General features: G+C 32.2%; 57 protein-coding genes and 1 pseudogene (1 of these 58 running past the window's edge). 37 read left to right on the forward strand and 21 right to left on the reverse strand.

Going from position 1 to position 57,671, the window contains the following annotated elements:
- Positions 1-167: 167 nt before the first annotated feature.
- From B2U95_RS04905 to xrtF, 8 genes are all read right to left on the reverse strand, one after another.
- A complete protein-coding gene (locus B2U95_RS04905; RefSeq protein WP_296313404.1) occupies positions 168-1,004 on the reverse strand; it encodes a DUF2199 domain-containing protein in 837 nt (278 codons plus the stop codon).
- A 198-nt stretch (positions 1,005-1,202) separates the two neighbouring features.
- The gene (locus tag B2U95_RS04910; RefSeq protein ID WP_296313406.1) at positions 1,203-1,820 is read right to left on the reverse strand and encodes a hypothetical protein; all 618 of its coding nucleotides are present in this window, start codon (positions 1,818-1,820) and stop codon (positions 1,203-1,205) included.
- A 33-nt stretch (positions 1,821-1,853) separates the two neighbouring features.
- Positions 1,854-2,225, reverse strand: a complete 372-nt coding sequence (locus B2U95_RS04915; RefSeq protein WP_296313408.1) for a heavy-metal-associated domain-containing protein — start codon at positions 2,223-2,225, stop codon at positions 1,854-1,856.
- Between the two features lie 44 nt (positions 2,226-2,269).
- Positions 2,270-4,504 (reverse strand): TonB-dependent receptor, encoded by a 2,235-nt coding sequence (locus B2U95_RS04920; protein ID WP_296313410.1) that lies wholly within the window; start codon positions 4,502-4,504, stop codon positions 2,270-2,272.
- Positions 4,501-5,226: a heavy metal translocating P-type ATPase gene (locus B2U95_RS04925; RefSeq protein WP_296313411.1), complete on the reverse strand. Its 726-nt coding sequence runs from the start codon at positions 5,224-5,226 to the stop codon at positions 4,501-4,503. The genes B2U95_RS04920 and B2U95_RS04925 overlap by 4 nt, the downstream gene beginning before the upstream one ends.
- A gap of 77 nt (positions 5,227-5,303) precedes the next feature.
- Positions 5,304-5,720 (reverse strand): HYC_CC_PP family protein, encoded by a 417-nt coding sequence (locus tag B2U95_RS04930; protein ID WP_296313412.1) that lies wholly within the window; start codon positions 5,718-5,720, stop codon positions 5,304-5,306.
- A 51-nt stretch (positions 5,721-5,771) separates the two neighbouring features.
- Positions 5,772-6,200 (reverse strand): exosortase F system-associated membrane protein, encoded by a 429-nt coding sequence (locus tag B2U95_RS04935; RefSeq protein ID WP_414727664.1) that lies wholly within the window; start codon positions 6,198-6,200, stop codon positions 5,772-5,774.
- Positions 6,193-6,744 carry an exosortase family protein XrtF gene (gene xrtF, locus B2U95_RS04940; RefSeq protein WP_296313414.1) on the reverse strand — a complete coding sequence of 184 codons (552 nt, stop codon included), beginning with the start codon at positions 6,742-6,744 and terminating at the stop codon, positions 6,193-6,195. The genes B2U95_RS04935 and xrtF overlap by 8 nt, the downstream gene beginning before the upstream one ends.
- Positions 6,745-6,838: 94 nt before the next feature.
- Here xrtF and B2U95_RS04945 point away from each other — a divergent pair, with 94 nt between their 5' ends.
- On the forward strand, positions 6,839-7,297 hold the full coding sequence (locus B2U95_RS04945; RefSeq protein ID WP_296313415.1) for a GAF domain-containing protein: 459 nt from the start codon (positions 6,839-6,841) through the stop codon (positions 7,295-7,297).
- An 8-nt stretch (positions 7,298-7,305) separates the two neighbouring features.
- On the opposite strand, the gene B2U95_RS04950 is transcribed toward B2U95_RS04945, so the two are convergent.
- Both B2U95_RS04950 and B2U95_RS04955 read right to left on the reverse strand, forming a co-directional pair.
- On the reverse strand, positions 7,306-8,559 hold the full coding sequence (locus B2U95_RS04950) for an ABC transporter permease (RefSeq protein ID WP_296313417.1): 1,254 nt from the start codon (positions 8,557-8,559) through the stop codon (positions 7,306-7,308).
- A 73-nt stretch (positions 8,560-8,632) separates the two neighbouring features.
- The gene (locus B2U95_RS04955) at positions 8,633-9,883 is read right to left on the reverse strand and encodes an ABC transporter permease (RefSeq protein ID WP_296313419.1); all 1,251 of its coding nucleotides are present in this window, start codon (positions 9,881-9,883) and stop codon (positions 8,633-8,635) included.
- A 144-nt stretch (positions 9,884-10,027) separates the two neighbouring features.
- On the opposite strand from B2U95_RS04955, the gene purH reads away from it, so the two are divergent.
- The 6 genes from purH to rodA all read left to right on the forward strand — a co-directional run bounded on the left by purH (position 10,028) and on the right by rodA (position 17,410).
- The gene (purH, locus tag B2U95_RS04960) at positions 10,028-11,557 is read left to right on the forward strand and encodes a bifunctional phosphoribosylaminoimidazolecarboxamide formyltransferase/IMP cyclohydrolase (protein WP_296313421.1); all 1,530 of its coding nucleotides are present in this window, start codon (positions 10,028-10,030) and stop codon (positions 11,555-11,557) included.
- Between the two features lie 272 nt (positions 11,558-11,829).
- Complete coding sequence (locus tag B2U95_RS04965; RefSeq protein ID WP_296313423.1) at positions 11,830-12,858, forward strand: rod shape-determining protein; 1,029 nt, start codon at positions 11,830-11,832, stop codon at positions 12,856-12,858.
- A gap of 10 nt (positions 12,859-12,868) precedes the next feature.
- A complete protein-coding gene (gene mreC, locus B2U95_RS04970) occupies positions 12,869-13,690 on the forward strand; it encodes a rod shape-determining protein MreC (protein WP_296313425.1) in 822 nt (273 codons plus the stop codon).
- Positions 13,683-14,189: a rod shape-determining protein MreD gene (locus B2U95_RS04975; RefSeq protein WP_296313427.1), complete on the forward strand. Its 507-nt coding sequence runs from the start codon at positions 13,683-13,685 to the stop codon at positions 14,187-14,189. The genes mreC and B2U95_RS04975 overlap by 8 nt, the downstream gene beginning before the upstream one ends.
- Positions 14,186-16,126 (forward strand): penicillin-binding protein 2, encoded by a 1,941-nt coding sequence (gene mrdA, locus B2U95_RS04980; protein ID WP_296313429.1) that lies wholly within the window; start codon positions 14,186-14,188, stop codon positions 16,124-16,126. Before B2U95_RS04975 ends, mrdA begins: the two co-directional genes overlap by 4 nt.
- A gap of 3 nt (positions 16,127-16,129) precedes the next feature.
- Positions 16,130-17,410 carry a rod shape-determining protein RodA gene (rodA, locus tag B2U95_RS04985; protein ID WP_296313431.1) on the forward strand — a complete coding sequence of 427 codons (1,281 nt, stop codon included), beginning with the start codon at positions 16,130-16,132 and terminating at the stop codon, positions 17,408-17,410.
- 349 nt (positions 17,411-17,759) lie between these two features.
- On the opposite strand, the gene B2U95_RS04990 is transcribed toward rodA, so the two are convergent.
- Both B2U95_RS04990 and B2U95_RS04995 read right to left on the reverse strand, forming a co-directional pair.
- A complete protein-coding gene (locus B2U95_RS04990) occupies positions 17,760-19,196 on the reverse strand; it encodes an NADP-dependent isocitrate dehydrogenase (RefSeq protein ID WP_296313432.1) in 1,437 nt (478 codons plus the stop codon).
- A 177-nt stretch (positions 19,197-19,373) separates the two neighbouring features.
- Positions 19,374-22,004 carry a valine--tRNA ligase gene (locus tag B2U95_RS04995; RefSeq protein ID WP_296313435.1) on the reverse strand — a complete coding sequence of 877 codons (2,631 nt, stop codon included), beginning with the start codon at positions 22,002-22,004 and terminating at the stop codon, positions 19,374-19,376.
- 187 nt (positions 22,005-22,191) lie between these two features.
- Between B2U95_RS04995 and B2U95_RS05000 the strand changes: the two genes are divergently transcribed.
- The 5 genes from B2U95_RS05000 to B2U95_RS05020 all read left to right on the forward strand — a co-directional run bounded on the left by B2U95_RS05000 (position 22,192) and on the right by B2U95_RS05020 (position 26,930).
- Entirely contained in the window at positions 22,192-22,617 is a 426-nt protein-coding gene (locus B2U95_RS05000) for a DUF1573 domain-containing protein (RefSeq protein ID WP_296313720.1), read from the forward strand.
- Between the two features lie 576 nt (positions 22,618-23,193).
- Positions 23,194-24,384: a pyridoxal phosphate-dependent aminotransferase gene (locus tag B2U95_RS05005; protein WP_296313436.1), complete on the forward strand. Its 1,191-nt coding sequence runs from the start codon at positions 23,194-23,196 to the stop codon at positions 24,382-24,384.
- Positions 24,384-25,397, forward strand: a complete 1,014-nt coding sequence (gene murB / locus B2U95_RS05010) for a UDP-N-acetylmuramate dehydrogenase (protein ID WP_296313721.1) — start codon at positions 24,384-24,386, stop codon at positions 25,395-25,397. Before B2U95_RS05005 ends, murB begins: the two co-directional genes overlap by 1 nt.
- 196 nt (positions 25,398-25,593) lie before the next feature.
- A complete protein-coding gene (locus B2U95_RS05015) occupies positions 25,594-26,127 on the forward strand; it encodes an RNA polymerase sigma factor (RefSeq protein ID WP_296313438.1) in 534 nt (177 codons plus the stop codon).
- 11 nt (positions 26,128-26,138) lie between these two features.
- The gene (locus B2U95_RS05020; protein WP_296313439.1) at positions 26,139-26,930 is read left to right on the forward strand and encodes an anti-sigma factor; all 792 of its coding nucleotides are present in this window, start codon (positions 26,139-26,141) and stop codon (positions 26,928-26,930) included.
- Between the two features lie 62 nt (positions 26,931-26,992).
- On the opposite strand, the pseudogene aqpZ reads toward B2U95_RS05020, so the two are convergent.
- Positions 26,993-27,711: pseudogene (aqpZ, locus tag B2U95_RS05025) on the reverse strand (aquaporin Z).
- 126 nt (positions 27,712-27,837) lie between these two features.
- Between aqpZ and B2U95_RS05030 the strand changes: the two are divergent.
- The 7 genes from B2U95_RS05030 to B2U95_RS05060 are packed head-to-tail and all read left to right on the forward strand — an operon-like array spanning position 27,838 to position 35,142.
- Positions 27,838-28,041, forward strand: a complete 204-nt coding sequence (locus B2U95_RS05030) for a membrane or secreted protein (RefSeq protein ID WP_296313441.1) — start codon at positions 27,838-27,840, stop codon at positions 28,039-28,041.
- A 6-nt stretch (positions 28,042-28,047) separates the two neighbouring features.
- Entirely contained in the window at positions 28,048-29,160 is a 1,113-nt protein-coding gene (locus B2U95_RS05035) for a glycosyltransferase (protein ID WP_296313442.1), read from the forward strand.
- On the forward strand, positions 29,151-29,711 hold the full coding sequence (locus tag B2U95_RS05040) for an RNA polymerase sigma factor (RefSeq protein WP_296313443.1): 561 nt from the start codon (positions 29,151-29,153) through the stop codon (positions 29,709-29,711). Before B2U95_RS05035 ends, B2U95_RS05040 begins: the two co-directional genes overlap by 10 nt.
- Positions 29,695-30,939, forward strand: a complete 1,245-nt coding sequence (locus B2U95_RS05045) for an NRAMP family divalent metal transporter (RefSeq protein ID WP_296313445.1) — start codon at positions 29,695-29,697, stop codon at positions 30,937-30,939. The genes B2U95_RS05040 and B2U95_RS05045 overlap by 17 nt, the downstream gene beginning before the upstream one ends.
- Positions 30,940-30,989: 50 nt before the next feature.
- On the forward strand, positions 30,990-31,862 hold the full coding sequence (gene lipA / locus B2U95_RS05050; RefSeq protein ID WP_296313448.1) for a lipoyl synthase: 873 nt from the start codon (positions 30,990-30,992) through the stop codon (positions 31,860-31,862).
- Positions 31,862-32,878, forward strand: a complete 1,017-nt coding sequence (gene gap, locus B2U95_RS05055) for a type I glyceraldehyde-3-phosphate dehydrogenase (protein ID WP_296313450.1) — start codon at positions 31,862-31,864, stop codon at positions 32,876-32,878. The genes lipA and gap overlap by 1 nt, the downstream gene beginning before the upstream one ends.
- 29 nt (positions 32,879-32,907) lie before the next feature.
- Positions 32,908-35,142, forward strand: coding sequence for a tetratricopeptide repeat-containing hybrid sensor histidine kinase/response regulator (locus B2U95_RS05060; protein ID WP_296313457.1), 2,235 nt, complete (start codon positions 32,908-32,910; stop codon positions 35,140-35,142).
- Here the strand turns inward: B2U95_RS05060 and lpxK are convergent.
- Entirely contained in the window at positions 35,139-36,137 is a 999-nt protein-coding gene (gene lpxK, locus B2U95_RS05065; RefSeq protein WP_296313458.1) for a tetraacyldisaccharide 4'-kinase, read from the reverse strand. The two genes, B2U95_RS05060 and lpxK, sit on opposite strands and share 4 nt — an antisense overlap.
- Positions 36,138-36,177: 40 nt before the next feature.
- Between lpxK and B2U95_RS05070 the strand changes: the two genes are divergently transcribed.
- The 3 genes from B2U95_RS05070 to msrA all read left to right on the forward strand — a co-directional run bounded on the left by B2U95_RS05070 (position 36,178) and on the right by msrA (position 38,851).
- On the forward strand, positions 36,178-37,272 hold the full coding sequence (locus tag B2U95_RS05070) for a Nif3-like dinuclear metal center hexameric protein (RefSeq protein ID WP_296313459.1): 1,095 nt from the start codon (positions 36,178-36,180) through the stop codon (positions 37,270-37,272).
- A 2-nt stretch (positions 37,273-37,274) separates the two neighbouring features.
- On the forward strand, positions 37,275-38,060 hold the full coding sequence (locus B2U95_RS05075; RefSeq protein ID WP_296313460.1) for a zinc ribbon domain-containing protein: 786 nt from the start codon (positions 37,275-37,277) through the stop codon (positions 38,058-38,060).
- A gap of 128 nt (positions 38,061-38,188) precedes the next feature.
- Positions 38,189-38,851: a peptide-methionine (S)-S-oxide reductase MsrA gene (gene msrA, locus B2U95_RS05080; protein WP_296313461.1), complete on the forward strand. Its 663-nt coding sequence runs from the start codon at positions 38,189-38,191 to the stop codon at positions 38,849-38,851.
- A 485-nt stretch (positions 38,852-39,336) separates the two neighbouring features.
- Here the strand turns inward: msrA and B2U95_RS05085 are convergent, their stop codons facing one another.
- Complete coding sequence (locus B2U95_RS05085) at positions 39,337-40,140, reverse strand: class I SAM-dependent methyltransferase (RefSeq protein WP_296313462.1); 804 nt, start codon at positions 40,138-40,140, stop codon at positions 39,337-39,339.
- Between the two features lie 41 nt (positions 40,141-40,181).
- Here B2U95_RS05085 and B2U95_RS05090 point away from each other — a divergent pair, with 41 nt between their 5' ends.
- From B2U95_RS05090 to B2U95_RS05160, 15 genes are all read left to right on the forward strand, one after another.
- Positions 40,182-40,856: a hypothetical protein gene (locus tag B2U95_RS05090; RefSeq protein ID WP_296313463.1), complete on the forward strand. Its 675-nt coding sequence runs from the start codon at positions 40,182-40,184 to the stop codon at positions 40,854-40,856.
- 185 nt (positions 40,857-41,041) lie between these two features.
- Positions 41,042-42,310, forward strand: a complete 1,269-nt coding sequence (gene kynU / locus B2U95_RS05095; protein WP_296313464.1) for a kynureninase — start codon at positions 41,042-41,044, stop codon at positions 42,308-42,310.
- Positions 42,311-42,395: 85 nt separating this feature from the next.
- Positions 42,396-43,793 (forward strand): FAD-dependent oxidoreductase, encoded by a 1,398-nt coding sequence (locus B2U95_RS05100; protein WP_296313465.1) that lies wholly within the window; start codon positions 42,396-42,398, stop codon positions 43,791-43,793.
- An 83-nt stretch (positions 43,794-43,876) separates the two neighbouring features.
- Positions 43,877-44,281 carry a RidA family protein gene (locus tag B2U95_RS05105; RefSeq protein ID WP_296313466.1) on the forward strand — a complete coding sequence of 135 codons (405 nt, stop codon included), beginning with the start codon at positions 43,877-43,879 and terminating at the stop codon, positions 44,279-44,281.
- Positions 44,282-44,568: 287 nt separating this feature from the next.
- On the forward strand, positions 44,569-44,742 hold the full coding sequence (locus tag B2U95_RS05110) for a hypothetical protein (protein ID WP_296313467.1): 174 nt from the start codon (positions 44,569-44,571) through the stop codon (positions 44,740-44,742).
- A 10-nt stretch (positions 44,743-44,752) separates the two neighbouring features.
- On the forward strand, positions 44,753-44,932 hold the full coding sequence (locus tag B2U95_RS05115; RefSeq protein WP_296313468.1) for a hypothetical protein: 180 nt from the start codon (positions 44,753-44,755) through the stop codon (positions 44,930-44,932).
- Between the two features lie 285 nt (positions 44,933-45,217).
- Positions 45,218-45,922 carry a DUF6090 family protein gene (locus tag B2U95_RS05120; protein ID WP_296313469.1) on the forward strand — a complete coding sequence of 235 codons (705 nt, stop codon included), beginning with the start codon at positions 45,218-45,220 and terminating at the stop codon, positions 45,920-45,922.
- A 7-nt stretch (positions 45,923-45,929) separates the two neighbouring features.
- Positions 45,930-46,349 carry a hypothetical protein gene (locus tag B2U95_RS05125; RefSeq protein ID WP_296313470.1) on the forward strand — a complete coding sequence of 140 codons (420 nt, stop codon included), beginning with the start codon at positions 45,930-45,932 and terminating at the stop codon, positions 46,347-46,349.
- A 258-nt stretch (positions 46,350-46,607) separates the two neighbouring features.
- Positions 46,608-48,047: an aldehyde dehydrogenase gene (locus B2U95_RS05130; RefSeq protein WP_296313471.1), complete on the forward strand. Its 1,440-nt coding sequence runs from the start codon at positions 46,608-46,610 to the stop codon at positions 48,045-48,047.
- A 59-nt stretch (positions 48,048-48,106) separates the two neighbouring features.
- Positions 48,107-48,634: a PsbP-related protein gene (locus B2U95_RS05135; RefSeq protein WP_296313473.1), complete on the forward strand. Its 528-nt coding sequence runs from the start codon at positions 48,107-48,109 to the stop codon at positions 48,632-48,634.
- Positions 48,635-49,417, forward strand: coding sequence for an SDR family oxidoreductase (locus tag B2U95_RS05140; RefSeq protein WP_296313475.1), 783 nt, complete (start codon positions 48,635-48,637; stop codon positions 49,415-49,417).
- A 122-nt stretch (positions 49,418-49,539) separates the two neighbouring features.
- Positions 49,540-50,073: a 3-hydroxyanthranilate 3,4-dioxygenase gene (locus B2U95_RS05145; protein WP_296313476.1), complete on the forward strand. Its 534-nt coding sequence runs from the start codon at positions 49,540-49,542 to the stop codon at positions 50,071-50,073.
- 151 nt (positions 50,074-50,224) lie between these two features.
- Positions 50,225-51,310 carry an amidohydrolase family protein gene (locus B2U95_RS05150; RefSeq protein WP_296313478.1) on the forward strand — a complete coding sequence of 362 codons (1,086 nt, stop codon included), beginning with the start codon at positions 50,225-50,227 and terminating at the stop codon, positions 51,308-51,310.
- A 39-nt stretch (positions 51,311-51,349) separates the two neighbouring features.
- Positions 51,350-51,577, forward strand: coding sequence for a hypothetical protein (locus B2U95_RS05155; RefSeq protein ID WP_296313480.1), 228 nt, complete (start codon positions 51,350-51,352; stop codon positions 51,575-51,577).
- A gap of 33 nt (positions 51,578-51,610) precedes the next feature.
- The gene (locus B2U95_RS05160) at positions 51,611-52,252 is read left to right on the forward strand and encodes an O-methyltransferase (protein ID WP_296313482.1); all 642 of its coding nucleotides are present in this window, start codon (positions 51,611-51,613) and stop codon (positions 52,250-52,252) included.
- Position 52,253: 1 nt separating this feature from the next.
- Here the strand turns inward: B2U95_RS05160 and B2U95_RS05165 are convergent, their stop codons facing one another.
- The 6 genes from B2U95_RS05165 to B2U95_RS05190 form a co-directional block, all read right to left on the reverse strand.
- A complete protein-coding gene (locus B2U95_RS05165) occupies positions 52,254-52,544 on the reverse strand; it encodes a Sec-independent protein translocase subunit TatA/TatB (RefSeq protein WP_296313486.1) in 291 nt (96 codons plus the stop codon).
- Positions 52,545-52,624: 80 nt separating this feature from the next.
- Entirely contained in the window at positions 52,625-54,928 is a 2,304-nt protein-coding gene (locus tag B2U95_RS05170) for a M1 family metallopeptidase (RefSeq protein ID WP_296313488.1), read from the reverse strand.
- Between the two features lie 65 nt (positions 54,929-54,993).
- Positions 54,994-55,503: a DUF6702 family protein gene (locus B2U95_RS05175; RefSeq protein WP_296313489.1), complete on the reverse strand. Its 510-nt coding sequence runs from the start codon at positions 55,501-55,503 to the stop codon at positions 54,994-54,996.
- A gap of 46 nt (positions 55,504-55,549) precedes the next feature.
- Positions 55,550-56,362, reverse strand: a complete 813-nt coding sequence (locus B2U95_RS05180; RefSeq protein ID WP_296313491.1) for a hypothetical protein — start codon at positions 56,360-56,362, stop codon at positions 55,550-55,552.
- Positions 56,349-57,158, reverse strand: coding sequence for a hypothetical protein (locus B2U95_RS05185; protein WP_296313492.1), 810 nt, complete (start codon positions 57,156-57,158; stop codon positions 56,349-56,351). The genes B2U95_RS05180 and B2U95_RS05185 overlap by 14 nt, the downstream gene beginning before the upstream one ends.
- Before the next feature lie 88 nt (positions 57,159-57,246).
- Positions 57,247-57,671, reverse strand: the 3' portion of a protein-coding gene (locus B2U95_RS05190) for a carboxypeptidase-like regulatory domain-containing protein (protein ID WP_296313494.1). The gene runs 397 nt beyond the window's last position; the window shows 425 of its 822 coding nt (coding positions 398-822); the start codon falls outside the window, past its right edge — the gene reads right to left on this strand; its stop codon occupies positions 57,247-57,249.

The raw sequence follows: 57,671 nt of genomic DNA on the forward strand, positions 1-57,671 counted from the left end.
TAAAATTATGTAGCCTTATTTCAAGACGGGTCAAAATGTTTTACAACGGGTTCGTGTATGGTTAGTTGCGTTGGCTAGCAACTAATTTAGCAAAAGAAAACGAACCAGAGGAAATTCCGAAGGAATTTCCAAGTAGGCGAGGACTGAGCAATTGATTATACACGTTGTTACCCAACGTTTTTCATCATTTCGTTTATCCGATTTTCTGCTTCTTTTTTTGAAATTCCGTTGTAATAATCTCTAACAAATTGATGATCAAAATCTTCATGTGGAAAAATTTCTGGTCTGTCATTTCCGCTTTTTGTCATTACATCGCACGGAATTGAAGACGTATCTCCATATTCAGCGATATTGCTACATAACCAACCAAAAAATCCAGTTTCGTAATTCAGATTATTGAAATTCTCTTTATAATCTAAATAACTTTTTTCGCTTAACGACACCCAAAGCCCATATTCCAGCGTTTCGCAAGCGTCATTTATTTTTTGAGTAAGAGTTACTCTTATAAATTTATCAACTTGGTCTTCGTGTTGAATTTCACAAAAGTCCGTGTCTAATTGTCCAATTTCCGACTTTTCATTATCAGAAAGACAATCGTAATTAGCTGGTGATTTAAAAGCCAAAGCAGGCCATTCCGAATGCACTTTTCCACATTCATTGCAACGAAATTCTTTTTCAGTTTTTATTCTGTTGAACAATTCAGTTTCGTTTCTCTTAAAAGGTGGTTGTGCTATAATTCCCTCCCAATGTTCATCTATTTCGGGGAATTTTTTTAGCAATTCATTCATAAAATCCCGCCAACCAATAAAATCTTCTGTTGTGATTGCTATTTTATTTTCAGCTTCGATATTAAGACAAATTTCATCAACTGTAAATCTATCAAATTTGAAACCAATTAGCTTGTCAATTTCATTCCATTCGAATTGAGTAATTTCTCCATTGTAATTAACGACAAATCCGTTTTCAGTCAATTCAACCTTTTCAATTCGTTTTTTATTTTTCAATTTTTTCCAAAACATTGTAGTCGGTTTTCAAATGTTGGGTAACAATTAAATATAGTTAATAACTAAATCCGCACTTTAGCAGTTGATTAACGAAGTTGGATGAAAAATTTCAAAAAGACAAATAATTTAATAAGATTACAAACCAAGTTCAGAACAAAAACTGGATAAAAAAAGCCTGAATTTAGATTCAGGCTTTTTTTATTTCTTAATTCTTAAGGAATTCCACATGAGCTTAATTAAATCTCGGCCACCATCTTCAACATCAAGATTTACATTAACATTCATTGTCATAATAAGCAAGCCTTCATCCTTTATGCCATGCGCGGCAATTTCATAGATTTCTCTTTCCCCTTTATATTCTAAAACAGCTTTTAAGATTTTAATAATTTCACCAGAAATTAATGTTTTTTCGTAGTCTTCACGCTTCATCGTGTAACCATAACTAACACTCTCTTTTGTCACTTCATTAAGCATCATTTCTTGAAGCATAGAAGGATTAAATGAATCGTACTTCTGAACAATAATACCAGAACCTCCTGCGGTAATTAACATTAATTGCTCTATACCTTCTTCTACAACAACTCTTGAAACTTTGTGCTTCTTCGTATATTTAAGCTGAAAGAAATCTTCATCTAATACAAGTGTGTCTTTTTTCTTAAGCTCAATTTCTACAGATTTCCCCTTAACTTTAATTTTTCGGCTACCATCTAGCTCCATTTCATAAGATTCGCCATCTATAGTGATAATGTAATCCTTTTGAGCACTTAGGTTGAGCACGTAAAAAAGTGAAATAATGAAAAACAAGTTAAGTTTCATAAAACTATTTTAAATGTTGGTTTATAGTAAATTCTAATTTCCTTTTGTTTTACCACCTTCATGATCTTTCTTAACATCTGCATCACGATACTTGCAACATGGGTGTACAGAATTATATTGCTCTTCGGTCGCTTTTATCTCCTTGGTATCATGACCAACAGCAGCTAAGTTTTTAGAAATTATTTTTATGTTCGTTTTACGAGCGTCAAAAATTAGTTTTAACTCATGCGTATCTACATTCCATACCGCAGACTTTACACCCTTAGTTCTTATTGAAGCTTTTTCGATACGCTCTTTACACATCTCACAAACACCATCGACTTCAATTGAAGTTTTTTCGTTTTTGTTTTGTGCAAATGCTAGTGTTGTTACTAATAACGTAAATATTAAAATTACTTTTTTCATGTTGTTTTATTTTTAATTATTAAGATTTCTGCTTTAGCAGGTATTTATTTTATTTTATAACGTAAGCCTGCGTAATACATACTTCCAAAAATTGGGCCATACACAAAGTTACTATCAAAATTTGAACCAAATGGATTATCTGGACTAATAATTGGATTGTCTTGCCTTACATTAGTTACATTTTCACCACCTAAATATACTTCAAATTTCGGAGAAAACACCTTTGTAACTTGGAGATTTAAGGTTCCTACAGTTGGCGAATAGTCATCTAATTGAAATTCTGTAGCACTCAACTCTGTACTCGGAAAACGTTGTGAATCTAGCCAATTATAAGTCGCATCAAATTTCCAATGCGCTCCATTTTCTTTTTCAACTGTTTCATAAGAACCGTTAACAAATACACGATTTTGGGGTATTAATGGTTTTTCTAATTGGCCAGATGTGTAGTCCGTTTTAATATCATAATGCTTGTAGGCTGTTCTTAAATCGAAACCTTCAAATACGTTATAATTAAATTCAAACTGAAAACTATTGGCATAGCTATCACCTTCAAGATTATAAAAGTTCACTTCAAACGGGTTTTCCCAATCGACAACAATTTGATTCTGAAAATCGGTTCTGTAAAAATCTAGAGTAATATCTGCTTTTCTGTCAAATAGATTAAAGCCTTGCAAATAACTTACACCATAGTTCCAAGCAATTTCAGGATCTAAACCATAAATTTTTCCACCTGCATTTGTAATATTTATTTGCCTAGAACTCGAAAACATGTTCTGATTCTCAGCAAAAATATTAGCACTTCGCTTACCTCTACCCACAGAAAATCGCAATGCAGATTTCTCCCAAGGCGTGTAGCGTAAGTGAAAACGTGGAGTTATAAAGAAACCAAGCCTATTGTGTTGGTCTGCTCTTAGACCTACTGTAAAGGTTAATTTATCTAAGTTATCGTAAGCATATTCAAAAAAAGCACCTACTGAATTCTCTGTACGCTCGTAAGTATCTGTATTTACGACTTCATTATAATGATCGTAAGTAAAACTCAGACCTGTCTTTACCTTATGCCTAGAATCGGAAATAATACTATTATAAACCAAGTTTGAATAGAAACTGTTGTGTTTAATATCATAGGTATTCAAACCAAAATAAGACTCTTGCTTATGGTGACTAAAAGCGGTCTGAAACCCTAAGCTTTGGTAAGGTATAGCTGGGTTTACATAGCCTAATTTAGTAGTTACCTCAAAACGCTCTGTATCGATTTCACTTCCCCAAAAGTTAGTTGTACCTCTATCACGCTCTGGATTAAAATCTACTTGACCAGACTGTGTGTTATCATTAAGGTATCTCAAGTTAATAAAGCTCACAACACCTTTTTCTCCATTAGTGTACTGCCAACGATTCATCACATTTATTTGTTTCTTTAAAGGAACATCTAAGAATGAATCATCGTTTCTATCGAACTTCTGATCTCTTAAATTACCATGTAGATACAAACCTGTACTCCACTTATCGGACACCTTTTGATTTATATGCGTATTTAACTCTAAACGACCATTTGCACCAGCATAAGCGTTAACAAATAACCTATCGTCAGTTGTTGGCTTAACCATTTCTGCATTAATTTGACCTGCGATACTTTCAAAACCATTAACCACACTACCAGATCCTTTTGTAATCTGAATACTTTCTACCCAAGTACCCGGAATAAAACTCAATCCATAAGCTTGTGATGCACCTCGAATTGCAGGCACATTTTCAGTTGTAATTAAAATATACGGTGAATCTAATCCCAACATCTTAATTTGTCGTGTACCTGAAACAGCATCTGCAAAATTAACATCTATAGACGGATTGGTTTCAAAACTTTCTGACAGATTACAACAGGCTGCTTTTAACAATTCGTCACTACTTACAAAAAGCGTATTAGCTGCTCTTAAGTAAGATCTCGATGTCGCTTTTTTCCTAGAGGTTACCGTTACGGCATCTAACTCGTCTGACGCTTGTAACACATGCTTAATATATTTATTCTCTGTTACTGTTATGGTATCCGTTTTAAAACCAACATAACTAATAACAAGCTTACTATATGAGAATTTATAAGGTAGTGTAAATGAACCATCTTCATTAGTTATTGTACCTACGGTAGAGTTTGCCCAATACACATTAGCACCTGGCAAAGGACTTTCTTTAGCACTACTCGCTTCTAATACAACGCCTTCTAATTGTTCTTGAGAAACTGCAAACAAAGGCAGCATCAGACATAAAACTATTAACTTTTTCATAAACTCATAGTTTTAAATAGCATTATTATTGCCATTGTTATCATTATTGTATTCTCTATAAATGTGGCTTTTGTCATTGGTAGTTTTAAAGCTGTACCTAGACAAGCACATTGAATTGATTTTTTGTTGAGTAACGTTTTGGTAACTCCAAACGTTGTAATACCCAAAACTATTAGTGTAACTATTAGTGCGATATCCGTTTGAAAACGGAATAAAAACATAAGACCTAAAGCAACTTCAATAAAAGGATAAACCCAACCATAGGCCGGAATCGCTTTTGTAAGAGGATCGTACATTTTAAAGCTATTGGAAAAGCCTTTAAGATCTAATAATTTAAAAAAGCTAAAAACGATATAAAATAGGCCCATAAAATCAAGCATAAAACCACTCGTATCCCAAGGGTTTCTATTTAATAATAAAGCTGCTATTATGAGGTAACTTATAATTAAAAATAATGGAAACAGTTGCTTTAATTCACTTTGACTTTTAGTTTCAGTACTATTAAAACTATTTGCCTCTATTTTTTCTGAAATTTTAAATTTGTCTGAAAGCACATTTTGAAGAGTTTTGAGGTCTAAATGTGTTTTCATGCTTATGATTGCTTCCTTAGCTTCAAGATTTACAGAAATATTTTCAATATTTGGGAGTACTGAAAGTGATTCTTCGACCGAAGATTTGCAACCGTTACAGGTCATACCTGAAACGTTATATGTATGTTTCATTTGTTTATTTAATTTTGAAATTTTAATACTTAAGTAGTATCTAGTTATAGACACTGAATCTTAAAATATTAGGTGAATCAAATTAAATAGGACTCATCTAAGACTTGTATGTCTTTAATGAGTAAAGGTGGTAAGTAATCATCTTTTGGAATAACCGAAGACAGTATGTCTTCAAAACGGTTTAAGTATATATAACTAAATGAAAAGAGTAATTGTTTTTGTATATCTTCTAAGTCTTCAAACGAATTGATTGTTAATTGGCTCAAACCTTCTATAACTTCTATTTCGTCCTTACAACACGATTTTTTTGATATGTCCGTTTTATCAAAAACAGAAACAGTATCGTCTGTACATTTTTCAATCTCAGTAAATACAGCAACATCAATCAACACATCTCCACAAAAATGCTTTTCTATCGTTAAAGAAAACGTAGAAAACAAAACCAAAAGCGATAATGCAATTGAAAAGACTTTATATGCTACTGAAAATTTCACAGTGCAAACCTACAAAATAATTAAATATCTAACTTTGCTATTAGACTATTATTAACGTTTTAAGTTATGATAATAAAATGCTGGAAGTAATATTAATATTAGAATTGGTTGAATTAAAAACCGTCTAAGATTAAAGAATAAATAATAATCTTCTTGCCTCGGATTAATTACAAAATACAGAAATGGAATTATTAAAAATACATAAGCTGCAGCATATATTAAAACTGAAAATTTAATGATACCATTATCTTTAAATACTAGGTATAAAATTCCTAACGAAGCTAATGCATTAAACAAATATCTTAGGGTTGTATAAAACACAAGTTTAGCAACTTCTCGCCTTGGATTATCCATATATAGATAGTCGTTTTCAAAAAAGGTAAGATAGGGATCATAGAATAACACATCTTCAAATACACGTATGCAGACTAGCACAACAAATAAAATAGCAACACATATGTAGCGCATTAATTTAGACATTGCTTTTTATGTTTTTAGAAAACCTATTAACCCAAAACATCCAAAGTAAGAAAACAGTACCATAAATAAATAATGGAAAAATAACAGTATGAAGCACTTCTCGTCTCCATGGGTAATGAAATAAACCTACAGATAAAATAACAATACGGATAAGATTAAACGTATAGATAATAATACTACCTGCCAGACAATACATTATAGTTGTTTTAAATTTACTTGCAAAAGCTGTAATAAATGCTATAAATAATATAATTATACTCGCCGCATTACAACCCTCTATAACTCTAGCTACATATTTTCCATTAATTATAACTTTTATTGAAGGCTCATTAGGGTGTGGTAAAACACTTGCATTATAACCAATACTATTTAGTAGGGAATTAGTTTGGTTTGCTACCAAATTTGTAATATAATCTGGGTAAAATTCAGAACTATTAGATAAATCTAAATATAGATTATACGCATAAATCAACACTATATAAACCCCTGAAAAAGTGATTATAAATCTAATTACTAGTTTATATTGTTTTAATAACTCCCTCAAAAAAATAAGTAATGTTAGTTTGATGTTAAATTTATAAAAACTGCATTTTATAACTGTACATTTTGAATACTTTTACAAAAATTTTTATAAATCGATGACGCTGCAAGAATTAAAGCCTAAAATAAAATCAATTATTAAAGAAGAAAACCTGAGTATTGACGAACGTTTATTGAATATCTGCGAAATCCTAGAAGCACATATCGAATACTATAACTGGGTAGGTTTTTATTTTAAAAATGGTGACAAAGACGAGCTTAAGCTTGGACCTTATGTTGGGGAGCCAACAGATCATACCATAATACCATTTGGAAAAGGAATTTGTGGGCAAGTCGCTGTTACTAATCAGAATTTTGTAGTGCCAGATGTTACTGCTCAAGACAACTATATTGCATGTAGTATTACGGTAAAAGCTGAAATTGTAATTCCTGTTTTTATTAATGGAGAAAACATTGGCCAAATAGACATTGACTCTAATACACCAGATCCTTTTACAGAAGCAGATGAGCGTTTCTTAGAATTTGTTTGCAAGGAAGTTGCAAAACTAATGGCTTAGACAATAGACTATATACCTGTTCTAATGGCTTCAACAGGATCTAAACGCGATGCAGAAAGAGCAGGAATGACTCCAGATATTAATCCTATAAACGATGCTATAAGAAAGCCTATTAGCATATTTTTTAATGATAATATAAATTCAAAATCATCAGAAAAGCTATTACCAGCTAATGTCCCTAGCCAAACTAATAATAAACCAATAAGTCCACCAACTACAGCTAATATTACTGCTTCAAATAAAAATTGAAATAAAATAAATCGGTTTTTAGCACCTAAAGACTTTTGAATTCCAATAAGATTGGTACGTTCTTTTACACTAACAAACATAATATTTGCAATACCAAAACCTCCAACAAGTAATGAAAAGCCACTGATAATCCAACCTATAAGATTCATTGTACCAATAATTCCATCGATGGTATCTTGTAACCCAGCTATAACAGTTACAAAAAATGAATCTATTTCATCTGGTTTTAAACCTCGTTTGTTTCTTAATACTTGTGAGATCTCTGCCTTTAAACCTTCTATATCAGCATCCTCTTTAGGCTTAATAATTACAATATTGCTAAAGTTCTTATTATTATCACCAAATCTATTTCTTACATAATTAGCTGGTAAAAAAATAGAAACGTCATTACTATCTCCAAAAAGCCCTGAGCCCTGTTTTTTAACCACTCCAATTACGGTGAATTTTTGACCATACAGTCTTACCTTTTTTCCAATAGGCTCAAATTCTCCAAACAATGATTTTGCTATTTCAGAACCAATAACAACGACTGGTCTACCTGCATTAGACTCTGACTCTGTATAAAATCTACCTTTGTCAAATTCTAACACTTGAATATCTGTAAACTCATTTGAAACTACTACTGTATTAACACTACTGACGAGCTCAGATTCATACCTTATATTTTCGCGTTTCACAAACAATTGAAAAGCGACATCTTCTGCTCCTGATAGATTAGATTTAAGATACTTATACTCATTAAAGGATATTTGGTCAAACTGTTCTCGTTTCCAACGTGGTACATCAGTTGGTCCAAAAGAAAAACTTGCCAAATACATGGTGTTACTGTCTAAAGAATTTAGTTGAGATTTAATTTGTTTATCTAATGAATCTACAGCTGCTAAAACCGCAATAATAGAGAAGATACCAATAGTAACGCCTAAAAGAGACAAGAACGTCCTGAGTTTATTATTTCGCAAAGCATTAAAAGCAAAAGCAAAACTCTCGTTAAATAAACGTATATATAAAAACATTAGCCATTTCTTATTTGGATTTGAAAGATAATAGCTTTTATATAATTATCGTGTTACAAAAAGTATAAATATATTACATACCAGTTCTTATAGCTTCAACAGGATCTAAACGCGAGGCCGTAATTGCTGGGATTATTCCTGAAACTAGACCAATAATTGTGGAAAGAAAAAAGCCTAAGAACATATTTCCAAAAGATAATATAAACTCAAAATCTTCTACGACTCCATTCATAACGAGAGATATTATGTAGACAAAAAATAAGCCTACTAATCCACCAACAACAGCAAGAATTGTTGCTTCAAATAAAAACTGAAATAGAATAAATCTATTCTTGGCACCTAATGATTTTTGAATTCCTATAAGATTAGTTCGCTCCTTTACACTAACAAACATAATATTAGCAATGCCAAAACCACCTACTAACAATGAGAATCCGCTAATAAGCCAACCTGCTCCATTTAACACAGAAATAATCTCATCTATTAAAGTCATTAAACCAGCTATTTTATTTACAAAAAAATCATCCTCTTCATCTGCTTTTAACCCACGAAACACTCTTACTTTTTGTTTAAGAATTTGCTCAAAACCAGCCAAATCTACTCCTGCTTTTGGCTTAATAGCTACTGCACCTGGCAAACCACCAATACCTCCATTTTTAAAACGTCTTACAAAATTTGCTGGTACAAAGGCTTTATCATCTGGCGAATCTCCAAAGCCTGCTCCTATCTTTTTTAAAGTTCCTATAACTGTCAATTTTCTTCCATAAACACGAATTTGTTTTCCAACTGGGTTTGTGTTAGCAAATAGGTTTTCTGCTAAATTAGAGCCAATAACAATCACAGGCGCACCTGTATCAGATTCTAATTCAGAATAAAAACGACCTTCTTCAAGTTTTAAATCATCAATTTCATATATGCCGTAAGAAACTGGTGTTACATTAACGTTAGCTAAAGTTTCTGCCTGATATCTTATAGTCTCACTACCTCCAAATATAACATAAGCAGATGCTTCTATACCTGGTATATTACGCCTAATAAATTCATAATCGTCGTAGCCAGTTTGAGGGTAATTATCCCGTTTCCAGCGTGGCACATCTGTTGGCCCAAAAGAATATTTAGAAATGTAGATTGTATTTTTGTCTAAACCAGACAAACTATCTTTTATGTTTCTCTCCAAAGAATCTACAGCTGCGAGAACTGATATAATTGAAAAAATACCAACAGTAACTCCTAGTAAGGATAAAAATGTTCGTAATTTATTATTTCTAAGTGCATTTAATGCAAAAGAAAAACTCTCTTTAAAAACTCTTAAATAGACAAGCATAGACTGGTAAGTTTACCGTATTATATTTATAAGACGTTTTCAACAATTCATTGTTACAAAAAACTTAAACAAAGTGCTTTTTACACTAAGAACTTCATTACGAATATCCTTATTTTTGCGGCATATAAATTACAACACAACACTATGAGCAATAAAACCATTTCATCTGCACTAATTTCCGTTTTCAGTAAAGATGGATTAGAACCAATTGTAAAAAAATTAAACAATCTTAATGTTACCATATATTCTACAGGTGGTACAGAAAAATTTATAAAAGATTTAGGAATAGATGTTGTCCCAGTAGAGGATGTTACATCCTATCCTTCTATTCTTGGTGGTCGTGTAAAAACATTGCATCCTAAAGTATTTGGCGGTATTCTTAATCGTCAAAATCATGCAGGTGATGTTGCAGAATTGGCAGAGTTTGAAATTCCGCAAATAGATGTTGTTATTGTTGACTTATACCCTTTTGAAAAAACAGTAGCATCTGGAGCAAGCAACCAAGATATTATTGAGAAGATTGATATTGGCGGCATCTCATTAATTAGAGCTGCAGCCAAAAATTACGAAGACGTTACTTGTGTATCTTCTGTAAATGATTATTCAGATTTTTTAGACTTATTAGAAGCTAAAAATGGAGAGACCTCTAATGAAGATAGAAAACAATTTGCAGCCAAAGCGTTTAATATATCTTCTCATTACGATTCTGCTATTTTCAACTACTTTAATAAAGGCCGTGAGATTGCTTCTTTAAAAATTTCCGAAACTGAAGGTAAAGTTTTACGTTATGGAGAAAACCCACATCAAAAAGGATTTTTCTTTGGTGAATTTGATGCTGTTTTCACAAAACTTCATGGAAAAGAATTAAGCTATAACAATCTTTTAGATGTTGATGCCGCTGTAAATTTAATGTTAGAGTTTAAAAACGACGCACCAACTTTTGCTGTTTTAAAGCATAATAATGCTTGTGGTTTAGCTCAACGCGACACATTACACCAAGCTTATGTAGATGCTTTAGCTGGTGATCCGGTTTCTGCATTTGGTGGTGTTTTAATTAGTAATTCTGAAATTGATGCGGCTACTGCAGAAGAAATTCATAAATTATTCTGTGAAGTTGTAATTGCACCATCTTTTTCTTCGGAGGCTTTAGAAATTCTTAAAGGGAAAAAGAATCGCATACTCTTAATTTTAAAAGACATTGAAATGCCTAAAACCAATGTAAGAAGTTGTTTGAATGGTGTTTTAGTACAAGACAGAAATAACATTACAGACACACTTGAAAGTTTAAAATCTGTAACAAATAATACAGCTACTTCAAACGAATTAGACGATTTAATATTTGCTTCAAAAATTTGTAAACACACAAAATCGAATACCATTGTTTTAGCTAAAAATAAACAGCTTTTCGCAAGTGGAACAGGGCAAACAAGTAGAGTTGACGCTTTAAACCAAGCGATTCATAAAGCAAAATCATTTAACTTTGATTTAGACGGAGCCGTTATGGCGAGCGACGCATTTTTCCCATTCCCTGATTGTGTAGAAATTGCAGATAATGCAGGTATTACTGCTGTTATTCAGCCAGGTGGATCTATTAAAGACGAATTGAGCATTAATTATTGCAATGCTAATAATATTACTATGGTATTTACAGGAACACGTCATTTTAAACATTAAACAAATTCCTTTGAAAAAGGAATCTCATACCAAGGCTTCGGTAATATTTAGATGTTTTTAAACGATAGAAAATAGACTTATTTTGTACTAATTTCGAGGATATAGTTCTAGAAAATGTTTATGTTAAATTTGTACCTTATTCAATTCAAAATAAAAAACAAAAATAATCACGCAATAAACGTCTATTGTCATTGAAATATCGTATAATTTATTACATTTACATATAGTCGTAAAAAGAAGACTAGAATAACCCAAATAATTAAGAATAGCACATGGGATTTTTTGATTTCCTAACGGAAGAAATAGCCATTGATTTAGGAACCGCAAATACTCTAATAATACACAACGACAAAGTTGTTGTTGATAGCCCTTCTATAGTAGCAAGAGACAGAATTAGTGGTAAAATTATTGCCGTTGGTAAAGAAGCCAAAATGATGCAAGGTAAAACGCACGAGAATATTAAAACCATTCGTCCATTAAAAGACGGTGTGATTGCAGATTTTGATGCCTCTGAACAAATGATTAGTTTGTTTATTAAGAACATTCCTGCTTTAAAGAAAAAATTCTTCAACCCAGCTTTAAGAATGGTTGTCTGTATACCGTCTGGTATTACAGAAGTAGAGATGCGAGCAGTAAAAGAATCTTGTGAGCGTGTTAACGGAAAAGAAGTGTATTTAATACACGAGCCTATGGCAGCAGCTATAGGTATTGGTGTAGATATTATGCAACCTAAAGGAAACATGATTGTTGATATAGGTGGTGGTACTACAGAAATTGCTGTAATTGCTCTTGGTGGTATTGTTTGTGATAAATCTGTAAAAGTTGCAGGTGATGTCTTTACAAACGATATTATTTATTACATGAGAACGCAACATAACTTGTATGTTGGAGATAGAACTGCTGAAAAAATAAAAATACAAATTGGTGCTGCTACTGAAGATTTAGAGTTGCCACCAGAAGATATGAGCGTTCAAGGACGTGATTTACTAACAGGGAAACCTAAACAGGTTCAAATTTCATATAGAGAGATAGCTAAAGCTTTAGATAAATCAATTTTAAGAATTGAAGATTCTGTAATGGAAACACTTTCACAGACTCCTCCAGAATTAGCTGCAGATATTTATAACACAGGCATTTATTTAGCAGGTGGTGGATCTATGCTAAGAGGTCTTGATAAACGTCTCTCACAGAAAACAGATTTACCAGTTTATATTGCTGAAGATCCTTTAAGAGCTGTTGTTAGAGGCACTGGTATTGTTCTTAAAAACTTACCTAAATACAAAAGCGTATTGATTAAATAAAGCGTAAATAATGCAACAAATTTTTAATTTTGTTATTAAAAACAAAACATTTCTGTTGTTTTTACTGCTTTTTGGTATTTCGCTTGCCTTAACCATTCAATCCCATTCTTACCACAGAAGTAAATTTATTAATTCTGCCAATGGATTAACTGGTGGTGTTTATGGAACATTCAACTCAATTGACAAGTACTTTGATTTAAACGATCAAAATGAAATTTTAGTTGAAGAAAATAAACGGTTGAGACAAATCATCTATAATTATAAAACAGACACAGATTCTTCTTATATAGATTCTACATTCATAAGCTCTAAATATAGAGTTACAGTTGCCAATGTTTATAAAAATAGTTACTCTTTAAGTAATAATTATCTTACTATAAATAAAGGTGAAAAAGACAGTATAAGGGAAGATTTTGGTGTTATTACATCTAAAGGAATCATCGGTATTATAGATAACACCTCTAAAAGTTATGCTACAGTTCTATCTATTCTAAATAAAAAAAGTAGAATTAACGCAAAGTTAAAAGCGACAAGACATATTGGATCACTTAAATGGAATGGTAACTCTCCGCTATATGTTCAGCTCGTAGATGTTTCAAATTTCGCTCCCGTTAAAGTTGGTGATACCATAGAAACAGGTGGAGAATCAACTATTTTCCCAAAAGGTATTGGGATTGGAATTGTTGAGAGTTACGATACAGATATTATTGGAGATACTTATACAATTCAGGTAAAGTTATTTAATGATATGTCAAATATTGGGACAGTCTATATATTAGAAAATTTAGACAAAAAGGAAATTGAAACTTTAGAGAATAGTGTTAATGAATAATGTAGCAGCAACACATATAATTAGATTCATACTGCTACTTCTAGTACAAGTACTTATCTGTAATAATATTAACTTTTTAGGGTATGTTAATCCATACGTTTATATCGTTTTTATATTATTATTTCCAATTAGAGATACTAGACTTACCCTTTTATTAGTTAGTTTCTTATTGGGTATGCTTGTAGATATGTTTTCAGATTCTGGAGGTGTGCATGCAGCAGCATCTGTTGCTTTAGCCTATTCTAGACCAGTAATTCTTAAAAGCTCTTTTGGTATGCTCTATGAGCATCAAAGTATAAAGTTTAGTAATACTGACATCGGTAACTTAATCACTTATGTTACATTGGCAACTATACTACATCATTTTATTCTATTTGCGTTAGAAATTTTTAACATCTCAAGTGTAATTTTAATACTTAAGAAAACGTTATTTTCTACTATTTTCACTGTAATAGTTAGTGTACTAATAATAATTCTTTTTAGCCGAAATCGAAAATGAGAAAATTACTACTCTTAACGTCTACCGTTTTAGTTGGTCTTGTTTTTATTGCGCGCTTATTTTACCTTCAAGTTTATAGTAATACTGCTTATAATATATTTGAAGACAGTGCTATTAAAAAAGAATTCAATTATCCGAAACGTGGCTATGTATACGACAGAAACGGAAAACTATTAGTAGCCAATCAACCTTCTTATGATGTTATGGTAATTCCGAGAGAGGTTGAACCATTAGACTCAACAGATTTTAAAGAATTCTGCAGGTTATTAAAAATAACAAAAGAAGATTATATAAAAAAACTAAAGAGAGCGACTAACTATTCACCAAGATTACCATCACCATTTGTACCTCAACTTTCAAAAAAAGATTATGCAGTACTACAAGAAACGATGCGAAAATATCAAGGTTTTTATATTCAAAAAAGATCTTTAAGATCCTATCAGACTACAATAGGAGCTAATGTTTTAGGAGATATTGCTGAAGTAAATCGCCGTATTATAGCAGAACAACCCTATTACAAACTTGGGGATTTAATTGGTAATCTGGGTGTTGAAAAAACGTATGAAAATACATTACGAGGAGTAAAGGGGATTAAATTTATTCAGAAAGATCGTTTCAATAAAAATATTGGACCTTATAAAGACGGTATTTATGATACGTTGCCAAAACCAGGAAAAGATATTACAATTACAATAGATACTAATCTCCAAGCTTATGGTGAGTTATTAATGAAAAATAAGCGTGGTGGTATTGTTGCAATTGAACCTAATTCTGGTGAGATTTTAGCTATGATATCGGGACCTTCTTACAATCCTAATTTACTAGTTGGAAGAGATCGTTCTAAAAATTTCTCGAAGTTATATAGAGATAGTATAGCGAAACCTTTGTTTGACAGAGGACTACAAGCCATGTACCCACCTGGTTCTCCTTTTAAAACACTTAATGCTTTAATCGCATTACAAGAAGGAGTTGTTACCACTGAAGAACGTTTTAGTTGCTCTATGGGTTATCGCTACGGAAATAGAAAAATGGGATGTCATGCCCATAGAAGTCCTGTGAATATGAATCTTGGTATATATCAATCCTGTAACGCATACTTCGCCAATGTCTATAGAAGGATAATAGATAAATATGACTCACCTGCGGAAGGTATGGATAACTGGAGTAACCATATAAAGAGCTTTGGATTAGGTGGTTATCTAAATAACGATTTATCTGTTGGTCAACCAGGTAAGATACCAAATGCTGCCACTTACAACAGAGCTTATGGTGAAAACAAATGGTATACCACCTTTACTATTTCTAATGCTATTGGTCAAGGTGAGGTTTTAGCAACACCAATTCAGTTGGCTAACATGGCTGCTGCAATTGGTAATCGCGGTTATTATTATACTCCTCATATTATTAAAAACATAGAAGGAGATACTGTCCCTAATGCATACACTACACCTAAGTATACCACTATAGATAAACGGCATTTTGAACCTGTAGTACAAGGTATGTTTGACGTTTACAATAAAGGAACTGCTTCAACCTTACAAGTTAAAGGCATAGAAATATGTGGTAAAACTGGTACTGCAGAAAATTTTACTATTATAGATAGTGTAAAAACACAATTGACAGATCACTCTATTTTTGTTGCTTTCGCACCCAAAGACAATCCTCAAATAGCGATTGCTGTTTTTGTAGAAAATGGCTACTTCGGAAGTCGTTTTGCAGGCCGAATGGCAAGTTTGATGATTGAACGCTATATCAATGGTGAAATAACGCGTACTGACATGGAGAATTTTGTACTAAGGCATTCCTTAGAGCACGAATATAAAAAACCATATTCTAATGAACCATTTGGAATTAATAGACAAACAAAATTAGTTCCTATTGATGAGAAAGAGTTTCATAATATTTTAAAGCTTAAAGCAGAAATCCCTAAGTCGTAGAAAATGCTAAGAGAAAATCAAAGACGTTTTAGATTCGACTGGCTCACCATAATTCTATTTTTATTATTAGTAAGTTTTGGCTATCTAAATATTTTATCTGCATCTCACGTTGGCGAGATAACTAGTTATTTTGACACCTCACAACTATATGGTAAACATCTCATATTTTTGGGTTTAACATTTGTTCTAATTATTCTTATTCTTTCATTTGAAGCAAAGTTTTACGAACGGTTTGCGAGTATTATATATGTCATAGCCATTTTAGCGCTAGTAGGCTTATTTATATTTGGAAAAGATGTTAATGGTGCGCGTTCTTGGTATGGGATTGGTAGCATGACGATTCAGCCTAGTGAATTTGCTAAATTTGCTACAGCACTTGCAGTAGCCAAGTACATAAGTGACATGCAAACTAATATGCAAACGCTTAAAGATCAATTAAAAGTTGTTGCGATTATCTTTACTCCTGCTATACTTATATTACTTCAAAATGATGCTGGTAGTACCATTGTTTATCTCGCATTTTTCTTTGTGTTTTATAGAGAAGGGTTACAACAAATCTATTTAGTCGTTGCATTATCGCTGATAGCAATAACTGTTTTGGCTTTAAAATTTGGAGTATTAATCGCTTCGCTAGTCGCATTATTGGCACTATTAGCCAGATATTTTCTTAGAAAAAAGAAACGTGCATCTATTTTACAATATCTTTTAGTTTTAGGTATTTGTGTAGGCTTTTCTTATGGTATAAAAGCATTCTACGAACATGGACTAAAAGCACACCAACAAAACAGAATTAGTTTATGGCTGAGATTAGAAAAAGATCCTGCTAAGTTGGAACTAATGAAGAAACGTGAAGCATATAACCTTATTCAATCAGAACAAGCAATAAGCTCTGGCGGATTAACAGGCAAAGGCTTTTTACAAGGCACTAGAACAACAGGTAAATTTGTGCCAGAACAACACACTGATTATATTTTTAGTACTGTTGGCGAAGAATGGGGGTTTTTGGGTAGTGTGTTTGTAGTGCTATTATTTCTGACACTAATTATTCGGATTTTATATTTAGCTGAATCTCAAAAATCACAATTTAGTCGGGTTTATGGCTATGGAGTTGCTTCAATATTCTTTGTTCATTTTACAATTAATACTGGTATGGTGATGGGACTAATACCGACAGTCGGAATCCCTTTACCGTTTTTTAGTTATGGAGGCTCCGGACTCTGGGGTTTCACTATTTTACTATTTATTTTTGTAAAACTGGATAGTAATAAGATTAATGAATGGTAAATAAAAAGACAACCAAATATGGGAATATTTTTGTTATTCTAATAATCAATATTTTGTAATTTTTTATTCTTTAAACCTAATAGACATTATATAAAAAAAAGACACCAATCACTGGTAGTAATAGTAATAATATTAACTAATAACCTTACTTATAAGTTTCCTGCGATCTTTGCACAACGTTGCACAGAAACATTATAATCCGTATAATCAGTATCTAACAACCTATCAATAAATTTACCAATTATGTATCTACCAAAATCATGGTGTCTTTGTATATTATTTATATCTTAAAAATCTACTAACTAACTCAAATTTAACTCTAGGATATAAACACTAACATATGTTATGTCTATTGCCCTTGGCCTAATGAGTAGCCTCTTACACCATCAAAAGTGTATAAGTTTTCTGTTTTAATGGCATCAATATTATTCTCGATTGCCGATTGTAAAATATTAATTATTTTTTCTTTAGATAATTCTTGACCTTCTTTAGAAAGATATCTACACCTCCAATGGTCCGTACAGAATGTTTCATCGAAACCATTTGGCCAAACCTTAACTCCTCTATTTGTAATTAAAGAAAGCTCTAATTCATCATTATTTAATTTCTTCAGTTCTTCTGCCAATATGTTTGCATCATAACCATTCCAATCTACAAACAAATCTACACCTACAACTTTTTTAGTTTTAGAAGGCTTTCTTTGATATCTTGGTAAAACTAAAGGAGTATTATCTTCATAAAAGACTTCTGGCAATTGCTTAGGTGTTTTGCCTAAATTAGCAATTACAGCTTCAGCAAACTCTTTAGTTCCAACACGCCTAATACTCATTATTGGATCATATATATCGTTAGTATGCACACCATCTTCTATAGTTTTTAGCCATGCATTTTGAACCTTTTCAGCAACAGTATTTTGTCCAACATGATTAAGCATCATAACTGCTCCGTTTATTAAACCAGATGGATTAGCTACATTTTTACCAGCTATATCTGGCGCAGAGCCATGAATAGCTTCAAACATAGAACATTCCTCACCAATATTTGCAGAACCAGCTAAACCTACAGATCCTGTAATTTGAGCCGCAATATCTGATATGACGTCTCCATATAAATTAGGCATAACAATAACATCAAAATTTTCTGGTGTATCTGCAACTAATGCCGCTCCTATATCAACTATCCAGTGCTCATTTATAATGTCTGGGTAACGTGAAGCTATTTCATCAAAGACTTGGTGAAACAAACCATCTGTTTGCTTCATAATATTATCTTTAGTAAAACATGTTACCTTTTTTCTACCGTATTTTTTTGCATATTCAAAAGCATACGTTACAATCTTTTCACAACCAGGTCTACTAATTAATTTAAGACATTGCACAACTTCATCAGTCTGCTGATGCTCTATACCTGCATATAAATCTTCTTCATTTTCTCTTATGATGACCACATCCATATCAGGATGTTTAGTAGTAACAAAAGGATATAAACTTCTACATGGTCTAACATTAGAATACAATCCTAACGTTTTACGTATAGTTACATTAAGACTTTTATACCCACCTCCTTGAGGTGTTGTTATTGGAGCTTTAAGAATCACTTTATTTCTTCTTATAGTTGCCCAAGCTTCATCTGTAATTCCGGTTGAACTTCCAGAGAGATAAACTTTTTCTCCAACTTCAATTTCTTCAAAAGTTAAATCTGCTCCGGCAGCGCTAAGAATGCTAAGTGTAGCATCCATAATTTCTGGGCCAATTCCATCTCCTTTTGCTAGTGATACTTTTATCATAATTTGCAGTAGTTTTTATTGCACCGCAAAAATCACTATAAAAAATCATATACTTTTATATATGTTTTTTATATAAATCATTAACATATCTTATATATGTGATAAAAACGTAGGTTTTAACTAAAGACTTCCTAAAAAAAGCTATGAATCAACATCCGTTATTTTAAGAGTTTTTAACTATTTTAAGCTGATTAAGCTACTTTTTAAAGTTTCAATCTTAGCTAACGCATCAGCTTCTTTCTTCTTTTCTGAAGCTACTACTTGTATTGGCGCACCTGCAACAAAACGCTCATTAGATAATTTTTTCTGAACAGATTTCAAAAACCCTTCTGTATAATTCAATTCTTCTATGAGTTTTTTAATTTCTGATTCTATATCAATACTACCTTCCATAGGAATGAAGTATTCATTAGATTTTACACGATAGGTTAAAGCACCTTCAAGAGCTTCAGTCAAATATTCGAAAGTCTCTAAGTTTCCTAGTTTTGAGATAATCTCGTCAAACGTATTTGCTACATTTTCATTATTCACTACAGAAAATGCTATTGCGTCTTTAAAAGCAATATTCTTTTGCTTTCTTATGTTTCTTAGACCTGAAATTACTTCTGAAGCAAAGTCGAACTCAGAAATTAAGGTTTCATTAATTGGTTTAGCTTCTGGCCATTTTGAAATAATTAAAGCGTTTTCTGGTGAGCGCTCCTTTATATACTGCCAAATATCTTCAGTAAGAAATGGCATAAATGGATGTATTATTTTAAGGTTATCTTCAAAAATAGACATCAATCTATTATAGGTTGCTGCGTCTATTGGTTGTTGATATGCTGGTTTTACCATTTCTAATAACCAACCACAAAAATCATCAAAAATAAGTTTGTAGATAGTCATTAATGCATCACTTAATCTGTATTTACTAAAGTGATCTTCGATTTCTACTAATGCTGCTTGAAATTTAGCTTCGTACCACTCTAAAGCTATTTTACTAGATTTTGGTTGTTTTATATCTTTAACTTTCCAAAGTGTTGTTAGTTGAAATGCGTTCCATATTTTATTACCAAAACCTCTACCTTGTTGACAAAGCGATTCATCAAACATTAAATCGTTTCCTGCGGCAGAACTTAAAAGCAAGCCAACTCTAACGCCATCTGCTGTATATTCTTCAATTAGCTTTAAAGCATCAGGAGAATTCCCTAAAGATTTAGACATTTTACGACGTTGTTTATCTCTAACTAATCCTGTTAGATAAACGTTTTCAAAAGGGCGTTCATCTTTATATTCATAGCCAGCAACAATCATACGTGCTACCCAGAAAAACAAAATATCTGGACCAGTTACTAAATCATTAGTTGGGTAATAATATTTTATTTCTTCATTTTCAGGATTTCTGATACCATCAAAAACACTCATAGGCCATAACCATGAACTAAACCAGGTATCTAAAGCATCTGTATCTTGTTTTAAGTCTGAAATTTGAAGCTCAGAGTTTGAAGTTTTTGCTCTTGCAAGTTTAACTGCTTCTTCAATATTTTCTGCTACTACAAAATCTTCTTTTCCATCTCCATAGAAATATGCCGGAATTTGTTGTCCCCAAAGTAACTGGCGCGAGATATTCCAATCGCGAATATTCTCCATCCAATGGCGATACGTATTTTCAAATTTCTTTGGAAATAGTTTTACATCACCAGTTTTTAAAACGGCATCAATAGCAGGTTTTGCCAAATCTTCCATTTTCAAAAACCATTGATCACTCAATCGTGGTTCTATAACTGCTTTTGTACGCTCAGAAGTTCCTACTTTATTTATGTGATTTTCTGTTTTTACTAAGATTCCGTCAGCTTCTAATTCTTTAACTACTGCTTTTCTAACTACAAAACGATCTTGACCTTCATAATGCAACCCGAAGCTATTTAAAGAAGCATCGTCATTAAAAATGTCTATAACTTCTAGTTGATGCTTATCGCCTAAAACTTTATCATTTTCATCGTGCGCAGGTGTTACTTTTAAACAACCTGTTCCAAACTCAACATCTACATACTCATCTTCAATAATAGGAATAACACGCCCGCAAATAGGAACAATAGCTTTCTTTCCTTTTAAATGTGTAAAACGTTCGTCATTAGGATTAATACAAATTGCAGTGTCACCAAAAATAGTTTCGGGACGTGTTGTTGCTATAGTAAGCTTTTCGTCACTTCCTTCAATTTTATATTCTAAATAATAAAGTAAACCTTGTTTTTCAACATGAATCACTTCTTCATCAGATAGTGTTGTTTTTGCTTCTGGATCCCAATTCACCATTCGGTAACCTCTGTAAATCAGACCTTTATTATGTAAATCTACAAACACTTTAATTACAGCTTCAGACATATCATCATCCATCGTAAACTTGGTACGATCCCAATCGCAAGAACATCCTAATTTTTTAAGTTGTTCTAAAATAACTCCACCATATTCTTCTGTCCAATCCCAAGCATGTTTTAAAAATTCGTCTCTCGTTAAATCATTTTTATCAATGCCTTGTTCTTTTAATCTCGCAACTACTTTTGCTTCAGTAGCAATTGAAGCATGATCTGTACCTGGAACCCAACAAGCATTTTTACCTAATAAACGAGCACGACGAATTAATACATCTTGTATCGTATTGTTAAGCATATGTCCCATGTGTAATATTCCAGTTACGTTTGGTGGAGGAATTACAATGGTATAAGGTTCTCTTTCGTCTGGTTTAGAGTGAAAGTAATTGTGCTGCATCCAGTAGTCATACCACTTATTTTCTACTGAAGATGCATTGTATTTAGAAGGAATATCCATGTTTGGTATTGTTTTTGACCTATAACTTGTAAAAGTACTTATAATTCCTTTTTTGAAATAGTATTAGTGCAAGAATATGGGTTCAAAAGCCATAAATTCTGTTAAATGAAGTGTATTACGTCTAATAAATTTTGTTTGGAATGAAAAAGTAACTAGCTTTGAATAATAGATTTAAAAAATTAAAATGATGAAAAATTTAATAGCAATATTATTTGTAGGACTAATTAGTATCGGATCATACGCTCAAGAAAAAGTAGCAAAGATTGAGTTTAAGACTGATATCATTGACTATGGTACCATAGAGAAAGGTTCTAATGGAATAAGAGTATTTGAGTTTACTAATACAGGTAATGCGCCTTTAATAATATCTAGTGTAAAGTCTACTTGCGGGTGCACAGTACCTAAAAAACCTGAAGGTCCAATTATGCCTGGTAAAACTGGTGAAATTGAAGTAAAATATGACACTAATAGAGTAAACCCTATAAGAAAAACCATTACAGTAATTTCTAATGCTGAAACTCCAACAGTTGCACTAAAAATTAAAGGTTTAGTAATAGACCCTAATAAAACTAGTGTTTTAGAAAAAAAAGAAAAAAGTATGATTGAGCAATAAAAAATCAATCTATATAATATTATAATAAGCTCTCAAATTATTGGGAGCTTATTTTTTTTTTCAAAAGCATTAACTAGCTTAAATTTAAAAGTTTTAGAAACTCCTTTTCTTTCTATTTTAAGACGAACGACAACACCTTTACCTCAATATAATATTTGAAAGCTTATAATTATATGCAGGTTTGCCATTAATATTTATAAGCACACCACCTATTTGTTGACTTACCTTAAAAGCATTTGAAAATGGTCTTATTTCTACTATTTTATATACTGGCTTCAAGGACATTATGTAGTTTAAAACAGTAATCTTTTTTAATTAAACTATTAGATTTGTTTTCGTTAGGACTTAACAAATTAATTTCATTACTAATACCCTGTCTTAATTCAAAACCGTCTTGCACACAATTAACTTGATATCCTGACAAGAAAAACACTAAAATAATATAGTGGAATAACAGCTTCAATATGAACTATGTTTTACTGAAATTACAAATCTTTATCTTTAATGATTATTTTACCATTATTTTTTTAGTAAACTTTAAGAAATTTCGGAACTTAGCTTCCTAAAACTAACGCTATGCCTAGTATTTCAAAAAAAGGAATTAACATGCCTGAGTCACCAATTAGAAAATTGGTGCCTTTCGCTGAAGAAGCTCAAAACCAAGGCAAGACTGTCTATTACCTAAACATAGGACAACCAGACATTAAAACGCCTGCCGTTGCTTTAGATGCTGTTAAAGTACATTCCTTAGATATTTTAGCATATTCTCGTTCTGAAGGTTCTGAAAATTACAGAATAAAGATTGCTAAATATTACAAACGCAATTCAATCGAAGTTACTCATAAAGATATTATCGTTACAACTGGTGGTAGTGAAGCTCTATTATTTGCTTTCGGAAGCATCATGGATGAGCACGATGAAATTATAATCCCTGAGCCTTTTTATGCAAATTACAACGGATTCTCAACTGCATCTGGTGTAAAAGTAGTTCCTGTTATTTCTAAAATAGAAGATAATTTCGCATTACCACCTATTGAAGAATTTGAGAAACTAATAACACCAAAAACTAAAGCTATATTAATCTGTAACCCTGGCAATCCGACTGGGTATCTTTATTCTAAAGAAGAAATAAAAAAACTCGCTGCAATAGTTAAAAAATACGATTTATTTTTAATAGCAGATGAGGTTTATAGAGAGTTTGTATATGATGGTATTTCTCATTATTCAATTCTACAAGAAGAAGGCCTAGAAGAACATGCTATTGTTATAGATTCTGTATCTAAACGTTACAGTATGTGTGGTGCTCGTATAGGTTACTTAGTATCTAAAAACAAAGACGTTATGAAAACGGCTTTAAAGTTTGCACAAGCAAGACTTAGCCCACCCACTCTAGCTCAGATAGCTAGTGAAGCTGCATTAGATACACCACAAAGTTATTTTGATGATGTTATAGAAGAATATGTAAAACGAAGAGATATCCTAATTGAAGGTCTAGAAAAAATCGAAGGTGTAAAAGTTGCTAAACCCAACGGAGCCTTTTACTGTATTGCAGAATTGCCAGTAAAAAACACGGATGATTTTGCAAAATGGCTTTTAAAATCTTTCGATTTTGAAAACAACACTATAATGGTTGCTCCTGCTGCTGGTTTTTATTCTACACATGGAGTTGGTTTAAACCAAATTCGTATCGCATATGTTTTAAATGAAGCTAGTTTGAAAATTTCGATAAAAGTACTAGAAGAAGCCCTAAAAGTTTATAAAGACTAATTATGATTAATCACAATGTTTCCCTAAAACAGTTTAATACTTTTGGTATTGATGTAAATGCTGAATCTTATTGTGATATAGACTCATTAGAAAATTTAAAAACTATATTAAAAGAGCAATATACCAGTCCCTTTTTTATATTAGGTGGCGGGAGTAATATGCTACTAACTAAAGACATAGATTCTTTGGTTCTACATATAAATCTTAAAGGAATAACAGTTGTTGATGAAACAGAAGATACTGTAATTGTAAAAGCTAATGCTGGAGAAAACTGGCATGAATTTGTATTGTGGTGCATAAATCACAATTTTGGTGGAGTTGAAAACCTTTCATTAATTCCAGGTAATATTGGTACTGCACCAATTCAAAATATAGGTGCTTACGGTGTTGAGCTTAAAGATGTTTTTGTTAGCTGTGAAGCCATTAATATAGAGGATCAATCCAACAGAACATTTAAGAAGTTAGATTGTAAATTCGGCTACCGCGAATCTATATTTAAACAAGAATTAAAAGGCCAGTATATCATTACAAGTGTGAATTTTAGACTCACAAAAAGTAATCACCAATTACGTTTAGATTATGGCGCGATTAAAACAGAGTTAGCTGCGTTAAAAATAAAAAAACCGACGATTAAAACTATTTCTACAGCGGTTATAAATATTAGGCAAAGCAAATTACCAGACCCAAAAGACATAGGTAATAGTGGAAGTTTTTTTAAAAACCCAGTAATTTCGATAGAACAACTTAAGGACTTAAAAATTAACTTTCCAGATGCACCTTCTTATAAACTATCTGATCAAGAAGTTAAAGTTCCTGCTGGTTGGCTAATTGAAAAATCAGGCTTTAAAGGCAAGCGATTTAAAGATTACGGAGTACACAATAAACAAGCCTTAGTTTTAGTTAATTATGGTAATGCAAAAGGAACAGATATCTATGCTTTGGCTAAGCTTATTCAAAAAACAGTAAAGCGTATTTTTAATATTAATATAGATACCGAAGTGAATATTCTATAAAACAAAAGCCATAATATTAATTATGACTTTTGTTTTATAGAATAATCTTAGTTTGCTATTAATCTGTCCCTATTGAGATCTTGAAGAAAAATTATTCTATTATATGATGACCACCTCGTTTGGTGTATTTGTTATATTTACCTTTTAAAACAGATTTTAGACATTCTAAAAACAAGAAAAATAACACTTTAACATTTTGAGTATTACACCTATAGAACAAAAAATTATCGACTTTCTCCAAAAAGGTGATAAACGCGCTTTAAACTTATTGTATGAGAACTATTCTAATAGTCTCTACGGTGTTATATTAAAAATTATAATTAACGAAGAAATTGCCCAGGACGCCTTACAAGAAACTTTCATTAAAGTGTGGAAAAATGCTACAAAATACGATGCTAAAAAGGCTAAACTCTTTACTTGGCTATTTAGAATTGCAAGAAATACTGCCATTGACAAACTAAGAAGTTTCAACAATAGATACCATAAAGAAGTCCAAATCGATAATTCAAACGTATATCTCTTACCAACAAACAATTTAAACCAAGATGTCTTGGATATTAAAGAACATGTTGGGAGACTAGAAGAAAAGTATCAAATAGTGTTAGACGCATTATTTTTTCAAGGTATGACACAACAAGAAGCTAGCGATGAATTAGACATTCCGTTGGGTACTATAAAATCTAGATTAAAAATAGGATTGAGAGAACTCAAAAAAGTTTACAATCCATAAATTTTATTAAGATGGAAAAAAAATTACATAACTTTTTAGACTCTAACCTACTTAACAAATACCTAGTAGGTGAGTCTGATATTACTGAAACTGCTGAAGTAGAATTTTTTATTGCCAAATATCCTGAAGCTTCTGAAGCTTACAGAAAGCTCCAAGATAATTTAGAAATAATAGCTAAAGTTGGTGCTGTTGATATACCAAATCATATCTTATCAGATATCCTAACATCATTAGACGCGTCTAACGAGACTAAGGTTATTCAGCTTGTACAAAATAGAAGAACACCTTGGTACAGCATTGCAGCAAGTGCAGCAGCGGTATTATTTGCAGTAACTTCTTTTATGTTATATCAAAAAAATCAAAATTTAAACGACGAAAACAATGTTGTTATTGATGAAATTTTTGACTTAAGAAGTGATATCGAAAAGAATAATTCTAAGTTATATGACCTATCTAAAGAGTTATTGAAATTAAATAATCCTGATGCTAGAAAATATGTAATCACAGGCAATGATCGTGCAAAAGACCTAAAGACTGTAGCATACATTAATTCTGTTGAAAAAACATCTATGATTGATGTTATTACGTTACCACAATTACCAGCAGAACAACATTATCAAATATGGGCAGAGCTAGAGGACAGAATGGTAAACTTAGGTATCTTAGATGAGTCTGACCGTAAGCTAAAGCAAATCCCATATATGGAAGACGCGTTAGCCCTTAGCATTAAAATAAGCAAAAAGGGAGATGTTGCAAACGAAAATAATACTGAAGTTGCAGAAATATCTCTAAAAGATAAATAGAAAAAACCTAAACACTAAATTTAGTGTTCAGGTTTTTTAAGACTTAAAAATCTGTTTAAAATTTAATCTCTATTTGGAGCCATAAACTTATAAACAATACCTGCCAAAATAGCACCAACAATTGGAGCCACCCAAAACAACCATAATTGCCCCATTGCGTCTGCACCTGCGAATATTGCAGTAGCAGTACTTCTAGCAGGATTAACTGATGTATTTGTAACAGGAATACTAATAAGGTGAATTAGCGTTAAAGCCAAACCAATTGCCATACCACCAAAACCTAGTGATGCATTTTTATGCGTTGCACCTAGAATAACGATTAAAAACATAAATGTCATTACAATCTCCGTAACTAACGCACCTACTAAACCAAAGTTTACACCATAAACATTTGCATCATAAAATTACTTGCAAATGCTCCTGCGTTTACAACTCCATCACTATCAGAAAAGCCGGTAAAATCGACAGAACTACTTACAATCAAATACAAAATAGCTGCACCAGCAGTGCCACCTAATACCTGGGAAATGATATATCCTGGTAAATCTTTACCTTCAAATCTACCTCCAAAAAATAATCCAATAGAAACTGCTGGATTAAAATGACCACCTGAAATATGGCCTAATGCATAAGCGCCAGTTAGAACAGTAAGACCAAATGCTAAAGAGACTCCTACAAGTCCTATTCCAACACCTGCAACACCTGCAGCTAATACTGCACTTCCACACCCACCTAGTACTAATCAAAAAGTACGAATAAATTCTGCTAATAGTTTTTTCATAATAAAATAGTTAGTTAATAATATAATTAATAGTTATAAGACACAACAATAAGGCGTTAAGTCACATTGAAGAAGGGCAAAGAAATAAAGTAAAAGTATTATCTTTGCATTAAATTTAATAAATTAATGAAACTTTTACTACTTACTCTAGGTTTATTAGCACTTGCAGTTGCAGGAATCACCATTAAGATTTGGGCTAAAAAGGACGGCAAATTCGCTGGTACTTGCGCTAGTCAAAACCCAATGCTAAACACAGAAGGAGAATCTTGTGGTTTTTGCGGCAAAGCACCAGATGAATATGAAGACTGTAGTGAACCTCAACATTCATAAGGTTTAATGACGTTTTTTTCGATACTGTTTTATCTTTTTATCGTCATTGTTTTTATACAGGTTGTTTATTATTTAAGTTTCCTTTTTTCATTTTCAATAACAAAACAAGAAGCTAAAACAAAACGTAATATTCCACTTTCTTTAATTATCTGTGCCAAAAATGAGGCAGAAAGTTTAAATAATAATCTTCCTTTATTTTTAAGTCAGAATCATTCAGAATTTCAAATTGTCTTAGTTAATGATGGCTCATCTGATGATACTCTGGAAGTCATGAAGTCTTTTGAAGTTAACCATAAGAACATTAAAATTGTTGATGTTAAGAATATTGAAGCATTTTGGGGAAATAAGAAATACGCACTTACTTTGGGTATAAAAGCATCAAAGTATGACTTTTTAGTATTTTCTGATGCAGATTGCCATCCTAGTTCTAATAAATGGTTGACTGAAATTAGCAGCGAATTTTCAAATGAAAAATCAATCGTTTTAGGTTATGGTGGATACAAAAAAAAGAAGCACTCATTTTTAAATAAACTTATACGTTTTGAAACCGTAATGACTGCCCTACAATATTTCTCTTATACAAATTTAGGTTTACCTTATATGGGTGTTGGTAGAAATATGGCCTACAGAAAAGAATTATTCTTTAATAATTCTGGTTTCAATAGTCATATGAAGATAAATTCTGGTGACGATGATTTATTTATAAATGAAGTGGCTGACAAAAAAAATACGGCTATTTGCACAAGTCAAAATAGTTTTACGCTATCAGAACCTAAAACATCTTTAAAAGATTGGCTCATTCAAAAACGCAGACATATTAGCACTGCTAAACTATACAAAAAAAAACATCAGATGTTGTTAGGTGTTTTCTATACCTCTCAACTTCTGTTTTGGCTTTTAGGCATCGTTTTATTAGCTTTGGGATATGAATGGGAATTAGTAATCCTATTGATTGCTTTTCGTTTCTTAGTTCAGCTAACCACATTCGGACTTTCTTCAAAAAAACTAAATGAAGTTGACCTTTTATTTTTAGCACCACTACTAGAATTATTTTTAATTAGCACCCAATTAATTATCTTTAGTGCTAACCTAATATCTAAACCGAAACATTGGAAATAAAGCACGCAATACATAAAGCTAAACAAAATGACCAAATTGCGTTTAATTTTCTCCTAGACAACTACTGGAATGCTGTATATGCGTTTCAGCTTAAACGTACTCAAAACGAAAATGATGCTGAAGATATAACCATTCAAGCCTTCTCTAAAGCTTTTGATAAGATTAACACCTATGATGAAACTTATAATTTTAAGACATGGTTAATTACCATTTCAAAAAACATTCATATTGATTTAGTTAGAAAACAACAGAAGACAATAAAAAATACATCTAAAGATAATGATGAGAACTACTTTCAAATCATAGATGACTCACCCACACCTGAAGATAAAATAATTACAGAACAGAATTTAGCTAAATTATTAAAAGATATAAAAAAGCTAAAACCACATTACCAAAAGGTGATTAATTTAAGGTATTTTCAAGAATTAAGTTATAAAGAAATTTCTGTTGAGCTTAAAGAACCTATTAATAATGTCAAAGTAAAATTGTTAAGAGCTAAAAAATTACTTGCCGAGATAATTACTAAGAGTGATGCTTACAAACCTTAAAAAATTAGGCCCAGGCTTATTATTTGCTGGTGCGGCAATTGGAGTATCTCACTTAGTCCAATCTACTAGAGCTGGAGCAGATTTTGGAATGGGCTTGCTATGGGCTTTACTATTAGTGAATTTATTTAAATACCCATTTTTTCAATTTGGTCCTAGATATGCATCAGCAACAGGTGAAAGCTTAATTGAAGGTTACAGAAAATTAGGCAGAGGAGTCTTAGCAAGTTATTTCGTATTAAGCTTGGGAACTATGTTTACTATACAAGCCGCAGTAACTATTGTAACCGCGGGTTTAGCTAACTCGCTATTTGGAGATATTGGAACAATAAATTTAGGTAGTATTTCAATTTCTAGTATACAAATTTGGACTGTCATAATCCTTATAATTTGTTTAATAATTCTATTTGTAGGCAAATACAATGTCCTAGATAAACTTATAAAAATCATTATAATTACATTAACGATAAGCACACTTATCGCTGTTGGTTTTGCTTTTTCTGGTTTTGACAAACCACTCTCATTTGTTCAGAAACTACCTGAAAATGGAACAGAAATAGCTTTCTTAATTGCGTTTATGGGATGGATGCCTGCACCCTTAGATATTTCTGTCTGGCATTCTATTTGGACTATTGAAAAGAAAAAAACTCAAAAAACATTTACGCCAAAAGAAGCGTTACTAGATTTTAATATCGGTTACGTAAGCACCATTGTTTTAGGCATTGCTTTTTTAAGTCTTGGCTATCTTGTTATGTTTCAATCTGGTGAAGCTTTTAGCAATAAAGCAGCTGTGTTTTCAAATCAACTGATAGACTTATACACTAAAAGTTTAGGTAATTGGGCATATCTTATAATCGGGATAGCAGCATTTACAACTATGTTTAGTACTACTATAACCACATTAGACGCTTCACCAAGAGCGATGTCAAAAAGTTTAGATAGTCTAACAAACAAAACTAATAAAAATGGTTATCGTAATTGGATTATCGTTTTAACCTTAGGCACGCTAATAATTTTCTTTCTATTTGCATCAGAAATGGGTTTACTCATTAAAATAGCAACCATCTTATCTTTTATTACTGCTCCTTTTTATGCTATAGTAAACTATAAACTAATTTCTAGTAAGCACACACCTGCGGTATGGAGACCAACTCTAAAATTGCACATTCTTTCTTATTTAGGCATAATTTTCTTAATTGGTTTTAGCCTCTGGTACCTTACAACACTATAGCTAATTTTAATGATTTACTTTGTATCTTTGTATTTCTGAAACGAAGACCTATGGAAACGCAAGTAGCATCAAACATATTACCAGAAAGAAAACCTAAGTGGTTAAAGGTAAAACTACCTACCGGAAAAAAATATACTGAGCTAAGAAGTTTAGTAGATAAATACAAGCTTAACACTATTTGTACTTCAGGAAGCTGCCCAAATATGGGAGAATGCTGGGGAGAGGGCACTGCAACCTTCATGATTTTAGGTAATGTATGCACACGTTCTTGTGGATTTTGTGGTGTTAAAACAGGTAGACCAGAAACTGTAGATTGGGATGAGCCAGAAAAAGTTGCACGTTCTATAAAAATCATGCAAATTAAGCATGCTGTATTAACGAGTGTTGATAGAGATGATTTAAAAGACATGGGAAGCATTATGTGGGCGGAAACTGTTAATGCTGTAAGGCGAATGAATCCTGAGATTACTATAGAAACCCTCATTCCAGATTTTCAAGGTATAGAAAAACATATAGACCGTATCGTAGATGTAGCACCAGAAGTTGTATCTCATAACATTGAAACCGTTAGGCGCCTAACTCGCGAAGTTCGTATACAAGCCAAGTACGACAAAAGCATGGGAGTTCTCAAATATTTAAAGCAACAAGGACAACGTAGAACCAAATCTGGCATAATGTTAGGACTAGGAGAAAAGCGCGAAGAAGTTATTGAAACTCTGCACGATTTAAGAGAAAATGATGTCGATGTTGTAACAATTGGCCAATATCTTCAACCTAGTAAAAAGCACCTACCAGTTAAGCAGTTTATAAATCCAGATCAATTTGATGAATACAAAGCTATCGGTTTAGACTTAGGTTTTAGACATGTAGAAAGTAGTGCTTTGGTAAGATCTTCATATAAAGCGCAAAAACACATTAATTAATGATCACTATAGCCATTAATGGTTTTGGCAGAATTGGTCGTCGTGTATTTAGGCTAGCATTAAATCACCCGCAAATTAAAGTTGTAGCCATTAATGACCTAGCAGACGCAAAGACACTAAGTCATTTACTAAAATATGACAGTATACATGGTGTACTAAATAAAAAAATTAGTTGTGATGATAACCACATTATAGTTAATGACATTTCTATTCCGTTATATAATGAAAATCATCCAAAATTATTAAACTGGTCTAAGGTTAAACCAGATTATGTTATAGAATCTACAGGAAAATTTAAGACTAAACCAGAATTACAACATCATATAACTAACGGAGCTAAACGCGTCATATTATCAGTTCCTGCTATAGAAGATGATATTAAAACTATTGTACTTGGCGTCAATGAAAATACATTAGATGGCTCGGAAACGATTTTATCTAATGCGTCTTGTACAACAAACAATGCAGCACCTATGATTTCTTTAATTAAAGAAAACTTCGGTATAAAACAAGCTTATATTACAACCATACATTCTTATACTACTGATCAAAGTTTACACGATCAACCACACAGAGACTTAAGAAGAGCTAGAGCTGCTGGGCAATCTATAGTACCTACAACGACTGGTGCAGCAAAAGCATTAACTAAAATTTTTCCTGACTTATCTGACGTTATTGGTGGTTGCGGTATACGTGTACCTGTTGCTAACGGCTCATTAACAGATATCACCATTAATGTTGAAAAACCCACCTCTATTTCAGAGGTTAATGCAATCTTTGAGAATGCAGCTAAAAATGAGTTTAAAGGCATTTTAGAATACACTGAAGATCCTATTGTATCAATTGATATTGTTGGCAATCCTCACTCCTGCATTATTGATTCTCTAATGACTTCTGTCATTGGTAATATGGTGAAAATTGTAGGTTGGTATGACAATGAAACGGGCTACAGCTCGAGAATATTAGATTTAATCTGCTATTTATCGGACAAAAGAGCACTTTTGTCGAATAAATAATTATATTTGTTCATCATAAAAGAGCTGAAATGTCCCAGATCAAATACCACTTATTTGTTTTTTTAGCATGTTTTTGCACACTTGTCTCTGCTCAGCAAGATAATGTTCAAGACAAAGATATGCTCATAATCGAGCTTCAAAGTCATGTAGACCAAGCGAAGCTAGACAGTGACCGTGGCAACTATAATAGTGCTTCGGACAATCTAAGTAAAGCATTAGAGATTGCTGAAAAAATTGATGATAAATCTAACCAAGGAAAAATCTTAACCAAGATTGCAAAAGTTCAATACATAGATAACAAAGAAGACCAAGCCAATATTTCTATAAGTAAAGCACTTAAAATTCAAAGAGAAATAGATGACTACGGAAGCCAAGCCATATCATATAACATAAAAGGTGTATTTCATAGCAACAGAGAAGAATATGATAGTGCTTTAGACTATTTTAAATCAGCAAAAAACCTATTCGAACAAGAAGATTTAGAAGAATACATCTCAGAAGTTACCTTAAATAAAGCTAAAGTATATATAGCTCTAAAGCGTTACGATGATGCTAAATCTGAATTAGAAAACACAATTATAATTACTAAGAAATATAAACAAAAGCGCAGATTAAGTAGCGCTCTAATACAAAGTAGTATAGTATCAAGTAGTTTAGGCAATATTAACTTAGCATTAACTGAGGCAGAAAAAGGCTTAACCATAGCTCAAGAATCTAATAATGCTGAGAATATTAACGAAGCTTATTTAACCCTCAGTACTATACACGAAAACAATAACGACTACAAAAATTCTTTCTTATATATTAAAAAATACAATCAGTTGTCCGACTCACTTTCAAAAGCAAAACGTAAAAACTATGCTTCTGGAGACACTGGAGAATCTATTAATGAATACAAAAAAGAATATGAAGATTTAAAAAACCAGATGGATGAAGTTAAAGCTGAAGGTAATTTTACAAGAATAACAACGGTTCTTAGTATAGCATTAATTACAATTTTATCACTCCTAACATTATCACTTTATAAAAATAATAATATTAGGCTTAAGACCAACAATATGCTTCATAAGAAGAATGATGAGCTTATCGTTGCAAAAGAAAAAGCCGAGCTCGCCTCTAAGACAAAAGCCAATTTTTTATCTACAGTAACGCATGAGTTACGCACACCATTATATGCGGTAACAGGCTTAACCAATATGCTATTAGAAGAGGAACCTAAGGAGCATCAAGTACAACATTTAAAATCTTTAAAGTTCTCGGGTGACTATTTATTAACCTTTATAAATGACATACTTCAAATAAATAAAATTGAAGCTAATAAAGTTGAGCTAGACCCTGAAAGTTTCAACCTTAAAAATAAAATCGAAAATGTAATTTCAGCATTATCAAATTCTGCAAAAGATAATGGTACAAAATTACATTGTGATTACGATAACGGTATACCTGAATCTTATAACGGTGACCAATTAAAAATTTCCCAAATCTTAATTAACCTACTTGGTAATGCTATTAAATTTACAAAAGATGGAGACATCTGGGTGAGAGCATACAAAATTAATGTAAAAGACAATTTGTACACGCTTCGCTTTGAAATTGAAGATAATGGTATTGGTATTACAAAAGAAAAACAAGATCACATGTTTGAGAGTTTCTCTCAAGGTTCTGTGCAAATTAACAGAAAGTACGGAGGAACAGGTCTTGGTTTGTCTATTGTAAAAGGACTTATTCAAATTCTAAAAGGTAAAATTTACTTAAAGAGTGAGCTTGGCAAAGGCACAACATTCTTTTTTGAATTGCCATTAGAACACATTGAAGAAGTTAAAGAAACGAAAGTTGTTGAAGTTAAGAAATCTAGTAAAATGGAAGATTTGGATTTAAGTGAAATTAAAATTTTAATTGTTGAAGACAACAAAATTAACCAGATGATTACAAAAAAAATCCTAAATAAAATGGGACTTTCTTGTGATGTTGTAGATAATGGTGAAGATGCCGTAGAACAAGTTAAATCTGTAACATATAATGTTGTACTCATGGATATTCACATGCCTGGAATCAGCGGTTTAGAAGCTACAAAGATCATTAGAACATTCGATAAGGACTTAACTGTTTTTGCCTTAACTGCCGTTACCTTAGAAGATAAGATGCATGAGTTTGGTGAAGCTGGTTTCAATGACATAATCTCAAAGCCATTTAAGCAAGAAGATTTTGAACAGAAATTATACGATGTCCTTTCTGGTAAAGAAGTAACTTCAAGTTTTTTCTAATTAACAAAAGTTTCTACAGCTTTATCAAAAGCTTCCGCATTGTGTAACTTTAAACGAATCGGTAAATAATATAAATTTTCTTCGAGATTCTTAAAACCTGATAATCTCATAAAATCCTTTTCCGTAGTCACAATTAAATCTATAGATCTTAATTTATCAACATCAGATACTTTAAAATCATAGTGATCTGCATATTCTAAATGATCAAATTGAAGACCCTTAGCACTCAAAAAATCAACCAACGGTTTTGCATTAGCAATGCCTGTAACTAAAGTAAACCTAGGCAAATGCTCTAGCTTTATTGATTTACCAAAGGACAATACTGAATCATTATAGTCAATGTAACTAAAAAAAGCGTGTTGATGAGACTTCAATTTTAATCGCTCTACAATTTTCACCTTTTCTATTTCAGAAATATTTTTATCGCATTTTGTGATTACAATAATATCAGCTCTATTCGCTCCAAATCTTGGCTCTCTTAAATTACCAGTTGGCAATACAATATCTTTAAAATATAAATTATTATATGCAGTCAATAAGATATTAAAACCTGCCCTAATCTGTCTATGCTGAAAAGCATCGTCTAATAATATAACTTCAGACTTTTCCTTTAATCCCATCAATTTAGAGATTCCATTTAGGCGATCAGCATCGACAGCAACTTTAATACAATTAAATTTATTATAAAACTGAAAAGGCTCATCGCCTATAATAGACGCAGAAGTATTTTTATCAGCCAAAACAAAACCTTCTGATTGCCTTTTGTAGCCCCTACTTAGTGTCGCTAGTGATTTTTTATCTTTCAGTAAACGTATTAAATACTCAATCATAGGTGTTTTTCCAGTACCACCAGTACTTAAATTGCCGACACAAATTAGCGGAAAATCATAGGATTGAGAATGCTTAATTCCTCTATCATATAAACAATTACGAAACCATGTTACGATAAAATAAATTGGTACAATAGGGAATAATATGATGCGTATAAACTTCATGAGCACTAAAATATATTATTTTTGAAACAAATAAGCACTTATGATAGTACAAGATGTAATTAATCACCTTCAAGACTTAGCACCTTTAGCATATGCAGAAGATTTTGATAACGTTGGTCTCTTAGTTGGCGATAAAAACAAGTCTGTTTCTGGTGTGCTTGTAACTCTAGATACCCTAGAATCTGTTGTTGATGAAGCAATAGAAAACAACTGCAATCTTATTGTTAGTTTTCACCCTATAATTTTTAAAGGCCTTAAAAAGCTAACTGGTAAAACTTACGTTGAACGTGTTGTGATTAAAGCTATACAACATAATATTTCTATTTTTTCAATTCATACGGCGTTAGACAATGCTTTTGAAGGTGTCAACTCAATTATATGTGATCAATTAGGCTTAAAAAACAAACAGATATTAATTCCGCAAGCAGGTACAATTAAAAAGCTACAAACTTATGTTCCAAAAACAAATGCAGAAGAACTAAGACAAGCACTTTTCAATGCTGGAGCGGGTAGTTTAGGTAATTACGAATCTTGCAGTTTTAATGTTAATGGTGAGGGTACCTATAAAGGCAATGCCGAATCAAATCCTGTAATTGGAAAAAAAGGTGAATTACATACTGAAAACGAAACAGCAATTTCAGTCACTTTTAAAAAACATTTAGAATCTAAAGTTTTAAAAACCCTATTTAAAGCGCACCCTTATGAAGAAGTTGCTTTTGAGGTATCTACTTTAGAAAACACTAACCAACATATAGGGATGGGAATGATTGGTGATTTAGAAACAGCGATGGATGCAAATGAATGCCTAAAATTGGTTAAAACCAAAATGAATGCAAGCGCCATTAGACATTCTAATCTATTAAAAAAATCCATTAAACGTATTGCTGTTTTAGGTGGCTCAGGCAGTTTTGCTATTAATGCTGCAAAAAATGCAGGAGCAGACCTCTTCTTAACTGCAGACCTTAAGTATCACGATTTTTTTAGTGCAGAAAATGACATTGTATTGGCAGATATAGGACATTACGAAAGTGAACAGTTCACAAAAACATTTTTAGTGGACTATCTCTCGAAAAAAATGCCTAATTTTGCAATCATTTTATCAAAGAAAAATACAAATCCGGTAAAGTATTTATAATTATGGCAAAAAAAGCTGAAGTTTCTGTTGAAGAACGATTAAGAGCACTATATGATTTACAGTTAATCGACTCTAGAGTAGACGAGATAAGAAATGTCAGAGGTGAACTTCCTTTAGAAGTAAGAGACTTAGAAGATGAAGTTGAAGGGCTTAACAAAAGATTAGATAAGTTAAGTGATAACCTTTCAATAATTGACGATGATATTAAAGGTAAAAAGAACTTAATTGAAGAAGCAAAATCTTTAATTAAAAAATATAGCGAGCAACAGAACAATGTTAGAAATAACAGAGAATACAACTCGTTGACTAAAGAAATTGAATTCCAAGAATTAGAAATTCAATTGGCTGAGAAAAACATCAAAGAATTTAAGGTTCAAATAGATCAGAAAAAAGAAGTTATTTCTGAAACTAAAAGTCGCTTAAAAGATAGACAAACACACCTTAAACATAAAAAAGGTGAGTTAAATGAAATTCTTAAAGAAACTGAAAAAGAAGAAGAAGCGCTTTTAAGTAAATCTCAAGATTTTCAAAAGAAAATCGATGATCGTTTAGTAAAAGCATACCATAGAATTAGACACAACGTAAAAAATGGCTTAGCAGTTGTTGCAATAGAACGTGGTGCCTCTGGAGGATCTTTCTTTACAATTCCACCACAAGTACAAGTAGAAATTGCTTCTCGTAAAAAAGTAATTACTGATGAGCATAGTGGACGCATCTTAGTTGATGCTGTTTTAGCTGAAGAAGAAAAAATAAAAATGAATAAATTATTTGCTAAGCTTACAAAGTAATTCTTTATTCCATAAAATATATTGAGCCTTCATTAACGTGAAGGCTCTTTTTTTTTAATAAAACTTTAAAAGAATTACGTTTAAGGATTTGTAATTTTATACGACTATTAGAAAAAGAAAAAATCACCATGAAGAAATTACTTTATATTTTAAGCATAAGCTTATTTTTTAGCTATCATAATCAGGCACAAGTCAATAAAAATCAACAAGCAATTATTGACGCTGAACCTATCGTTATTCCATTAAAGGAAGGCAAAGCAAGAGCCTATTTTGCTAGTGGTTGTTTTTGGTGTGTTGAAGCTGTATACGAAAGTGTTAAAGGAGTTGAAGAATCAATTAGCGGCTATGCAGGCGGACATTCTGAAAACCCAACCTACGAAGCGAGTAATACTGGTAGAACGGGACACGCAGAAGCTGTAGAAATTATTTATGACCCTAAAGTGGTTAGTTTCTCTACTTTAGTAGATGTTTATTTTGGATCTCAAAACCCAACACAAGTAAATGGACAAGGACCAGATCGAGGTTCTCAATACCGCTCAATTATCTTTTATCAAAATGATGCACAAAAGAAAATTATAGAAGAAAAGAAAGCTGCTTTATCTAAAGAATTAGATGCACCAATAGCAGCAGAAGTTTATCCATTTCAAAAATTTTGGGTTGGAGAAAGTTACCATCAAAACTATGAGCGCAGAAATCCTAACAATGGCTATATAAGAAATGTTTCAATACCTCGGTTAAATAAATTTAAAGCCAAGTTGCCTGAATTATTGAAGAAAGACGAAAAGCATTAAGAAACGTTTTCTTCTTTAAGAGTTTTATCAAATTAATAAAAAATGCTTATCCATATTAAACACATATTTTCAATTGCCCTACTCGTCTTATTGCATAAAAGTTTCGCACAAAAATCAATTTCAAATAAATCTGAAATGTGTGAAATAATTAAGTAAAGACTGTCAAATAAGGTTAAAAAGCTACTAATAGTTTTAATAAAGATGATCGTCGTTATTCTAAAAAGAGATTAACTCTTTAAAACTAATACGTGGAAAAATTGACAAGTTTAATACTGAAAAACTGATTGAACTAACAAAAGAATATGGTTGAATTAGTGGAGTACACATAAATCGCCCAAATTTAGATACTTGGTTTATTTTTAGACACTCTGACTCAAAATGTTTTGATCAAGTATCTAAAATGATAGAGACAGATCATAATGCTAAGCGCCTTAGTAATTGGCATTATAAACTCATAAAAAATCAATTTAAAGACGGTATACTTATCAATGTTTCTTCGTCGCCCTTATCTCAAATACCATAGGAAAAAGCTGATCTTTCATTTTATATAAGCCATTATCCTGTTTCACTAAATCCGGAAATACATCATACGGACTTTCATCATATTCATTAAGATATTCTATTTGTAATCCTGCTTCGATTAACGCGTTTACAACTTCGCTTAAGCCGTGATTCCAACCATATTCTTTACTCACCATCTTTGAGGTTTTGCTAGCATAAGTCCCTTCATATTCGTCATAAATCACGTCCTTCTTATTGTAATGGTATTTCATTTTAGACACACCATCTACATAATCAAACATCCAAACTATAGGATGAAACTCAACGATATAAAACGTACCACCAACCTTTAATCGTTCAGCAATCATTATTGCCCAAGGTTTTAAATCTGGCAACCACCCAATGGTTCCATAGCTTGTAAATACAATATCAAAGGTTTCTGATACGTATTTAGAAGTATCTAAAACATTACAGCACACAAACTCAGCTTCAAGATTTAATTCCTCATTCAATTGCTTAGCTAATTTAATGCCTTCATCACTTAAGTCAACGCCAACAGCATTAGCTCCCATCCTACTCCAACTCAAAGTATCTTGCCCAAAATGACATTGCAAATGCAATAGTGATTTTCCTTTGACATCGCCTAAAGCTTTCAACTCGTATGGCATCAAAGAGGTTTCGCCAGATTTAAAAGCGTTCATTTTATACATTTCACTTTCTGCGTGTATCCCTACCTTCTTGTTCCAAGTGTCTTTATTTACATCAAAATAATTAGTGTTCTCCTTCATCGTTGGTTAATTTTGTATGTAATTTAAAACAACTTTTTAATATGAAGTCATTATACCTTGGTTTGATTTGTCTATTACTAGTTTCAGCATGTAAATCAGAAACACCAACGACAGAAGAAATCAAAGATGCAACTATTGCCGAAAAAATAGCTAATGCACATGGTTTTGAAAATTGGAAAAATGTTGAAGAAGTAAAATTTACATTTCAAGTAGACAGAGACACCATAAAAGGTAGTAGTAGATCTTGGACTTGGTCTCCTAAAAAGGGTAGCGTTATTTTTGAAGCAAATTATGGGTCAATTGAATATACGAGAAGTCAAATGGATAGCACACACGTTGGCACTGACAAAGGTTTTATTAACGACAAGTTTTGGTTATTAGTGCCATTTCAACTCATTTGGGATGCATCTGCAAAAATCTCAGAATCTAAAAAAGCTGAAGCACCAATTAGCAAAGATGAATTAAACATGATTACCCTTTTATATTCAAATGAAGGTGGTTATACACCTGGTGATGCTTATGATATTTTTTACAGCGACGATTATTTAATTAAAGAATGGGTATTTAGAAAAAGTAACACAGAAGAACCTACAATGGCAACTACTTTTGAAAACTATAAAAACTACAACGGTATTAAAATTGCAACAGATCATAAAATGGCAGGTGGTAACTGGAATTTAAATTTTACCGACGTAAGTATAACTTTAAACAAGTAGGAGTATGTACTACTTTTATAACCTATAATGTAAGATTCGCGTCTAAAGTTTAGACTTAAAACGCATAACTTACATTTTCCGCCTCGTGCGTCTATATATATATATTCCTAGCGCTTTGTTTTCAAGGCGCTTTTTTTGTGCTTTAAAATCCTTATTTTTGTTAGCAACCGAAAAATTAATTCACTTTGTCCAATTATAAATCTGGTCTTGATTACGCTAAGCAACAAGATACTTTAGACGAATTATCAAGCTATAGACAACAGTTTCATATTCCGAAAGACAAAAACGGAAACGAACTGATTTACCTCTGCGGAAATTCGCTTGGATTACAACCCAAGTCAACGAAATACTATATAAATCAAGAACTAGAAGATTGGGCAAATCTTGGTGTAGAAGGTCATACTGATGCAAAAAACCCTTGGTTGCCTTATCATGAGTTTTTAACAGAAGCTACAGCAAAGTTAGTCGGTGCAAAACCAATTGAAGTTGTAACAATGAATTCACTAACGGCGAATCTTCATTTTATGATGGCTTCATTCTATAAACCCACAAAAGAACGTTATAAAATTGTAATTGAAAGTGATGCATTTCCTTCAGATAAGTATGCTGTAGAATCGCAATTACGCCATCATGGTTATGACGATAAAGAAGGCTTAATTCTTTGGACACCCAGAAAAGAGGAAGAAATACTAAATTATGAAGATTTAGAAGCGATTCTCGAAACACATGGTAATGAAATTGCACTCGTTATGATTGGTGGAGTTAACTACTATACTGGCCAGTTTTTCGATTTTAAACGTATTACAGATCTAGGACATAAACACGGCTGCAAAGTTGGTTTTGATTGTGCACATGGCGCAGGGAACGTAGATTTAGATTTACATAATTCTGGTGCTGATTTCGCAGTTTGGTGTACTTATAAGTATATGAACTCAGGGCCAGGAAGTTTGTCTGGTTGTTTTGTACATGAAAGACATGCCCACGATAAAACTTTAAATCGCTTTACAGGTTGGTGGAGTCACAATAAAGCGACACGCTTTAATATGCGACATGAGTTTGATGTTTTACCTGGAGCAGAAGGTTGGCAGTTAAGTAATCCTCCTATTTTGTCCATGGCAGCAATTAAAGCCTCACTAGATATGTTTAATGAAGTTGGTATGACTAAACTTCTTGAAAAATCTAAAAAACTAACAGGCTATTTTGAGTTTTTATTGAATCAATTAGGAGACGATGTCATTAGAATTATCACCCCTGAAAATCCTGATGAGCGTGGTTGTCAATTATCAATTCAAGTATTAAACGCAGATAAGTTATTACATACTAAATTAACCGAAGCTGGTGTCATTAGCGATTGGCGAGAACCAGACGTTATTAGATGTGCACCTGTGCCTTTATACAATTCGTTTGAAGATGTGTATTTAATGGTAGAAAAAATGAAAGCAATACTAAACTAGCTTGTCATTTCGTAATTGATGCGAAATCCGTTCAAGTTGAAAATAAAAGTAGATTCCTGACTACGCAGGAATAACAAGAAAAAGAATGAAAAAACAACAAAATATACTAATTATAGGAGCTGGACTCTGCGGAAGTTTACTAGCATTAAGACTAGGACAAAGAGGCTACAACGTTACCGTTTACGAAATGCGTACAGACTTACGAAAAACAGATATCTCAGCTGGTCGTTCTATCAATTTAGCCTTTTCAGATCGTGGCAATAAAGCGATTAAACTCGTTGGCATGGTAGATAAAGTAAAGCCACTTTGTATTCCAATGAATGGCCGTATGCTTCACGATAAAGAAAGCAATACCTTTTTATCAAATTACAGTGGTAGAGACCACGAATACATCAACTCTATCTCTAGAGGAGAACTTAACGCCCTACTTTTAACTGAAGCCGAAAAGCACGATAATGTCACAATTCACTTCAATAAAAAATGTAAGTCCGTTAATTTTGAAAAGACAACAGCCACGTTTCAAGATTATGAAACTAAACATGAATTTATAGAAGATGCAGATTGCATTATTGCAACAGATGGAGCAGGTTCTGCCTTAAGAAAAAGCTACTATTTAGAACGCAAATTCTTATTCAGTTTTTCGCAAGAATACTTAACACACGGCTATAAAGAATTAAGCATTTTACCAACCGAAACTGGAGATTACAAAACCTATAAAAATGCATTACATATTTGGCCAAGGGGAGACTTTATGGTTATTGCATTGCCTAATTTAGATGGTAGTTTTACAGTAACACTCTTTTTAAGTTATGCGGAAGGTGAATACAATTTCAATAATTTAACAACACCAGAGATTGTTATGGAGTTCTTCAAAAAGGAATTCCCTGATGCTTTAGCGTTAATGCCAAATCTAGTAGAAGACTTTTTTGAAAACCCAACAGCTCCATTAGGAACCGTAAAATGTTCGCCATGGCATTATAAAGGAAATACCTTACTAATGGGCGATTCTGCCCATGCAATTGTTCCTTTTTATGGCCAAGGCATGAATGCCTCTTTTGAAGATGTTGTAGAATTTGATAAAGTACTCGACCAAAATTTAGACAGTTGGGAAGCTACTTTTACAGCCTACGAAAAAAACAGAAAGAAAGATACCGACGCTATTGCAGATTTAGCTGTTGATAATTTTCATGAAATGAAGAGCCATGTTGGTCAACCCATATTTCAAGAAAAACGAAAAATTGAAATGGCGCTAGAGAAGGAATTTCCAAACGACTATTCATCAAAATATAGTTTAGTTACTTTTAATGGGCAAATTGGCTACAGAGAAGCGATGCTTAGAGGACGTGCTCAAGACAAAGCTATTTTGAATATGTTATCTGATGGTGTTATTTCAACAACTGGTGACATGAAAGCCATTTTAGATAAAGTAAAAATTGCAACTGAAGCTATTTTAGAAGACAATAAAATTGCTGGATTGAGATAAGTTGTCATACCTGCGAAGACAGGAATCCATGACATATAAAATTATTAAAACTAGATTACTGCCTGCGCAGGAATGACAGAATTATGGAAGAAAAAATAGTAACACCAAGAGGAGCATATCCACACGTAAAGCAAGTAGGCGATTTCATTTTCGTTTCAGGAACAAGTTCTCGAAGACCAGATAACACCATTGCTGGTGTGGACATCATTGACGAAATGGGAACCAAACGCTTAAATGCGGAAGTACAAACTCGAGAAGTTTTAAAAAATATAGAAGGTAATCTAGCTAAAGTAGGAGCCTCTTTAAAAGATGTGGTTGATGTTACGTCCTTTTTAGTAAACATGAATGACTTTGCAGGTTATAATAAAGCCTATGCGGAGTTCTTTGAAAAAGAAGCAGGACCAACACGCACAACCGTTGCAGTACATCAATTACCACATCCAGATTTAGTGGTTGAAATTAAAGTTATGGCTTATAAAAAACAATAGCTTTTATTCCTAGCCTTTGACTATCGCTGAGGATGAACTTTGGCAAGAATAGCATGAATAAAACTATATGTTATGTCTAACTCAAGCTAGTTACATCATAATTAGATGTTTTAAATAGAATAAACTATTTTTAATTCTTCTAATATTACCAACCTTAAACCAACCATCACTTAATCACGTTTTAATTTTAAAATGTAATTAAAATCTTTGGACATATACGTAAATCACTGCTTTCTGAAAACAAATTCTTAAAGTATTTACTCTATGCCATTGGCAAAATCATCCTTGTGTTCATTGGGATTCTGGTTGCAATTCAAATTAACAATTGTAATGAACAACGTAAAGACAACCAAACAGAAAAAAATCTTTTGATAGGTTTACAAAATGAATTCAATAATAACTTAGAAAATATTGATGCAAACATAGTCGTAAATCAAAAAAAACACAGATACTTGTTTTAGAATTACTAAAATGATTAGAGACTATACATTAGAAAAACAATCTACAGCATTAGATAGTCTTTTGGGACGTCTTGGATATATTGGAACTTTTAATGCCGGATACGGAATAACAGATGAAATTATAAATTCTGGAAAATTAGACATTTTAAAAAATGACTCACTAAGAGTGCTAATTACAACGATAATTTAATAGACTATTTTCCTTTGGCAAATGCTGAGCTTACAAAGAGTTGGGATAATGATAAAATTAAGATCTATTCAGAAAAATTTAATAATAGCATCAATTTTTTAAAACTAAACACACTTAAGTTTGAAAATGTAATTTGGTATCACAAACACAATATAGATTTTCTTACAGATAGAGATTGTGGCTTAAAAAAAACATTAATACTATTATTTTAGCTATAGAAAGAGCACTTATAGACATAAATTCATAATGATTAAATTCTTTAGACGTATTCGTAAATCAATACTCATGGAAAACAAAACAGGTAAATACTTTAAATATGCTATTGGTGAAATAGCTCTTGTAGTTATTGGTATTTTGATTGCTTTGCAGATTAACACATGGAATGAAAATAGAAAAGAAAAGTTAGAAGAGAATTTCATTTTACAAAATATTAATGATGAGTTTTCTGAAAGTAAGAAAATATTAAAAGCGACACAATTAGAATCTGTAGCTATTAAAAATGCAGGTTTTTTAATAATGGATTTGTTTGGTAAGCCTGAAGCAATTATAAACCAACGTAATGCAGACAGCCTATTATTTATGGTACTAGAAAGCGGGGAGTTTCGTCCAAATGAAAATACCATTAGTGATTTAATTCAATCGGGCAGATTAAAACTACTTCAAAATAAAAAACTTAAAACACTATTATACCAATGGCAGAAGGACTTAAAGAGTTTAACTGTAAGTTTTAATAGAGTAGAACTAAAAGTTGATAATGAACTAATACCTTATTTATCAAAAAATTATGCATTGAGGGATATTGATAAATATGGAAATTTAAATTGGAAAAAGAACTCAACGTTGCAAATAGATAAATACGAAATTTTTAACGATATTGAATTTGAGAATATTACAGATGACTATTTATATAGAGTCATTTCAGCCGAAATAAAATTGAATGAGATAGAAAACGTTATAGACGCAATATTAACCGAAACCAAATACAAATAAATTTTTGATGAACATCAAAAACTACATAAACGGCAACTTCGATAATTCCGTTAATAGTTTTAGAAAATATTGCTATGTTCTATTTTTTATCTTTTTATGCTCTTCATATGAAAACTTACAAAAGAAAATATTATCTATTGAAGTTGATGAAGCGATCATTGAAAAACCTGTAATTACTGATGAATTTAAGCTTGCGTTTTTAAATGAAATTTTAAACAATAAAGAGGACCAATATTTATATCCTTATGGGTATAAAAAACCACATCTAATATTTTATTCTTTTGAATACAAAGGAAATAAAGATGTTGCATACATTGGTGCATTAGTAAAGCCATCAACTTTGCCAGAATTTGTTAATCAATTAAAGAATAATGAAAGCTTAGATGTATATAAACTTTCAAATTACGGATTTAACATTGTAGATTAGTCAAAAATCCGTTACTACGATGATAATCATAACGAAATCATTCTTGTCTCTAAAGATTAAATTCAAAGGTTAATTACAGATAACGAAAAAGAAGGACAATTAATGTTACATAAACCAATCTTCAATAAAGAACTAAATAAAGCTTATCTTTCTATGGGTTATTTTATGTCACATGGGTATGACTTATTATACATCAAAAAAAATTATAGTTGCAAGTTTTACAAGGTTATAAGCCAAAGAGTTAATTAAGAAAATGTTATGAAAATTAAAAACTACATAAACGGAAATTTTCATAATCCAATTCAAGATAATTGGATAGACAACTACAATCCTTCTAATGGTGAGATTTATGGACAAATACCTAACTCGTCAGAAGAAGATGTTGAGAATGCATACATCGCTGCGAAATCAGCTTTCCCAAGTTGGTCACAAACTACATTAGACGAGCGCAGTCGCATTCTTATAAAGATTTCAGAATTAATAGAAGCCAACTTACAACGTTTTGCAGAAGCAGAAAGTAAAGATAACGGCAAGCCAATTGCATTAGCAAAAGCTGTAGACATTCCAAGAGCAGCAAGTAATTTTAGATTCTTCGGTAATGCTATTACGCAGTTTGCCAGTGAAAGTCATGAAAGTGTTGGTCAACAAGCCATTAATTACACTTTACGTCAACCCATTGGAGTTGTGGGCTGCATTAGTCCTTGGAATCTTCCTCTCTATCTATTTACTTGGAAAATTGCACCAGCAATAGCAGCAGGAAATTGTGTCGTTGCCAAACCAAGTGAAGTCACACCAATAACGGCTTATTTATTGGGTGAAATTTGTAATGAAGCTGGTTTACCTAAAGGTGTTTTAAATATTGTTCATGGTCTTGGAGGTTCAACAGGACAAGCTATTGTAAAACACTCCGATATTAAGGCCATTTCATTTACAGGTGGTACAGCAACTGGAGCATATATTGCCAAAGTAGCTGCTCCAATGTTTAAAAAACTATCTTTAGAATTAGGTGGAAAAAACCCAAACATCATTTTTGCAGATTGCGATTATGAAGATATGCTGAACACCACAGTACGATCTTCTTTTGCAAATCAAGGTCAGATTTGTTTATGTGGAAGTCGTATTTTCATAGAAGCATCAATCTATGAAAAGTTTAAAACGGACTTCGTTGCAAAAGTGAAAGCCTTAAAAATTGGCCATCCCTCTGAATCAGACACCAATATTGGTGCTTTAGTTTCAAGGTCTCATTTAGAGAAAGTGAAAGAATACATCACTATTGCAAAAGACGAAAACGGAATTATTTTATATGGTGGAAATGAAGTCACTGTAAAGGGGTTCGAAAATGGCTATTATTTAGAACCAACGGTTATTGAAGTGACAAACGATGAATGTCGCGTCAACCAAGAAGAGATTTTTGGCCCAGTAGTTACAATTATGCCTTTCAATTCTGAAGATGAAGTACTTCAGATGGCTAACAAAGTTAAATACGGATTATCAGCTACGCTCTGGACAAACAATTTAAAGCGTACCATGCGAATGAGTAACCAACTACAAGCAGGCATTGTTTGGGTAAACACTTGGATGATGCGCGATTTAAGAACCCCTTTTGGTGGTGTAAAAGCATCTGGAGTTGGTCGCGAAGGTGGTTTTGAAGCATTAAGATTTTTTACTGAAGCTAAGAATGTCTGTATAAAATATTAAATTTACAAAACGATTACCTGGTAAAATAAAATTAAGTATGAACCGAAAAATCAAATATCATGAAAATTAAACTAACAACACTACTGTTATTTTTTATAAGTTCAACACTTTTTGCACAAAAAGGTTGGGAGACGTTAACAAAAGACAATTATGCTGTAAGCTATCCTAAAGACTGGATATCTAGTGAACAAAAGCCTCAGCCTTCAATGGTATTCTTACTAATGTCTGATGAAAAATCGCAAAATGAAGATAAATTTAGGGAAAATATAAATCTAACCTTAGAAGATTTAACTTTACAAACACTAAGTCTCGAAGACTATTCTAAACTTTCAATAGATCAAATAACAGGTCAGATTCCAAGTGCAAAAGTTATATCTAATGAAAGCATTAAAATAGATGGTTGGGAAGCAATAGCAGTTATATGGACAGCTGATTTTGGTAATGGAATGGCTTTAAAGTTTAAGCAAATATTTCTTATCAATAATGGTAAAGCTTATATTTTAACTTTTTCATCTACTACAACCGAATATGATGAATATATTGAAGTTGGAGATAAAATTCTTAACAGTTTTAAATTAGCTAAGTAAATGAATTTAGAATTAAACAATAAATACGCATTAGTATGCGGAAGTACAGCAGGAATAGGAAAAGCCACTGCTTTAGCTCTTGCCGAAGAAGGTGTAACTATAACCTTAATTGCAAGAAATGAAGATAAGCTAAAAGCTACACTTGCTGAATTACCTCAGCATCGTAACCATGATTATATTGTTGCTGATTTTTCTAATCCTATGGAATTAAAACAAAGAGTAAGCGACTACATTTCAAAACATCATGGTTTTCATATATTAGTAAACAACACAGGCGGGCCTGCTGGTGGACCTGTGTTTTCTGCTGAAATTGAGGCATTTGAAAGCGCATTTACCCAACACTTAAAATGCAATCATGTTTTAGCACAAGCTGTTGTTCCGTTTATGAGAAGTGAAACTTTTGGGAGAATCATTAATGTAATCTCTACTTCTGTAAAACAACCTTTAGACGGACTTGGTGTAAGTAATACAATTCGCGGAGCTGTTGCCAATTGGAGCAAGACATTAGCTAACGAATTGGGTCAATTTGGTATTACTGTAAACAATGTTTTACCGGGAGCGACTGGCACAGAGCGATTAACCGAAATTATAAAAAACAAATCTGCCAAAACTGGTAAAACTGAAGAGGAAGCTGCAAATGCAATGAAAAATGCAGTACCAGCAAAACGCTTTGCAAAACCTGAAGAGTTAGCCGCTGCTATTACATTTTTAGCGAGCGAGCGCGCAAGTTATATAAACGGAATTAACCTACCCGTTGATGGTGGACGCACAAAAAGTTTGTAACTTTATACGACTTGTCATTCCGCAGTTGTCCAGAAATCGAAGATTCAGCGAAAGCTAATCTAATAATTAATAAAACAAAAAGTAGATTCCTGCCTTTGCAGGAATGACAAAACAATAGAATTATGAGCCAATTATTCCCACCTATAAATTTCAAAGCTTGGATAGAGGAAAATCGTCATTTATTAAAACCACCTGTGGGCAATAAAGTCGTTTGGAAAGATGGTGATTTTATAGTCATGGTTGTTGGAGGACCAAACAGCAGAAAAGATTATCACTATAATGAAACACCTGAATTTTTCTATCAGGTTGAAGGTGACATTATTTTAAAAATTATAGATAAAGGCACACCAAAAGATATCCATATTAAAGAGGGAGAGATCTTTTTATTACCACCAAAGGTTCCGCATTCTCCGCAACGTGGTGCAAATACCGTTGGTTTAGTTATAGAATACCCAAGAGACAAAGGTGTTAAAGATGCTTTACTTTGGTTTTGCGAAAATTGTACAACCAAGTTATATGAAGAAGATTTTACAGTTGAAAATATTGAAACCGATATGCCTGTAATTTTCGATAATTATTATGGTGATACAGACAAGCGTAGTTGTCCAAATTGTAGTTCAGTAATGCAGCCACCAGAGAAAGTACAGATAGATTGATTTATTCCTAATTCCACAGGAATCTCTTAGCTGTAAATTAGTGATAGGTAATTACCAAGAATTAATATCTAAAAAAGATATTATTAACCTCTGAGATTCAATAATAATTGAAACTCTAATTAATAAGATTCCTGCCTTTGCAGGAAATAGTATGACAAAACGCAAACTAAGAATAAACGGCCACTCACACCTTCTTCCCTACCCTGAAGATATTCCTCAGTTTATGAAAGATAAAGGTATTTTCTGGGTCGATAAAGACCGTAAGTTTATGCTCCAAAAAGATTGGAATCGTCCAATCACAGATTCTAGTTTCTTTTTAGATGAAAAACTAGAATGGATGGAGCGAAACAAGCTAGATCACGCCGTAGTTTTAAATTTATCACAATTATATGGTAATGGGCTTCGGGTTGAAGAAATGAAACAAGCGTTGCGTTTTCAGAATGATTTTAATGCTAAAGTGCAAAAAAATCACCCGAGTAAGTTTACTTGTGGTTTTGTTGTACATCCTGGATTTGTTCGAGGTGCTTGTTGGGAAATTGAACGTTGTGTTGAAGAATTAGGTTTGCAACTACTATGCTTACCAACGCATTACATGGACACCATTGGAACTTGGCGTTGTATTTTTGATGAAGAAAATGAACCTATTTTCGAATTAGCTAACAAGTACAATTTAGCTATCGAAGTACACCCTTACGATGGTGAGAAATTCATAAAACTAGAAAACACCTCATGGCGATTTCATTTAATATGGATGTTAGCTCAATGTGCAGATGCCTATCATTTCTTAACATTAAACGGCTACCAAGATAAATATCCTAACATGCGAACATGTTTTGCTCACGGTGGTCAATTAGCACAAATTAACTTAGGAAGACGAATTCAAGGGTTTGACGGACGTCCAGATTTATTTGAAGGAAAAAGCCATCCTAGAAAAGCTGTAGGTCATAAAAATATATTCTTTGATACACTTGTACACGACACTGGTGGTTTAGAACTATTAATTAGAAACCAAGGTTCTAAACAAGTTTTAATGGGATTAGATGATCCTTATCCGCTTGGTGAAATGGAAAGCGAACAACAATCTTCTTATCCTGGTAAAATTTTAGACTTAGCCATAGAACGGAAAATAATAACAGAAACAGAGCGTGATGCTATTTGGGAAGACAACGTTATTCAGTGGCTGTGCGGAGATAATGAAGCTTCCAAGAAAAAACTGATTTCTAGAATACTGTCTTAAAGTTATAAATACATTTAAAAATTAATTGATACCTAAACTATGAAAAGACTCGGTGTTTATATAACATTATTCGGAGTTGCTGCTATAGCTCTTCCTTATTTTGATAGACAACTCTATATTTTATCTTGGATCGACAATTGGGGAGACGTTATATCTTGGATTATAAAAATAAGCCTTATTGTAGTTGGTACAGTTATATTTTTCTCGAATAAGTTTAAAGGAAAAGCTGTTAAACTAGATTTACCTGAGAACGATACAAACTCATAGTTTAAATTTTAATTTCTACTAATATTTATTAATATGTATTTTTTACCTGAAGTCTTAGATGACTACATTGTGGCGCATTCCGAGCAAGAACCGGATTTATTACAAAAATTAACTAGAGAAACCTATCAAAAGGTTTTACAGCCTATAATGCTAAGTGGTCCTTATCAAGGACGGGTTTTGAGCATGATATCTAAGTTAATAAATCCAAAAACAATACTAGAACTCGGAACGTTTACAGGCTACTCTACCATCTGTTTAACAGAAGGCTTACAAATTGACGGCCAAATACATACCATTGACGTGAATGAGGAGTTAGTTAATTTTCAACGTAAATACTTCGATAAATCTGGCAGAGGTCATCAAATCATTCAACATACAGGTAGTGCCATTGATATCATCCCAAAATTAGATTTAACCTTCGATTTAGTTTTTATAGATGCAGATAAACCCAACTACAGTAATTACTTCCATTTAATTATAGAAAAGCTTAATAAAGGAGGTGTTATTCTTTCTGATAATGTTTTATGGTACGGAAAAGTAGTTGAGCCGTTAGAAGAAAAAGATAAGTCTACAAAAGCTGTTTTAGAGTATAATACACTTCTTAAAACTGATAAACGTGTAGAAACAGTACTTTTACCAATAAGAGATGGCTTAACAATAAGTAGACGATTATAAACTACTTATTACGTCTTAATGATCCTGTAAAATCTTCAAGTTCATCCTTTACTTTATTTAATTCTTGTTGAATTTCTTTAGCGGCATCTGTGTCTACGATATTATTTTCTTTCGCACTTTTAGTTACTTCATGTTTAATATCGTTTGTGGCATCCTTTAGTTGGCGCATACCTTTCCCTAAACCTCTAGCTATTTCAGGAATTTTATCTGAACCAAAAACCATAACCACTATAAAAAGTATAAAGATGATTTCGGTACCTCCGATAAATAATAATGTAGTTAATTGTATCACAGTGCAAATATAGAGTGACTTTGTCTAATAAAAAAAAAGCCGACTCGTTAAAGTCGGCTTTATATTATAAAAGTAAAGAATTAATCCTTCACTTTGTTTTTGAATTTATCAAAATCATTCTCTTTAACTTCTCTAGGCCAAGAGTTATTCGAAGTATCTACATCTGCAGTCTCCAAATCTGGATCTACCATTATTGACACAATTTCTTTATCACTACCTATAGATTTAGACACCTCGGCATCATTTAATCTCCATACTTGTGCAGGATATGTAATTCTCTCTTTAGAACCATCTGAATATGTATATTCTACAATTAAAGGCATTACTAAACCACCTGGCTTATCAAATGTTATATTATAGAAATATTTAGGCGCCTTTAAGTTTTTACGCTCTTCTGGAGTAAAGTTATCCATTACGTATTCCTTAACTGTTTTAGCATTCTCGGCAACATCTTTACCTACCATTGTAGCATCATAATCTTCACTTCCTTCTTCTACGAAAAACACTAAAGGTGGTAAGTCATCTATAGAACGTCCTTGCTCTTTTAATTGATTTTTAACCGCAGTCGTTGGATTACTTGTTACCTGATATTTCTTAACCTGTTTAATACCAATATCTGTGTAATCCGTTGTGTAAAACCATCCTCTCCAAAACCAATCTAAATCTACTGCAGATGCATCTTCCATAGTACGGAAAAAATCTTCTGGTGTTGGGTGCTTAAACATCCATCTGTTTGCATATTCTCTAAAAGAATAGTCAAAAAGATCGCGACCCATAATCGTTTCTCTTAATATATTTAAACCAGTTCCTGGCTTGCTGTAAGCATTACTACCAAATTGGAATGTATTATGCCCCTTAGTCATAATTGGTGCAATAAAATCTTGATCACCACCCATATATCTTACGATATTCTTAGCCGGACCTCTACGAGAAGGGTATTTCTTGTCTTTAGGGGACAAAGCGGCTGGATACCACTCACCGAAATCTTGTTCAGCAACATACTGTACAAAAGTATTTAAACCTTCATCCATCCATGTCCATTGACGCTCGTCACTATTTACAATCATAGGAAAGAAGTTATGTCCTACTTCATGAATAATTACACTAATCATTCCGTATTTAGTTCTATCAGAAAATTTCCCTTCTTTATCAGGGCGACCAAAGTTGAAACAAATCATAGGATATTCCATTCCCATTGGTGCATGTACAGATATTGCTTTGTGATAAGGATAATCAAACGTCATACGAGAGTAGGACTTTAATGTACTTGCCACTGCATTAGTAGACCAATCTTCCCATAAAGGGTTCCCTTCTTTAGAATATAAAGATACAGCCATAACATCTTTTTTACCGATTTTTACTGCCATCATATCCCATAAAAACTTACGAGATGTAGCGAAACCAAAATCACGAACCATCTGAGCAGAAAGCTTCCAAGTCTTTTTTGACTTACTCTTCATCTTTTCTGTTTTCTCAGCTTCAGCTTGAGTTACAATCATTACTGGCTTATCAAAAGATTTTTGAGCTTGCTTAAATCGTTTCATCATATCTTTTGTAAATACTTCTGATCTATTCGTTAAATATCCTGTACCATCTAAAATGTGATCTGCTGGCACTGTAATATTCACATCAAAATCACCAAATGGTAACGCAAACTCATCACGTCCCCAAAACTGAGAATTTTGCCATCCTTCAACATCATTATATACAGCCATACGTGGATAAAATTGAGCCATTACATAAATTTTGTTATCATTTTCCTCAAAATACTCGTAACCTGAGCGACCACCTTCAGTAACGTGATTATTTATATTATACCACCATTTTATATTGAAAGAAAACTTATCTCCAGTTTTCATAGCCTTAGGCAACTCAACGCGCATCATTGTGCGGTTAATAGTGTTTGGTAAATCTTTACCATTGACACCTTTTACATGCTCAATGTTAAAACCTCTTTCCAAACCATCTTTTAAATATGTGTTAGTAAAACTAGACGCATACGTGGCTTCTTGTGGTCTTTCATTAGAAACCAAAGGAGTTTTAGAATCCTTTGCTCTCATATTTTGGTCTAACTGAACCCATAAGTATTTAAGTTCATCTGGTGAGTTATTAGTATAAGTTATGGTCTCATTTCCATATAATCTTGCCTTTTCATCATCAATTTCAATATCCATTTTATAATCAGCTTGTTGTTGATAGTAAGCTGGACCTGGTGCACCGGAGCCTGTTCTAAACATGTTTGGTGTAGAAAACTCATCATAGAGTTGTTTAAACTTGTTTTGATTGGTGTGACCTTGTTTACGTTCTGGCTTTACTTCGTCTTGTGCAAACATATTTGCTGAAACAAATAATAAAGCACATAATAAGTACTTAAAAATTTTCATGTGTGATTTTTGTCTGGTTAAAAAATGATGTCTAAATTAATGAATTATGATGTCTCTAACAGTTTTTAATTAAAGTTTAACATGCAATTGTCATTCTCTGGAGTTAGTAGAAAACTCTTATTTTTGTTCTTTAATTTTAATCGTACAATATTTTGTTGTTCTGAGATTACGTCGAACAAAACACGATTGGTGATCTTTATAGAATTAATCTCTGTTATATTTTCGATTTCTAAATAACAATAAACAATATCATCTTTATATTCTTTACCTAAGAAATTGAAATTAACTTTACTACCATTTACATTTATCATTAACTTGTTTTGTAAGTAGCGTTTCATGTAATCTTCTATAATTTTTGGCTCATTAGACTCGGTAAGCGTGATACTCTCATCATAACGTTGGCGTAGTAATTTTTCAAAATCATCAATAAAAATCTGACTTATAATCTGCAGTGAACTTTGCTCATTAGAGTATTCTACCTTAGTTACACTAATATAATATTCGTGCGTATTACTTGTATTTATAGAAAATAAAGGAGCTATTAATAAAGTAATTATTAACGTTAACGATTTCATGTTTAATTATAAAATTTACTGGTTAATTTCAAAAAGCATTCCAAAATTAATCTTTAGATACTGATTCTCTGTTTTTTTTGTAGGCTACTAATTTAGCTCTTAAAAATTCAATTGCAGTTAAGTCGTCATTTGCATCACATAAGGCTTTAAAATCTGAGTCTTCTTCGCAAAAGTAAAAGTACTCACTTTTTAAGTTTTCAGCTAGAGTATCTTTCTCGAAAATTATAGATTCGTACTCTAACCTTAAACGATTTATGCACTTAGCCCTATTATCTAGTGCTACTATTTCTTTAAGTTTTTTAGTTCTTCCACTAATTTTGTTTAGCAACTTATGAAAGTTAACTCCACCTCCTGCTCCATAACTTCCTCCACCTAAACTAAACATACTCCCAGCATCTGCATCAAATAGTTTTCGTTCATTTTGTGTTAGTGGTTTACCTGTAAAACCAGGAATTCCTAAATCATAAAAATTAATTTCTGTCTCAGCATCAGAGTTCTGAAGATCGGACTCTAAACTTCCTGTATATATTTTACCCACAACAACTTGATTAAGTTCATTTATCTGCTCCTCTAGTTGAACACTAAATTCACCTAAATCTAAAATAGATTGGGTAATAATAACCATTTTTATTTTGTATTTTAAACTAGAAATAGTTAATGTATCTGAAAGTTTAGCTGGTATTACAAAGCTTCCATCTTCATTAGAAACTGTGTATTTAATAGAAGATTTATTTAAAACATGAATGCCTTCTACGTCATCCGTTGCGATGAGTAGACCTTTAAGTTTTTTATGCTGTGCACTTAATCCTAAACAAAGAAAAAACACAACATAAAGAATAAAACATTTACTCTTTAGCACTTTGATTTTTTAGGTAAGATTTACTTAATTGGTTAATACGTTCTAAAAGTAATACTTCTTTATTGTTCTTTAATAAATCTTCATCAACACCTTCTAATTCTACATAATCAATAAAGGCCTCGACTTTATCTAATGGTATATTAAAATTAGAATGGATAAAATTGATACTATACTGATCTAGTGCTTTTCGGAATGGTGTAGCCTTAATCGCTATTTCTTTTTTAGACTTCTTTTCAACATCTACGACCTGACTGATTAAAAAACCTGCTAGATTTACAATGTTAAGCATATTTTCTACTCTTGGTTGGTATTCATCAAAAGCTGGGTTTTCTACTTTGGTTTTATAATCTGCTGAAAACTCAAAATCGGTTATGTGATCTAAACCAAAATAAATGGCATCTAAATCTGAATTATACGTTCTTACATTTTCTAAATCTGCATTTAAATTACCTGTAAGGCCATAAGGAAGCAAAACAACCTCATCTAATTTATTCACTTCTTCAACTAAAATTACAGTCATCTGCTTAGATGCAATAATTCTATCATTTATAGTTATAGTAAAGTCTCTAAACTGAAGCGCTCCAAACTCAATAACATCATTAAGCGCTACATTAAGTTTAAAATTCCCATTTACATCTGTTGTGGTACCTTTATTTGACGAACTGTTATATACGCTTACTCCTTCTTTATCTTCTGATAGAACAACTATTTTTCCGTTGACCCTAACTCTGTCAATTTCTTGACTGTATGTAGATATTGTTAAAGCGCTAAAAAGTAATAGTACTATATGTCTCATTGAATTATTTGTAAGACATAAATTTCGTGCTTAAAATCCTAATTCCATAGAAAAGGCTTGTAAATTTATGTTAAATCAGAATAAGCTATTAATCAGTTTTCTTGTTCTCATCTTTCAAAAAAAGTTTACTTTTTTGGTTTATCACTTCTAAAAGTTCTAACTCTTTTCCATAATTAAGAAGGTTGAAATCAAAGTTTTCTTCTTCAACATAACGTATAAACTCTTCTATTCTATGCCTAGGTATACCAAAGTTATCTAATAAAAACTCTGATCCCAAAAAGTATTTAATAGACTTTGCAGGTACATCTGGCACACCTAATTCCTTTTTATTTCTAACTTCTGATCTAAATAGAGGTATTAATAACTGATCTACAACATTAATTATATTAAGACCATTTACAAGTGGTTTGTTTTGTGAAGTTATATTTGTAATAGCAATATCTGATCTTGTAAAATCTGATTCACTTTCATTAAGTCTTCTTTCTTGTTTTACACCAAAATAAATAGCTTCAT

Source organism: Winogradskyella sp. UBA3174 (assembly GCF_002364335.1).
GTDB lineage: Bacteria > Bacteroidota > Bacteroidia > Flavobacteriales > Flavobacteriaceae > Winogradskyella.

Coding starts and splice junctions, on each gene's coding strand:
- mrdA (WP_296313429.1), top strand. CDS start 14,186: ATGAGAAAATTACTACTCTTAACGTCTACCGTTTTAGTTGGTCTTGTT.
- B2U95_RS05150 (WP_296313478.1), top strand. CDS start 50,225: ATGACAAAACGCAAACTAAGAATAAACGGCCACTCACACCTTCTTCCC.
- B2U95_RS04950 (WP_296313417.1), bottom strand. CDS start 8,559: ATGTTTTTATATATACGTTTATTTAACGAGAGTTTTGCTTTTGCTTTT.
- B2U95_RS05100 (WP_296313465.1), top strand. CDS start 42,396: ATGAAAAAACAACAAAATATACTAATTATAGGAGCTGGACTCTGCGGA.
- msrA (WP_296313461.1), top strand. CDS start 38,189: ATGAAGAAATTACTTTATATTTTAAGCATAAGCTTATTTTTTAGCTAT.
- B2U95_RS05090 (WP_296313463.1), top strand. CDS start 40,182: ATGAAGTCATTATACCTTGGTTTGATTTGTCTATTACTAGTTTCAGCA.
- B2U95_RS04990 (WP_296313432.1), bottom strand. CDS start 19,196: ATGATAAAAGTATCACTAGCAAAAGGAGATGGAATTGGCCCAGAAATT.
- B2U95_RS04915 (WP_296313408.1), bottom strand. CDS start 2,225: ATGAAAAAAGTAATTTTAATATTTACGTTATTAGTAACAACACTAGCA.
- B2U95_RS05135 (WP_296313473.1), top strand. CDS start 48,107: ATGAAAATTAAACTAACAACACTACTGTTATTTTTTATAAGTTCAACA.
- B2U95_RS04920 (WP_296313410.1), bottom strand. CDS start 4,504: ATGAAAAAGTTAATAGTTTTATGTCTGATGCTGCCTTTGTTTGCAGTT.
- B2U95_RS05115 (WP_296313468.1), top strand. CDS start 44,753: ATGATTAGAGACTATACATTAGAAAAACAATCTACAGCATTAGATAGT.
- B2U95_RS05020 (WP_296313439.1), top strand. CDS start 26,139: ATGGAAAAAAAATTACATAACTTTTTAGACTCTAACCTACTTAACAAA.
- B2U95_RS05005 (WP_296313436.1), top strand. CDS start 23,194: ATGCCTAGTATTTCAAAAAAAGGAATTAACATGCCTGAGTCACCAATT.
- B2U95_RS04995 (WP_296313435.1), bottom strand. CDS start 22,004: ATGGATATTCCTTCTAAATACAATGCATCTTCAGTAGAAAATAAGTGG.
- B2U95_RS05030 (WP_296313441.1), top strand. CDS start 27,838: ATGAAACTTTTACTACTTACTCTAGGTTTATTAGCACTTGCAGTTGCA.
- B2U95_RS05070 (WP_296313459.1), top strand. CDS start 36,178: ATGATAGTACAAGATGTAATTAATCACCTTCAAGACTTAGCACCTTTA.
- mreC (WP_296313425.1), top strand. CDS start 12,869: ATGCAACAAATTTTTAATTTTGTTATTAAAAACAAAACATTTCTGTTG.
- B2U95_RS04935 (WP_414727664.1), bottom strand. CDS start 6,200: ATGTCTAAATTAATGCGCTACATATGTGTTGCTATTTTATTTGTTGTG.
- lpxK (WP_296313458.1), bottom strand. CDS start 36,137: ATGAAGTTTATACGCATCATATTATTCCCTATTGTACCAATTTATTTT.
- B2U95_RS04945 (WP_296313415.1), top strand. CDS start 6,839: ATGACGCTGCAAGAATTAAAGCCTAAAATAAAATCAATTATTAAAGAA.
- B2U95_RS05075 (WP_296313460.1), top strand. CDS start 37,275: ATGGCAAAAAAAGCTGAAGTTTCTGTTGAAGAACGATTAAGAGCACTA.
- B2U95_RS05035 (WP_296313442.1), top strand. CDS start 28,048: ATGACGTTTTTTTCGATACTGTTTTATCTTTTTATCGTCATTGTTTTT.
- gap (WP_296313450.1), top strand. CDS start 31,862: ATGATCACTATAGCCATTAATGGTTTTGGCAGAATTGGTCGTCGTGTA.
- B2U95_RS05175 (WP_296313489.1), bottom strand. CDS start 55,503: ATGAAATCGTTAACGTTAATAATTACTTTATTAATAGCTCCTTTATTT.
- B2U95_RS05170 (WP_296313488.1), bottom strand. CDS start 54,928: ATGAAAATTTTTAAGTACTTATTATGTGCTTTATTATTTGTTTCAGCA.
- rodA (WP_296313431.1), top strand. CDS start 16,130: ATGCTAAGAGAAAATCAAAGACGTTTTAGATTCGACTGGCTCACCATA.
- B2U95_RS05155 (WP_296313480.1), top strand. CDS start 51,350: ATGAAAAGACTCGGTGTTTATATAACATTATTCGGAGTTGCTGCTATA.
- B2U95_RS04910 (WP_296313406.1), bottom strand. CDS start 1,820: ATGAAACTTAACTTGTTTTTCATTATTTCACTTTTTTACGTGCTCAAC.
- B2U95_RS05145 (WP_296313476.1), top strand. CDS start 49,540: ATGAGCCAATTATTCCCACCTATAAATTTCAAAGCTTGGATAGAGGAA.
- lipA (WP_296313448.1), top strand. CDS start 30,990: ATGGAAACGCAAGTAGCATCAAACATATTACCAGAAAGAAAACCTAAG.
- B2U95_RS05130 (WP_296313471.1), top strand. CDS start 46,608: ATGAAAATTAAAAACTACATAAACGGAAATTTTCATAATCCAATTCAA.
- purH (WP_296313421.1), top strand. CDS start 10,028: ATGAGCAATAAAACCATTTCATCTGCACTAATTTCCGTTTTCAGTAAA.
- B2U95_RS05160 (WP_296313482.1), top strand. CDS start 51,611: ATGTATTTTTTACCTGAAGTCTTAGATGACTACATTGTGGCGCATTCC.
- B2U95_RS05120 (WP_296313469.1), top strand. CDS start 45,218: ATGGAAAACAAAACAGGTAAATACTTTAAATATGCTATTGGTGAAATA.
- B2U95_RS04965 (WP_296313423.1), top strand. CDS start 11,830: ATGGGATTTTTTGATTTCCTAACGGAAGAAATAGCCATTGATTTAGGA.
- B2U95_RS04925 (WP_296313411.1), bottom strand. CDS start 5,226: ATGAAACATACATATAACGTTTCAGGTATGACCTGTAACGGTTGCAAA.
- B2U95_RS05105 (WP_296313466.1), top strand. CDS start 43,877: ATGGAAGAAAAAATAGTAACACCAAGAGGAGCATATCCACACGTAAAG.
- B2U95_RS05185 (WP_296313492.1), bottom strand. CDS start 57,158: ATGAGACATATAGTACTATTACTTTTTAGCGCTTTAACAATATCTACA.
- B2U95_RS05125 (WP_296313470.1), top strand. CDS start 45,930: ATGAACATCAAAAACTACATAAACGGCAACTTCGATAATTCCGTTAAT.
- B2U95_RS04955 (WP_296313419.1), bottom strand. CDS start 9,883: ATGCTTGTCTATTTAAGAGTTTTTAAAGAGAGTTTTTCTTTTGCATTA.
- B2U95_RS05085 (WP_296313462.1), bottom strand. CDS start 40,140: ATGAAGGAGAACACTAATTATTTTGATGTAAATAAAGACACTTGGAAC.
- B2U95_RS04975 (WP_296313427.1), top strand. CDS start 13,683: ATGAATAATGTAGCAGCAACACATATAATTAGATTCATACTGCTACTT.
- B2U95_RS05060 (WP_296313457.1), top strand. CDS start 32,908: ATGTCCCAGATCAAATACCACTTATTTGTTTTTTTAGCATGTTTTTGC.
- B2U95_RS05000 (WP_296313720.1), top strand. CDS start 22,192: ATGAAAAATTTAATAGCAATATTATTTGTAGGACTAATTAGTATCGGA.
- B2U95_RS05140 (WP_296313475.1), top strand. CDS start 48,635: ATGAATTTAGAATTAAACAATAAATACGCATTAGTATGCGGAAGTACA.
- B2U95_RS05045 (WP_296313445.1), top strand. CDS start 29,695: ATGCTTACAAACCTTAAAAAATTAGGCCCAGGCTTATTATTTGCTGGT.